The 56,997-nt window shown below is 69.8% G+C and carries 52 protein-coding genes, 1 tRNA gene and 1 pseudogene (2 of these 54 running past the window's edge); 32 read left to right on the forward strand and 22 right to left on the reverse strand.

The window, feature by feature from the left end:
• The 3 genes from CRYAR_RS04490 to CRYAR_RS04500 all read left to right on the forward strand — a co-directional run.
• Positions 1-885 carry the 3' portion of a TRM11 family SAM-dependent methyltransferase gene (locus CRYAR_RS04490; RefSeq protein ID WP_084700059.1) on the forward strand. Its footprint begins 42 nt before the window's first position, so only the last 885 of its 927 coding nucleotides appear in the window; its start codon lies beyond the left edge, outside the window; the stop codon is at positions 883-885.
• A gap of 202 nt (positions 886-1,087) precedes the next feature.
• Positions 1,088-1,294: a helix-turn-helix transcriptional regulator gene (locus CRYAR_RS04495; protein ID WP_035848646.1), complete on the forward strand. Its 207-nt coding sequence runs from the start codon at positions 1,088-1,090 to the stop codon at positions 1,292-1,294.
• Complete coding sequence (locus CRYAR_RS04500) at positions 1,291-2,691, forward strand: tyrosine-type recombinase/integrase (RefSeq protein ID WP_035848649.1); 1,401 nt, start codon at positions 1,291-1,293, stop codon at positions 2,689-2,691. Before CRYAR_RS04495 ends, CRYAR_RS04500 begins: the two co-directional genes overlap by 4 nt.
• Before the next feature lie 822 nt (positions 2,692-3,513).
• On the opposite strand, the gene treS is transcribed toward CRYAR_RS04500, so the two are convergent.
• The 5 genes from treS to CRYAR_RS04520 form a co-directional block, all read right to left on the reverse strand.
• The gene (treS, locus tag CRYAR_RS04505) at positions 3,514-5,250 is read right to left on the reverse strand and encodes a maltose alpha-D-glucosyltransferase (RefSeq protein WP_035860597.1); all 1,737 of its coding nucleotides are present in this window, start codon (positions 5,248-5,250) and stop codon (positions 3,514-3,516) included.
• Between the two features lie 96 nt (positions 5,251-5,346).
• Positions 5,347-7,119: an alpha-amylase family glycosyl hydrolase gene (locus tag CRYAR_RS04510; RefSeq protein WP_342673850.1), complete on the reverse strand. Its 1,773-nt coding sequence runs from the start codon at positions 7,117-7,119 to the stop codon at positions 5,347-5,349.
• A gap of 847 nt (positions 7,120-7,966) precedes the next feature.
• Positions 7,967-8,941 carry a hypothetical protein gene (locus tag CRYAR_RS46755; protein WP_157017345.1) on the reverse strand — a complete coding sequence of 325 codons (975 nt, stop codon included), beginning with the start codon at positions 8,939-8,941 and terminating at the stop codon, positions 7,967-7,969.
• Positions 8,942-8,945: 4 nt separating this feature from the next.
• Positions 8,946-9,827 (reverse strand): AAA family ATPase, encoded by an 882-nt coding sequence (locus CRYAR_RS44930; protein ID WP_157017347.1) that lies wholly within the window; start codon positions 9,825-9,827, stop codon positions 8,946-8,948.
• Between the two features lie 27 nt (positions 9,828-9,854).
• Positions 9,855-11,081 carry a toll/interleukin-1 receptor domain-containing protein gene (locus CRYAR_RS04520; RefSeq protein WP_035848654.1) on the reverse strand — a complete coding sequence of 409 codons (1,227 nt, stop codon included), beginning with the start codon at positions 11,079-11,081 and terminating at the stop codon, positions 9,855-9,857.
• Between the two features lie 341 nt (positions 11,082-11,422).
• Here CRYAR_RS04520 and CRYAR_RS04525 point away from each other — a divergent pair, with 341 nt between their 5' ends.
• A complete protein-coding gene (locus CRYAR_RS04525) occupies positions 11,423-11,983 on the forward strand; it encodes a RipA family octameric membrane protein (RefSeq protein ID WP_211247263.1) in 561 nt (186 codons plus the stop codon).
• A 127-nt stretch (positions 11,984-12,110) separates the two neighbouring features.
• Here the strand turns inward: CRYAR_RS04525 and CRYAR_RS04530 are convergent.
• A pseudogene (locus CRYAR_RS04530) lies at positions 12,111-12,353 on the reverse strand (IS5 family transposase); the annotation flags it as partial.
• Positions 12,354-12,995: 642 nt separating this feature from the next.
• Here CRYAR_RS04530 and CRYAR_RS04535 point away from each other — a divergent pair.
• Together CRYAR_RS04535 and CRYAR_RS04540 are read left to right on the forward strand one after the other, a co-directional pair.
• Positions 12,996-14,114, forward strand: coding sequence for a glycosyltransferase (locus CRYAR_RS04535; protein WP_157017349.1), 1,119 nt, complete (start codon positions 12,996-12,998; stop codon positions 14,112-14,114).
• A gap of 25 nt (positions 14,115-14,139) precedes the next feature.
• The gene (locus tag CRYAR_RS04540; protein WP_035848655.1) at positions 14,140-14,913 is read left to right on the forward strand and encodes a class I SAM-dependent methyltransferase; all 774 of its coding nucleotides are present in this window, start codon (positions 14,140-14,142) and stop codon (positions 14,911-14,913) included.
• 50 nt (positions 14,914-14,963) lie between these two features.
• Here the strand turns inward: CRYAR_RS04540 and CRYAR_RS04545 are convergent, their stop codons facing one another.
• From CRYAR_RS04545 to CRYAR_RS04565, 5 genes are all read right to left on the reverse strand, one after another.
• Positions 14,964-15,896, reverse strand: a complete 933-nt coding sequence (locus tag CRYAR_RS04545; protein WP_051569736.1) for a lysylphosphatidylglycerol synthase domain-containing protein — start codon at positions 15,894-15,896, stop codon at positions 14,964-14,966.
• Between the two features lie 89 nt (positions 15,897-15,985).
• Complete coding sequence (locus CRYAR_RS04550) at positions 15,986-16,993, reverse strand: glycosyltransferase family 2 protein (protein WP_051569737.1); 1,008 nt, start codon at positions 16,991-16,993, stop codon at positions 15,986-15,988.
• A 200-nt stretch (positions 16,994-17,193) separates the two neighbouring features.
• Positions 17,194-17,466: a hypothetical protein gene (locus CRYAR_RS04555; RefSeq protein WP_157017351.1), complete on the reverse strand. Its 273-nt coding sequence runs from the start codon at positions 17,464-17,466 to the stop codon at positions 17,194-17,196.
• A 64-nt stretch (positions 17,467-17,530) separates the two neighbouring features.
• Positions 17,531-18,841, reverse strand: a complete 1,311-nt coding sequence (locus tag CRYAR_RS04560; RefSeq protein WP_035848657.1) for a D-arabinono-1,4-lactone oxidase — start codon at positions 18,839-18,841, stop codon at positions 17,531-17,533.
• A gap of 42 nt (positions 18,842-18,883) precedes the next feature.
• Positions 18,884-20,383, reverse strand: a complete 1,500-nt coding sequence (locus CRYAR_RS04565) for an alanine racemase (protein ID WP_084700061.1) — start codon at positions 20,381-20,383, stop codon at positions 18,884-18,886.
• 218 nt (positions 20,384-20,601) lie between these two features.
• On the opposite strand from CRYAR_RS04565, the gene CRYAR_RS04570 reads away from it, so the two are divergent.
• Positions 20,602-21,306, forward strand: coding sequence for a TetR/AcrR family transcriptional regulator (locus tag CRYAR_RS04570; protein WP_211247265.1), 705 nt, complete (start codon positions 20,602-20,604; stop codon positions 21,304-21,306).
• Between the two features lie 42 nt (positions 21,307-21,348).
• Here CRYAR_RS04570 and CRYAR_RS04575 read toward each other — a convergent pair whose 3' ends face one another.
• Complete coding sequence (locus tag CRYAR_RS04575; RefSeq protein ID WP_084700063.1) at positions 21,349-22,350, reverse strand: MBL fold metallo-hydrolase; 1,002 nt, start codon at positions 22,348-22,350, stop codon at positions 21,349-21,351.
• A 233-nt stretch (positions 22,351-22,583) separates the two neighbouring features.
• Here CRYAR_RS04575 and CRYAR_RS04580 point away from each other — a divergent pair, with 233 nt between their 5' ends.
• Positions 22,584-25,217, forward strand: a complete 2,634-nt coding sequence (locus CRYAR_RS04580; RefSeq protein WP_035848659.1) for a penicillin acylase family protein — start codon at positions 22,584-22,586, stop codon at positions 25,215-25,217.
• A gap of 78 nt (positions 25,218-25,295) precedes the next feature.
• Positions 25,296-25,463 (forward strand): hypothetical protein, encoded by a 168-nt coding sequence (locus tag CRYAR_RS47925; protein WP_169744991.1) that lies wholly within the window; start codon positions 25,296-25,298, stop codon positions 25,461-25,463.
• 19 nt (positions 25,464-25,482) lie between these two features.
• Here the strand turns inward: CRYAR_RS47925 and mscL are convergent, their stop codons facing one another.
• Together mscL and CRYAR_RS47930 are read right to left on the reverse strand one after the other, a co-directional pair.
• Positions 25,483-25,878 (reverse strand): large conductance mechanosensitive channel protein MscL, encoded by a 396-nt coding sequence (gene mscL / locus CRYAR_RS04585; protein WP_035848660.1) that lies wholly within the window; start codon positions 25,876-25,878, stop codon positions 25,483-25,485.
• 74 nt (positions 25,879-25,952) lie between these two features.
• Positions 25,953-26,174, reverse strand: a complete 222-nt coding sequence (locus CRYAR_RS47930) for a hypothetical protein (protein WP_035848661.1) — start codon at positions 26,172-26,174, stop codon at positions 25,953-25,955.
• A gap of 175 nt (positions 26,175-26,349) precedes the next feature.
• On the opposite strand from CRYAR_RS47930, the gene CRYAR_RS47935 reads away from it, so the two are divergent.
• Positions 26,350-26,655: a hypothetical protein gene (locus CRYAR_RS47935; RefSeq protein ID WP_051569738.1), complete on the forward strand. Its 306-nt coding sequence runs from the start codon at positions 26,350-26,352 to the stop codon at positions 26,653-26,655.
• A 344-nt stretch (positions 26,656-26,999) separates the two neighbouring features.
• Here CRYAR_RS47935 and CRYAR_RS04600 read toward each other — a convergent pair whose 3' ends face one another.
• Together CRYAR_RS04600 and CRYAR_RS04605 are read right to left on the reverse strand one after the other, a co-directional pair.
• Positions 27,000-27,353: an FmdB family zinc ribbon protein gene (locus tag CRYAR_RS04600; protein ID WP_035848662.1), complete on the reverse strand. Its 354-nt coding sequence runs from the start codon at positions 27,351-27,353 to the stop codon at positions 27,000-27,002.
• A 113-nt stretch (positions 27,354-27,466) separates the two neighbouring features.
• Complete coding sequence (locus CRYAR_RS04605) at positions 27,467-28,111, reverse strand: 5-formyltetrahydrofolate cyclo-ligase (RefSeq protein WP_035848664.1); 645 nt, start codon at positions 28,109-28,111, stop codon at positions 27,467-27,469.
• A gap of 32 nt (positions 28,112-28,143) precedes the next feature.
• On the opposite strand from CRYAR_RS04605, the gene CRYAR_RS04610 reads away from it, so the two are divergent.
• The 6 genes from CRYAR_RS04610 (at position 28,144) to CRYAR_RS04635 (ending at position 34,143) form a co-directional block, all read left to right on the forward strand.
• Positions 28,144-29,628, forward strand: coding sequence for a HAMP domain-containing protein (locus CRYAR_RS04610; protein ID WP_051569739.1), 1,485 nt, complete (start codon positions 28,144-28,146; stop codon positions 29,626-29,628).
• A 60-nt stretch (positions 29,629-29,688) separates the two neighbouring features.
• Positions 29,689-30,615: a UTP--glucose-1-phosphate uridylyltransferase GalU gene (galU, locus tag CRYAR_RS04615; RefSeq protein ID WP_035848665.1), complete on the forward strand. Its 927-nt coding sequence runs from the start codon at positions 29,689-29,691 to the stop codon at positions 30,613-30,615.
• A 14-nt stretch (positions 30,616-30,629) separates the two neighbouring features.
• The gene (locus CRYAR_RS04620; RefSeq protein ID WP_063725866.1) at positions 30,630-31,907 is read left to right on the forward strand and encodes a molybdopterin molybdotransferase MoeA; all 1,278 of its coding nucleotides are present in this window, start codon (positions 30,630-30,632) and stop codon (positions 31,905-31,907) included.
• A 90-nt stretch (positions 31,908-31,997) separates the two neighbouring features.
• Positions 31,998-32,636 carry a GNAT family N-acetyltransferase gene (locus tag CRYAR_RS04625; protein ID WP_035848666.1) on the forward strand — a complete coding sequence of 213 codons (639 nt, stop codon included), beginning with the start codon at positions 31,998-32,000 and terminating at the stop codon, positions 32,634-32,636.
• Between the two features lie 315 nt (positions 32,637-32,951).
• On the forward strand, positions 32,952-33,926 hold the full coding sequence (locus CRYAR_RS04630) for a hypothetical protein (protein ID WP_035848667.1): 975 nt from the start codon (positions 32,952-32,954) through the stop codon (positions 33,924-33,926).
• Between the two features lie 140 nt (positions 33,927-34,066).
• Positions 34,067-34,143, forward strand: a tRNA-Ala gene (locus CRYAR_RS04635).
• A gap of 151 nt (positions 34,144-34,294) precedes the next feature.
• Here CRYAR_RS04635 and CRYAR_RS04640 read toward each other — a convergent pair.
• Together CRYAR_RS04640 and CRYAR_RS04645 are read right to left on the reverse strand one after the other, a co-directional pair.
• On the reverse strand, positions 34,295-34,783 hold the full coding sequence (locus CRYAR_RS04640; protein WP_035848669.1) for a methyltransferase family protein: 489 nt from the start codon (positions 34,781-34,783) through the stop codon (positions 34,295-34,297).
• A complete protein-coding gene (locus CRYAR_RS04645; protein ID WP_035848670.1) occupies positions 34,776-36,137 on the reverse strand; it encodes a nucleotide disphospho-sugar-binding domain-containing protein in 1,362 nt (453 codons plus the stop codon). Before CRYAR_RS04645 ends, CRYAR_RS04640 begins: the two co-directional genes overlap by 8 nt.
• Positions 36,138-36,178: 41 nt before the next feature.
• Here CRYAR_RS04645 and CRYAR_RS04650 point away from each other — a divergent pair, with 41 nt between their 5' ends.
• The gene (locus tag CRYAR_RS04650; RefSeq protein WP_084700065.1) at positions 36,179-36,619 is read left to right on the forward strand and encodes a MarR family winged helix-turn-helix transcriptional regulator; all 441 of its coding nucleotides are present in this window, start codon (positions 36,179-36,181) and stop codon (positions 36,617-36,619) included.
• 9 nt (positions 36,620-36,628) lie between these two features.
• On the opposite strand, the gene CRYAR_RS04655 is transcribed toward CRYAR_RS04650, so the two are convergent.
• Positions 36,629-37,525, reverse strand: a complete 897-nt coding sequence (locus tag CRYAR_RS04655; RefSeq protein ID WP_169744993.1) for a GNAT family N-acetyltransferase — start codon at positions 37,523-37,525, stop codon at positions 36,629-36,631.
• 464 nt (positions 37,526-37,989) lie between these two features.
• Between CRYAR_RS04655 and CRYAR_RS04660 the strand changes: the two genes are divergently transcribed.
• Genes CRYAR_RS04660 through CRYAR_RS04685 form a run of 6 tightly spaced genes read left to right on the forward strand, consistent with a single transcriptional unit; the run spans position 37,990 to position 44,278 of the window.
• The gene (locus tag CRYAR_RS04660) at positions 37,990-39,816 is read left to right on the forward strand and encodes an SCO2524 family protein (RefSeq protein WP_281174549.1); all 1,827 of its coding nucleotides are present in this window, start codon (positions 37,990-37,992) and stop codon (positions 39,814-39,816) included.
• Between the two features lie 4 nt (positions 39,817-39,820).
• Complete coding sequence (locus CRYAR_RS04665) at positions 39,821-40,732, forward strand: SCO2523 family variant P-loop protein (protein ID WP_035848675.1); 912 nt, start codon at positions 39,821-39,823, stop codon at positions 40,730-40,732.
• Positions 40,729-41,697 (forward strand): SCO2522 family protein, encoded by a 969-nt coding sequence (locus tag CRYAR_RS04670; protein WP_035848676.1) that lies wholly within the window; start codon positions 40,729-40,731, stop codon positions 41,695-41,697. Before CRYAR_RS04665 ends, CRYAR_RS04670 begins: the two co-directional genes overlap by 4 nt.
• 35 nt (positions 41,698-41,732) lie before the next feature.
• On the forward strand, positions 41,733-42,656 hold the full coding sequence (locus tag CRYAR_RS04675) for an SCO2521 family protein (RefSeq protein WP_063725867.1): 924 nt from the start codon (positions 41,733-41,735) through the stop codon (positions 42,654-42,656).
• Positions 42,653-43,639: a DUF6879 family protein gene (locus CRYAR_RS04680; RefSeq protein WP_035848679.1), complete on the forward strand. Its 987-nt coding sequence runs from the start codon at positions 42,653-42,655 to the stop codon at positions 43,637-43,639. Before CRYAR_RS04675 ends, CRYAR_RS04680 begins: the two co-directional genes overlap by 4 nt.
• Before the next feature lie 6 nt (positions 43,640-43,645).
• Entirely contained in the window at positions 43,646-44,278 is a 633-nt protein-coding gene (locus CRYAR_RS04685; RefSeq protein ID WP_051569743.1) for a hypothetical protein, read from the forward strand.
• Here CRYAR_RS04685 and CRYAR_RS04690 read toward each other — a convergent pair.
• A complete protein-coding gene (locus CRYAR_RS04690) occupies positions 44,275-44,742 on the reverse strand; it encodes a MarR family winged helix-turn-helix transcriptional regulator (RefSeq protein WP_035848680.1) in 468 nt (155 codons plus the stop codon). The genes CRYAR_RS04685 and CRYAR_RS04690 overlap by 4 nt on opposite strands.
• 55 nt (positions 44,743-44,797) lie before the next feature.
• On the opposite strand from CRYAR_RS04690, the gene CRYAR_RS04695 reads away from it, so the two are divergent.
• The 4 genes from CRYAR_RS04695 to CRYAR_RS04710 are packed head-to-tail and all read left to right on the forward strand — an operon-like array spanning position 44,798 to position 49,776.
• On the forward strand, positions 44,798-45,976 hold the full coding sequence (locus CRYAR_RS04695) for an FAD-dependent monooxygenase (RefSeq protein WP_245620388.1): 1,179 nt from the start codon (positions 44,798-44,800) through the stop codon (positions 45,974-45,976).
• 23 nt (positions 45,977-45,999) lie between these two features.
• Positions 46,000-46,857 carry a 16S rRNA (cytidine(1402)-2'-O)-methyltransferase gene (gene rsmI, locus CRYAR_RS04700; RefSeq protein WP_035848682.1) on the forward strand — a complete coding sequence of 286 codons (858 nt, stop codon included), beginning with the start codon at positions 46,000-46,002 and terminating at the stop codon, positions 46,855-46,857.
• Between the two features lie 2 nt (positions 46,858-46,859).
• Complete coding sequence (locus CRYAR_RS04705) at positions 46,860-48,746, forward strand: glycosyltransferase family 2 protein (protein ID WP_051569744.1); 1,887 nt, start codon at positions 46,860-46,862, stop codon at positions 48,744-48,746.
• Complete coding sequence (locus CRYAR_RS04710) at positions 48,670-49,776, forward strand: hypothetical protein (protein ID WP_157017359.1); 1,107 nt, start codon at positions 48,670-48,672, stop codon at positions 49,774-49,776. Before CRYAR_RS04705 ends, CRYAR_RS04710 begins: the two co-directional genes overlap by 77 nt.
• Before the next feature lie 8 nt (positions 49,777-49,784).
• On the opposite strand, the gene CRYAR_RS42680 is transcribed toward CRYAR_RS04710, so the two are convergent.
• Positions 49,785-50,612: a hypothetical protein gene (locus tag CRYAR_RS42680; RefSeq protein WP_051569745.1), complete on the reverse strand. Its 828-nt coding sequence runs from the start codon at positions 50,610-50,612 to the stop codon at positions 49,785-49,787.
• Between the two features lie 106 nt (positions 50,613-50,718).
• Between CRYAR_RS42680 and metG the strand changes: the two genes are divergently transcribed.
• Together metG and CRYAR_RS04725 are read left to right on the forward strand one after the other, a co-directional pair.
• Entirely contained in the window at positions 50,719-52,509 is a 1,791-nt protein-coding gene (gene metG, locus CRYAR_RS04720) for a methionine--tRNA ligase (RefSeq protein ID WP_035848685.1), read from the forward strand.
• Positions 52,506-53,336 carry a TatD family hydrolase gene (locus tag CRYAR_RS04725; protein ID WP_035848686.1) on the forward strand — a complete coding sequence of 277 codons (831 nt, stop codon included), beginning with the start codon at positions 52,506-52,508 and terminating at the stop codon, positions 53,334-53,336. Before metG ends, CRYAR_RS04725 begins: the two co-directional genes overlap by 4 nt.
• Positions 53,337-53,340: 4 nt before the next feature.
• Here CRYAR_RS04725 and CRYAR_RS04730 read toward each other — a convergent pair whose 3' ends face one another.
• Positions 53,341-53,937, reverse strand: a complete 597-nt coding sequence (locus CRYAR_RS04730) for a TetR/AcrR family transcriptional regulator (protein ID WP_035848687.1) — start codon at positions 53,935-53,937, stop codon at positions 53,341-53,343.
• A 77-nt stretch (positions 53,938-54,014) separates the two neighbouring features.
• Between CRYAR_RS04730 and CRYAR_RS04735 the strand changes: the two genes are divergently transcribed.
• The 3 genes from CRYAR_RS04735 to rsmA form a co-directional block, all read left to right on the forward strand.
• Positions 54,015-55,064 carry an aldo/keto reductase gene (locus tag CRYAR_RS04735; RefSeq protein ID WP_035860655.1) on the forward strand — a complete coding sequence of 350 codons (1,050 nt, stop codon included), beginning with the start codon at positions 54,015-54,017 and terminating at the stop codon, positions 55,062-55,064.
• 346 nt (positions 55,065-55,410) lie between these two features.
• Positions 55,411-56,415, forward strand: coding sequence for a resuscitation-promoting factor (locus CRYAR_RS04740; RefSeq protein WP_051569746.1), 1,005 nt, complete (start codon positions 55,411-55,413; stop codon positions 56,413-56,415).
• 10 nt (positions 56,416-56,425) lie between these two features.
• On the forward strand, positions 56,426-56,997 hold the 5' portion of the coding sequence (rsmA, locus tag CRYAR_RS04745; RefSeq protein WP_245620390.1) for a 16S rRNA (adenine(1518)-N(6)/adenine(1519)-N(6))-dimethyltransferase RsmA. The gene runs 283 nt beyond the window's last position; 572 of the gene's 855 nt are visible here — the first part of the coding sequence; the start codon lies at positions 56,426-56,428; the stop codon falls past the right edge of the window.

A 56,997-nucleotide genomic window follows, 5' to 3' on the forward strand; every position in this document is an offset into this window, starting at 1 on the left:
CAATCCCGCGCCCAGCGGCGGGGCCGGTACCTGCCGGAGTCGATGGCGCACCCGGGCAAGATGCTGCCCGCCATCGCCGCCCGCGCCATCGCCACCTACACCGAACCCGGCGACCTCGTCTGCGATCCGATGTGCGGCATCGGCACCACCCTCGTGGAAGCCGCGCACCTCGGCCGGTACGGCGTCGGGGTCGAGTTCGAGCAGCGGTGGGCCGAACTAGCCGCCGCGAATCTCGCCCTCGCTAGCGCCCAGGGCGCCCCGGGCAGCGGCCAAGTGTGGTGCGCGGATGCCCGAGACCTGCCCGCGCCGCTGCCCGACAGCCACCTCGGCCAAGTCAGCCTCGTGCTGACCTCGCCGCCGTACGGGCCGTCCACCCACGGGCACGCCCGCTCGCCGGGTCCGCGGCGCGGCAAGGTCGGCAAGATCAACAACCGATACGCCACCACCCCTGGCCAGCGCAGCAACCTCGCCGACCGAACACCCGACGAGCTCGCCGAGGGGTTCACCCGGATTCTCACCGGCGCGCGGGCGCTGCTGCGGCCCGGCGGGCACGCCGTCATCACCGCCCGCCCCTACCGGCACGCAGGGGAACTCGTCGACATCCCCGGCATGGTCATCACCGCCGGACAACAGGCAGGCCTGGAACTCGTCGACCGCTGCGTCGCCCTCATCGCCGGCCTGCGCGACGGAGTGCTGATCACCCGAGGCTCGTTCTTCCAGCTACACAATATCCGGCAAGCCCACGCCGCCGGCGACCTGCATTGGCTCATCGGACACGAAGACGCCATCGTGCTGCGCAACTCGCGCGTCGACATAAACGCGCCAGCGCTCACCTCGACGGTTGCCGCCCCACTACCGGGCCTTGAGGTGCGGCGCGCGGCCTGAGAGCCGCTGCCGAGCGGTCGCCCGCCGGCCGCCTTGAGACCTTCCGCCCGGCGCGCGTCCATGCCTACTGGCCCACCCCACGACCCGGCCCGCGCCCAACCCGTGCGCGGCCCGGCCGTTTCCGGCCGATCGCCCTATCAACGCTGGTCAGATGCCCTGTCCCGACGGGCGCTGACCCGCTGCCGTCCCTCTGGAGGCACCGATGAACGCGAGTCATCCGGCGCGCCCGCGCCGCTACCTGACCGTCGACGAGGTGTGCGAAGAACTCGCCGTCCCCCGCTCGACCTTCTACCAGTGGCGCGCCACCCGCAAAGCACCACCCTGCATCAAGCTCCCCAACGGGGCCCTGCGGATCCGCCGGGCCGACCTGGACCGCTGGCTCGACGCGCACGAGGGGACCGCCGCGTGAGCGCCACCACCTACGACGTGCGGATCTGGAAAACCGACATCTACCGAGGGAAACGCAAAACCACGTACTACGTGCGGTGGTCGGTGGCAGGCCAGCCGAAAAAGGAACCATTCAGCTCCGCAGCCCTCGCCGAGAGCTACCGCTCCGACCTGGTTGCGGCTGCCCGCAAAGGCGAAGCGTTCCACATCGCCTCCGGCCTGCCCGTCTCCATGCGCCGCGCCGAACACGACATGCCCTGGTACACCTTCGCCTGCTCCTACGCCGACGACGCCTGGCCCCGCGTCGCCGCCACCACCCGACGCACCCACGCCGAAGCCCTCACCGCCATCACCCTCGCCCTCCTCACCACCACCCGCGGCAAACCCGACGGCCCGCTCCTGCGCCGCGCGCTGTGCCGGTGGGGCTTCAACACCACCCGCCGAGGCGCCCCCGACACTCCCAACGACGTCCGTGCCGCGCTGCGATGGGTTACCGACCACACCCGTCCGGTCTCCGCGCTCGCCGAGCCCCCGATCCTGCGTGCGGTCCTCAGCAGCTTCACCAACCGCCTGGACGGGAAACCCGCCGCGCCCAGCGTCATCAACCGCAAAAAGATCGTGCTCGGCGGCGCCCTCGGCTACGCCGTCGAACACGAAATCCTCACCACTAACCCGCTACCCGCGTTGAAGTGGCGCAGCCCTCGGCCCGCGCACACCGTCGACAAACGCGCCGTCGTCAACCCCGTCCAAGCCCGCACCCTGCTCCGCGCCGTCGCCGCCCAGCCCGGCAGCGGCCCCCGCCTGCTGGGCTACTTCGCCACCCTCTACTACGCCGGCCTCCGCCCCGAAGAAGCGGCCGCACTCACCACCACCAACCTCGCGCTCCCCATCACCGGCTGGGGAGAACTTCACCTCACCGACGCCCGACCCCACGCAGGAAACGAATGGACCGACCACCACGGCGACCGCGATCAGCGGCACCTCAAACACCGCGCCGTCCGCGAAAGCCGCACCGTCCCCTGCCCACCCGAACTGAACCGCATCCTCCGAGACCACCTCGACCAATTCGGCACCGGCGACAACGGGCACCTCTTCGTTGGCGCCCGCAACCCCCGCGAGCTCCCCAAAATCACCGCCGCCCGAATATGGACCGCAGCCCGCGCCGAAGCGTTCACTCCCGAAGCTGCCGCCGGACCCCTCGCCCGACGTCCCTACGATCTCCGCCACGCCGCCGTCTCCACCTGGCTCAACGCCGGAATCGGGCCCGCCCAAGTCGCCGCCTGGGCCGGACACTCCGTCGACGTCCTCCTCCGCACCTACGCCCACTGCCTCGACGGAGCCGCCACCGTCCACCAGCAACGCCTCAACACCGCCCTCGGCCACCCCGAGACCACATCTCCGTCCGCCCCGCCGGGCTGATACCGCCGACCAGTAGTTCCGCACGCATCCCCGTCCGGGTCACCCGCGGCGGGGATGCGTGCTCTCCGAGTGCCTGCCTCCGTGGCCCGGCGCACTGCGGACCGGGCGAGTCGAGTCACTGTCGGCGCCTCTGCACCCAGGCCTACGGCACCGTCCGGGTCCGCGCCCCGCGTCGCCCCGGGGGCGTTCCCGTATCTGGGCGGGTCATGACGACTCACCCAGACCGCTCAGGCGGTCTGACCGACCATCCGACCGAGTCAAACCGAACTCGGGGCAGTCCCGGACGACGCTCGCAGCCCTCAGACGGTTCAGCCGTTTCCAGCCCTAGAGGCGCCCCTGACGGGAACGCCCTTATTGGCTGCATCGAGTTTACGGTCGCCGACCGCGAGCTATTGACTCGCGGTCTCGCAAAGTTGTGAGGCCAGTGCTAGGCGTTGACTACTGCGTCGCTCCGCCAGCTCACGCACAATCATCACGACCAGTTCGTTCCTCATTCCGATAGCGAGGATCGTCTCGTAGACGGCTAGCGAGTCAGCGGGCACCGGTGGGTGGATGGTGAGTATGAGGCGTCGAGTGGCGAGATTCCTCACTCGCACTGTGACTGGCTGCCGGTGACCGCGTGCGGGCGCCCGTCAAGGAACCGTGCACGCCACCGCCACCGGCACCACCGCCCGGCATGAGCCAGGCGAATAGGATCCGCGCTAACGGGGCGACTCGCTTAGCGGATGACCGCACTGGCTCGATGATCGCGTCCGCATGCTCGCCACCCGGTTCAGGTAATGACCGCTGAGCATCTGTCGCGAGCTTGCCCTCAGCGCATACTTACCCGCGTTCTTCGTACGGAGTGAGCTGGAACCAGTAGAAGCCGTGAGCGGGCAGCATCAGAAGGTACGGGAGTTCGCCGATCGGCGGAAAGTGCACCCGTCCGGTGAGCTCTACCGGCGTGCAGCCCCGGAACCGGCCGAGGTCTAGTTCCACCGGCGCGTAGGCCCTAGAGACGTTCTGCACGCAAAGCACGATGTCATGGTCGCCGTCTGCCCCGACGTACTCGCGCACATACGTGAGCACCGTCGGGTTAGAGCCGCCGAGGTCGGTGAACGTTCCTACGGCGAGGGCTAGGTGCTGCTTGCGGATCTCGATCATCCGGCGGGTCCAGTGCAGCAGCGACGCGCTGGCGCCGAGCTGCGCCTCGACGTTGGTGACCTGGTAGCCGTAGATCGGGTCCATGATCACCGGCAGGTAGATCCGGCCCGGGTCGCAGACCGAGAAGCCCGCGTTGCGGTCCGGAGCCCACTGCATCGGCGTCCGGAGCCCGTCCCGGTCGTCTAGTGCTGAATTGTCGCCCATCCCGATCTCGTCGCCGTAGTACAGCACCGGCGAACCGGGCAGCGAGAGCAGCATCGCGGTGAACAGCTCGATCTGGTTGCGGTCGTTGTCCAGCAGCGGGGCCAGCCGGCGGCGGATGCCGACGTTGGCTCGCATCCGCGGGTCCTTGGCGTACTCCGTGTACATGTAGTCGCGCTCTTCGTCGGTCACCATCTCGAGCGTCAGCTCGTCGTGGTTACGCAGGAAGATGCCCCACTGCGCGCCCTCGGGGATCTCCGGCGTCTGGGCCAGGATCTCCGAGATCGGGAACCGCGACTGGCGGCGCACCGCCATGAAGATGCGCGGCATCAGCGGGAAGTGGAACGCCATGTGGCACTCGTCGCCACCGACGGACGGGTCACCGAAGTACTCGACGACGTCGGCCGGCCACTGGTTGGCCTCGGCCAGCAGCACCCGGCCGGGGTACTCGTCCTCGACGGTCTTCCGGCAGCGCTTCAGGAACTCGTGCGTGCGCGGCAGGTTCTCGCAGTTCGTGCCCTCCTCCTCGAAGAGGTAGGGCACGGCGTCCAGGCGGAAACCGTCGATGCCGAGGTCCAGCCAGAACCGCAGGACGTCGAGCATGGCCTCCTGGACGGCCTCGTTCTCGAAGTTCAGGTCGGGCTGGTGGCTGAAGAACCGGTGCCAGTAGAACTGCCCGCGGACCGGGTCGTAGGTCCAGTTCGACGACTCGGTGTCGATGAAGATGATGCGGGCGTCGGCGTACTTCGAGTCGTCGTCGCTCCACACGTAGAAGTCGCCGTACGGACCCTCCGGGTCCCGCCGGGACTCCTGGAACCACAGGTGCTGGTCGGAGGTGTGGTTCATGACCAGGCCAGTGATCACCCGGATCCCCCGCTTGTGCGTTTCGTCCAGCAGCGTCACGAAGTTCTCGACCGCGCCGAACTCCGGCAGCACGGCCTTGAAGTCGCTGATGTCGTTCCCGCCGTCGCGCAGCGGCGAGTCGTAGAACGGCGGCAACCAGATGCAGTCGACGCCCAGCCACGAGAGGTAGTCCAGCTTGGCCGTCAGACCGTCCAGATCGCCGGTGCCATCACCGGACGAGTCGTAGAACGCGCGCACGAGGACCTCGTAGAAGACCGCACGCTTGTACCACTCGGGATCGAGCGGTAACTGCCGCGCGTGCTTGAAGCTCTCGGACTGAGGCTCGACGAGATGCCCGTCAGAAGTGTGCAGATGCGCCGCAGCGGTCTCGACGGATCGATCCGGCGTGTGCGCCCGCAATCTCGGCGGATGCGGCAGAGAGATGGTCACGATGCTCCCAGCGTTGCGTCAACCGCGCTTTTCGTGCGGGGTGAGTTGAAACCAGTAGAAGCCGTGGCCGGGGAGAGTCAGCAGGTACGGCAATTCGCCGATCGGCGGCGCGTGGACCTGACTTGATAACTCAATAGGTGTGCAGCCCCGGAACCGCCCTAGGTCGAGTTCCACCGGCTGCGGAAACCGCGATAGATTATGAACGCATAGCACTATATCGTGTTCCCCGTCGGCGTCGACGTATTCACGAATATAGGCGAGCACTGTCGGGTTCGATCCGCCGAGGTCGGTGAACGTCCCGAGGGGGAACGCCTGGTGCTGCTGCCGGATCTCGATCATCCGGCGGGTCCAGTGCAGCAGCGACGCGCTGGCGCCGAGCTGCGCCTCGACGTTGGTGACCTGGTAGCCGTAGATCGGGTCCATGATCACCGGCAGGTAGATCCGGCCCGGGTCGCAGACCGAGAAGCCCGCGTTGCGGTCCGGAGCCCACTGCATCGGCGTCCGGAGCCCGTCCCGGTCGTCTAGTGCTGAATTGTCGCCCATCCCGATCTCGTCGCCGTAGTACAGCACCGGCGAACCGGGCAGCGAGAGCAGCATCGCGGTGAACAGCTCGATCTGGTTGCGGTCGTTGTCCAGCAGCGGGGCCAGCCGGCGGCGGATGCCGACGTTGGCTCGCATCCGCGGGTCCTTGGCGTACTCCGTGTACATGTAGTCGCGCTCTTCGTCGGTCACCATCTCGAGCGTCAGCTCGTCGTGGTTACGCAGGAAGATGCCCCACTGCGCGCCCTCGGGGATCTCCGGCGTCTGGGCCAGGATCTCCGAGATCGGGAACCGCGACTGGCGGCGCACCGCCATGAAGATGCGCGGCATCAGCGGGAAGTGGAACGCCACATGGCACTCGCCATGGGATACGGAACCGCCGGCGCGCGCCGGTGGTGAGGTACCGCGGAGACGGGGCGGATGCGGAAGTGCGATGGTCGAGGCACGGCCAAAATACTCGACCGCATCCGCTGGCCACTGGTTCGCACCCGTCATCAGGATCCGCCCGGGATACTCCTCGTCGACTACCCGCCGGTAGCGCTTCACGAAGTCGTGCGACCGCGGGAGGTTCTCGCAGTTCGTGCCCTCCTCCTCGAAGAGGAACGGCACGCCGTCCAGCCGCAGTCCGTCGATCCCGAGGTCCAGCCAGAACCGCAGGACGTCGACCATCGCCTCCTGAACAGCCTCATTCTCGAAGTTCAAGTCTGGCTCATAGCTAAAGTATCTGTGCCAGTAAAACTGCTCGCGCACCGGGTCATACGTCCAGTTCGACGACTCTGTATCGACGAGGAGAACGCGAGCGTCGGCGTACTTCGAGTCATCATCGCTCCACACGTAGTAGTCGCCGTACGGACCCTCCGGGTCCCGGCGCGACTCCTGAAACCACGGGTGCTGATCAGAGGTGTGGTTCAACGGCAGGTCAAGCACAATTCGAATTCCCCGCCGGTGCGCCTCACCCAGTAGCTCGACGAGGTCCCTCATCGTCCCGTAGAGCGGCTGCACCGCACGGAAATCAGTGACGTCATACCCTCCGTCTCGCATCGGCGAGTCGAACACCGACCCAACGAGTAGACAATCAGCACCCAGCCACGAGACGTAATCTAGCTTCGAAATCAATCCGGCGATGTCGCCGGTACCGTCGCCGGACGTGTCAGCGAAGGCCCTCACTGGAACCTCGTAGAATACGGCCCGCTTATGCCAGTCCGTCGGTGGACGCGACTCTTCCGCCAGGTCTTCCCTCTTTGGATGCACGTCGAAGACATCGCCAAGCGCGGTCAGCACGCGGATGCCGTCTCGCCCAATGGTCCCGTCGGCGGTATGACTGACGAACAGGTTCCGCCCGGGTGACAGACGCACGTCGACAGACTGGCCGCCGTACTCGATCGTCAGCACGACTGGCCACGTCTCAGGAACCTCGATCGTGAGACCCGACGACGCCGGCGGCCGACTCAGTTCGACGGAATTGGCAAAGAGCGTGACACCGACTGGAAGAGGAGCGAACGTGCGTCGCGCGATGGTAACGAGGACCGCATCGGCGGCCGCGTCGGGATGCGGGCGTAGAATGTGCTCGCCTGCGGACAGCCGTAGCAGGTCGACAATTATTCGACCTGCCGAGCCACTGAACAACAAGGGGCCGAATCGACTATACGCGTCACGGCACCAGTCCAAGAAGAAGCGAACGCCCGCCGGAACGCCGTCCGCGAGATCGCTCAGTATTCCTAGCCACAGACGGTCTGCTTCTCGGATGGCTTCTTGAGGGCTACGGGTGAGCGATAAGCGGGTAAGTTGGTCGCCGAGTCGAATCGGTCTCGGCGCAGTGGCGTGCGCTGTCGCTACTAACTCGAAAGCCCGCTCGCGCCATGTCCGGGTTAGCAGGTTCGCGTTGAGGTCTGCGATTAATCCCGGCATAAGCGTCATAGCGCCGGGCGCTCTGGTGGATACCAGATCACTGAACCAGAAGGCGGTCTCTACCTCCGGCGGGTAATCGGGAAAAAGGCTCAACCGCACCTGGCGGATAAGGTGACCGTCGACGAAAGTAGTAATAGAGAGAACCTCGCCCAAGTGTAGCACGCGTTCGTCGAGGTCCAACTCCGATAGCTCATCCACGGGATACCCGGCCGACGAGTCCCGGCGAGGTAGGTCGATCCCACGGTATTACGGCGAACGCTTTCCGCACCAAGTCAGGCACTAGTCCGAGACTGCACGGCACGACTGCAACCGGCCGAAGCCCAGACGCCGCAAAAGAGCTTCGCGCGAAGTCGATCCAGTAGACCGTGGTGAAGCCCTGCTTCACGAGGTGCCGTGTCATGCCCAGATCTGAGACGACTATCAAGGACTCCCCCAGAGACGCAATAGCCGGCGACCAGCGTGCGCCTCCTTCCGCGCTCACCTGTTGGGGTGCATTTCGCAAACGCTCAACCGCCACCATCGGCTTCCCGAGGACGCGCTGCAGGGCCGCGGCAAACAGCGCTTGATCCTCGGTGAAGGGAAGCATAGATTGTGCAGTATCGATGAGTACGCGCACTCGCGGGTTCACATCAATTCGCGTGGTTGCTGGCAGGGCCGCTATAGCCTTGCCGGTCGCGAGCGCCTCGACCAACGACTCGACACTCGGTTCATCGGTGAAAGTCTCGATCGTGGCAAGTTCTTTGATAATCTCGCGCTGCCATGAGGGACGGAATAGTGTATCGATGTTTCTGGCCGAGCTCACCAAAGGTGGGACCGGTGGCAACCGGACCCCATCCTCCAATTTGTCTCGTAACTCTTTTTCAACCATCAGCCGCGGCTCGTAGCGGGTCAACGATGCCGGGATTCCCGCCTCTTGCGGACTCTTTCCAGCGGCTGATGCAGAGACATCGAGCGGAGGAATTCTCGTGTCTGGCGCGGTCGCTCCTTCCGATGCGTCAATGCGTCGATCCTGAACGATGTAGGGGCGCTCGACGGAGATAGACTCCGGATTGGGTACGGTCGGCGCGACGTCGTAGCCGAAAAGGCGTGCCATCGCGCGGTAGGTCTCGTCGTCCCGGGGACTGAGCAGGGAGAGTCCTCGCGCAAACGCACCTAGATCGGTCATAAGATCACACCTGCACCGAATCATACTTCGCGAGTATCGCTTTGCTTAGAAATCTCCATGCCGGAGTTTCAGGCCGGATATCGAGTTCGATCGAGGCCCGTATGGCGTCGAGAAACTCCCCTGTGCTCGGCAAGTCTGATAGGGGTGCGCCCGGTTCTAGGTAGCGATTCCCGATCGCGCTGGCTACGTCTTCGAAAGCTGCGGCCGTCGCCTTACCGAACCGGGCGGCGGCGACTCCCATCAAATGATTTTTGGTGGGCGGTTTTAAAGTAACTACCACACAGCGTCTCAAGAACGGCCGGGAAAGCTCGCGGTCGTTGTTGCTGGTTATAATGATGAGTGGGGCTTTGCCAGAAGCGGATGACACGTCGTTTCCTTGCGGGCCCCTGAACGAAAGACTCCCCAGGGGTCCCAACAGGCCGTTTGGGAGATCAGGACTCGCTTTGTCGATTTCGTCCAGCAAAACGACAGCCGGTACAGGATTCTGCGGATTTGCTTGACTGGCCAGCGCCTCCCAGAGCACGCCGTGGACGACGTACTCTTCCTCCTTCAGCAGCCGTTGCGTCTGCGCGTCAGCCAAGCGTTTGATTGAGTCGAATTTCCACAGGAGTTCGGAGAAGTCGGTGCGCGATGTCATCACTTGCGAAAACAGAGGGGCCTGCAGTTCGCGAGCGATGTTCGGTGCGAGCGCCGACTTGCCCGAGCCGGCAGGTCCGTAGACGAGCAGGGGCCTGCCGGACGCGATCGCTAAGTTGACTGCAAGGATGACGTCCTCGTCATCGAAGACGTACATCTTGTCGTCCGCTGGCTCGGACCCCTCGTTCGCGTGAACTCCGGCGACCACCGGTGGATCGAAGATTCGATTGTAGGTGTAGCGCATCTTCATCAAGTCGCTCCGTGATCGGAGCGAACGTCAGTCATTGCCGCGCTTCGCAGACGCAGCCAGCTTCCGGATAGCAACAACTACCGACTCCTTCTCGAGGTCAATCGGCGGATCAAGAGTCACCCACCATTTCGCCACAGCACCTGGGTATGCCGGACTAGGAGTATTGACGAAAGCAAGCGCAAGATTGGGAAACGCGAGCCGTACAGCATCGATGGCCGATTTGTCAGCAGGCGGCCTGCCGCTGAATACGATGATGCACGGTCTTTGACCGAGGACAGTGTTCACCGTTCGATCCGCCCTTGGATCGGTCTCGCTGACATCGAAGTGGCGCCGAAGGGGAACACGACAGGCGTTGGCGTAGTCCAATGACCAGTCGTCACCGTGCTGAACAACTGCTTCCAACACGGTCCACCGCGCTGGATGCGCCGGGAAGGCACGCCTTCCGAGCATTTCGCAAGTCATCGCGGCGTAGTAGCCGTTGACTTCGATCATTTTGGCTGGCGAAGTGATGCCGAGGCGGAAGCTGGCGCCCTGCGCCTCCTCTAGCCAGGTGAAGGGAACCACGAGCTCGAAGACTTGATGCGCCACGGACGGGTGCAACCCTGACAAGTGACTAGTGACCGCGTCGAGTTTTAGAACGTCACGCAGATCAAGCAGCGCGGTGGCCAGCGATTCGGCTGCATCGGTCGGGCTCCAGACGTGCGCCTTCAGCCCAAGGACCGCGAGGGCGGCCGTGAGCTCCTCCAATTGTAACGAGCGGAGAGTACTGTCGAGCGTTAGATAAATGGATTCTTTTCTAAGGTCGCGCGAAGCACGGCTCATCAACGGCTGCAGTCGAGTCATCGCGAAGTCGTGAGCCTCTGACAGTTCGGTGCAGCTACCCAGCCAGGGAATCCTCGTAATGTTCCAATGCTCGCCTCGTAGATCGTCGGGCTTGGCCCCGTCAACGTAAAGGACTATCAGGGGCAACTGCCCCGTCACCATCCCCTTGCGACGGTTAGCGAGGACGCTGGTCTCATGCTTCACCCAGGCGGATCCCACCACGTCCGGCGACACGACGAGGATCGCACCGCTGCAGTCTCGTAACTCCCGGTCGACGCGATCGGGAAAGTCCTCACTCGATTGGGAGGCCTGTTCGTGTGCATCCAGGTAGACCTGCAGGGCGGAGGCGCGGAGAGAGTCGTACAAGCGAGACACCATCAGTTTCGCTTCGTCGCTGAGCGAGCCGTGGCTAATGAAGATGGAGAGCGTCACCGCAGGCGCCGATCACCGCAGCACCGCAGCACCGCACCGTTCACTCGATCTCCGCGATAACCAACTCTGGGTTGTGTCCCCCGCACGTGCTCCTCCGCTCGCGATGACCGCACTATACGGCGACCATCGCCTGAGAGAGGGAGATCCGACGATAGCTTTCGCGGGCCGCTCGGGACCCGAAGGCCATAGGTTCCTCCGGCACGCCCGTAGAAGACCAGCCAGCACTGCTTAGCCGAAGGTGACTTTGCTAGCGCTGCACCAGGCTGGCCGACAGTGGTCGCCACGAACTGGACGCCGGCCACCTGCCCGCGCCTGCTTCGTGCCAGTGAGACACTGGACGCATGGCCCCCCGCGACCTCGTCCATAGGTATCTGAAGGTCGGCACTATCAGCATCGACGCCGTCCGACCCCGCCTCTGGTCGCAGTCAGTAGATGCGACCCACTACAGCGGGTCGGGCGAGAAGTACCAAATGGCCATCCTGGAGCAGTACAGGATTTATACTGAAATGGCGGATCGGACCAGCGCTCGTCGAGGTCTCACGAACACCTTCTTCCTTACGCTGAACACTCTCGTCTTCGCCATGATCGGGACTTTCTGGCAGCATCGACCAACCGGGGCTGCGTGGTATCTCGTCTTCCCGCTTTGCGCGCTGCTCGTTCAGTGCGCGGCGTGGTTCTGGCTGGTGAGGTCCTATCGGCAGTTGAACGCTGCAAAGTATGTCGTCATAGGTGTGCTCGAGGAGCGGCTCCCCGCCTCTCCATATTGGCAGGCAGAGTGGAAAGCGCTCGGCGAGGGCAAGGACACCGCCCTCTACTGGCCGTTCACCCATCTGGAGCAGTGGATACCGGCTTCGTTCGCCCTCATTTACTCAAGCGCGTTCACCGTTGCGTTGGTGGCGTAGTGGCCATGGTCGAAACGTGACGCTCATCGGGTCTCGACAGTACGGCCACGCTCCATCAGCGATCAGACCCCTCTGCCTCGGAGTGGAACAGCGGCCGACGCTGTGCTAGCGCCTGTTTCATAAGCGTTCAGAGCCATAGTCCGATCGCGGCGACGTGGACGGTGGCGAGGTAGCGGACGGCGAGTTTGTCGTATCTGGTGGCGACCGCGCGGCGTTGTTTGAGCAGGTTGATGCCGCACTCGACCGCGTGGCGCTGCTTGTAGACGGTCTTGTCGAAGTCCGGCGGCCGTCCACCGGCCGAGCCTCTGGCTTTGCGGTGGGCGGCCTGATCGACCTTCACCGGGATCGTGGCCTTGATCCCCCGCCGGCGCGGTATGGGGGCCCTATCGCCCCAAGTCCGGCCACCCCCGGCGCTCCACCATCGTCACCGGTCATCCGCGCCCAGATCACGCCGACGCGCCTGTCGCATGCCTGATGCGAACGACGAATCCGCTGGTCAGCGGCTACGGACGGTCAACGAACGATACCCCGCTCCTAAAGCGGGTGTCGGCAGTTCGAATCTGCCCGAGGGCACAACGTTCGATCAGCGCGAGAGTCGACTGACCAGCGGCTGAGTTACCTCTCTGTTCTGGACCCGCATCGCCTCGAAGGCGAGGCCGACTCGATACGACCGGCGGCTTCCGCCGTTCGCCGGCCAGGATCGGCTCAGCGCTGCGACCAGGTTGGCCCCAGCTGGCGGTGTCGGTGGCCCCGGGTTGGGGTTCGGGAGCCGCGATGAGCTCCGGCGACGGCGAGCGCGCCCGCTGGCGAGCAGCGGAGCGGCGATGCCGACGCCGTAGCGCTACCTTCGGCCTGCGCGCAAGGATCGGGGACCCCGCTGGCCGGGCTCCGGACTGGTCGGTCATGCGGGCAGGGTGGGACCGGCCGCACGAGCGACGCGCACTTCGGCCACCCCGGCAGGCGTTCGGCATGGGATTCGGGGATCGTGGGGGGTGCCCGGTAGCCTGGCGCGGTGCGCTGGCTGGCTTTCGGCACTTACGACGTGCAACGGCACCCCCGGGTCGCCGTGCTCCTCGACGGGCTGCGTGAGTCCGGGGAAGAGGTCGTCGAGGTCAACGATCCGTTGCCGCTCGACACGGCGGGCCGGGTGCAGATGTTGCGCCAGCCCTGGCGTCTGCCGATCTTGGCCTGGCAGCTCGGTCGGTGCTGGTCGCGCCTGATCAGCGGGGCGCGCAAGGCCCGCAGGTCCGGCGACGTCGACGCGGTGCTCGTCGGCTATCTGGGGCATTTCGACGTGCGCCTGGCCCGGTTCCTGTTCCGCAAGACGCCGATCGTCCTCGACCACCTCGTCTCCGCCGCCGGCACCGCTACCGACCGCGGCCTGGCCGGCTCCGGCGGGTTCAAGCAGAAACTGCTCCGCTGGATCGACCGCAAGGCCCTCGGCAGCGCCGACGTCGTCCTGGTGGACACGCCCGAACACTTGGACGCCCTGCCGGCCGACGTTCAGCCGCGCGCGGTCGTCACCCCGGTCGGAGCGACGAAGCCGTGGTTCGAGCAGTACCGGGCCGAGGCGTCCACACCGGAGCAGCTCCGCGTGGTCTTCGTCGGGCTGTTCACCCCGCTGCACGGCACGGCCTACCTCGGGGACGCGCTGGCCGAGCTCGCCGACGATCCACGGATCGTCGTGACGATGGTGGGCAAGGGCCAGGACCACGCCGACTGCAAGGAACGGGCGGCGGCCAACCCGAACGTCACCTGGGTCGACTGGGTGCGCGGCGAGGAACTCCCGGCGTTCGTCGCCGGGCACGACGTCAGCCTCGGCATTTTCGGGACCACCGCGAAGGCGCAGAACGTGGTGCCGACGAAGGTGTACCAGGGTGCGGCCGCAGGCTGCGCGGTGCTGACGTCGGACACCCCGCCGCAGCGGGCGATGCTCGGTGACACCGCGGTGTTCGTCCCGCCGGGCGACGCGTCGGCGCTGGCCGCCGCGCTGCGGACGCTCGCCGACGACCGGGATCTGCTCGAGCGTCACCGTCGGCAGGCGCACGAGCGGGCACTCGAACACTTCACCGCGGTCGGCGTCGTCGCCGGCCTGCTCGACCGGGTGCGGCAGCCGGCGCCCGCCCGATGACACTCGAGACGGAGAAAGCGACCTCATGACTGCTCAGAGCGTGGCCGACGCGGTCACCCCGCCGCTGGCCCCCGGTGCCAACCTGCGCTGGTCGGTGGTGCGTCCGACGGTCGCGCGGCTGAAGCCCGCCACGATCCTCGAGCTCGGGTGCGGCGGCGGTGGTTTCGGGGCTCGGCTCGCCACGATGACGCCGCGCTACATCGCCGCCGAGCCCGACCCGGTGTCGTACGCGCTGGCCAGCTCGCGGATCACGCCGGTCGGCGGCACGGTCATCAACGGTGACCACACCCAGTTGCCGGCGGGGGAGACCTACGACCTGGTCTGCGCGTTCGAGGTGCTCGAGCACATCGAGGACGACCGGGGAGCGCTCGCCGGATGGGCGCCGCTGGTGAAGCCGGGCGGCAACATCCTGCTCTCCACGCCGGCCGGGCCGGAGCGGATGGGCGCCTGGGACGAGGCGGTCGGTCATTTCCGTCGTTACTCGGCCGCGCAGATGACCGAGTTGCTCACCGAGGCCGGATTCGTCGACGTGCAGGTGCGTCTGTACGGCTGGCCGCTCGGTTACATCCTGGAAGGCGCCCGGAACCGAATCGCGAACCGTCGCCAGGGCAAGGCGGTCACGGAGGGCGCGGAGGAGAGCATCGAGGAGCGCACCGCGAGTTCCGGACGGCAGCTGCAGCCGAAGGGGGCGCTGGCCGGCAACGTGGTGAAGCTCGGCACCGCGCCCTTCATCTTCGTGCAGCGCCTGGCCCCCACCCGGGGCACCGCGCTGGTAGCGGTGGGCCGCCGCCCGGCCTGACGTGAGAAAAGGGTGCCGTCCCACTGGGACGGCACCCTTTTTCGTCGGGATCAGGCGGGTGTATTGGCGAGTTCGTCGGCCGGTGGCGGCGCCACCTTCCGCGCGGTGACCAGGTACTGGCCACCAGCCAGGCCGACGTCGACCGCGGCGAGGATCACCCGCGAGACGAGCGCGACCAGCAGGGCCTGATCCACCGTGACGACCGCGGAGAACGCGGCGACGAGCGCGATGTCCCGGACGCCCGCGCCGGCCGGCACCGGAATGGCGAGCATTCCCAGCGAGTACGCCAACGAGTAGCCGCCGATCGCGACCGCGAGCGCACGCAGCGGCGGCGCACCGAACCCGACCAGCAGCAGCCAGGCGTGCAGCCCGAAGAAGAACCAGACCCCGGCCTGCCATGCCGCCGCGATCGTGATGCCCCGGCCGCTCGGACGCTTCGGCAGCGGCGGGCGGCGCAGGATCTTGAACGCCAGGTCGGCCAGCGGGCCGAGGATCGCCGGGTGCAGCGCCGCGAGCACGAACGGCACCGCGAGCATGCCCCACCAGTACCGTCCCAGGACGTCGGGCGCGCCCAGCGGAAGCAGCACCGCCGCGATCGGGAACCCGACGGCGACGACGAGCGCGAGCCCGAGGATGCCGACCGACAGGCTGACCCGGCGCGGCACCTTGTGCGCCCGCCCGAGCTCGATCTGCGTCGCGATCGACCACACCGAACCCGGCAGGTACTTGCCGAGCTGGCTGAGGAAGAAGATCCGCGCGGCGACCAGCACCGGCAACCGCGAGCCCAGGTCGGCCAGCAGCGACCGCCAGACGAACATCCCGCAGACCATCGCCAACACGGCGGGCACGATCGACGCGACCGCCAGCGCCGTCGAGAGCTGACGCAGCGCCCGCGAGACCTCGGGCCAGTTGTCGATCAGATACCAGGCGGCGAAGCCCAGCATCAACAGCAGGAGCGCGACCTTCACGCCGTTGAACAGCACCGCACGGGAACTGCGTGACGCCGGAGCTCCGGCATCAGCCGGGGCCGGGGGATCACCCGGCCCCGGCTGGGCGTTCGGGTCAGGCCCGGTCAATCCGCCCTCGAGCGCACGATCAGGTCGGCGAGCAGCGCCACCGAGGCGATCAGCAGGCCGGTGACGATCAGCAGCAGCGAGTTCGTCGTGATACGGAAGAAGTAGATGATGACGTCGACGATCGCCTTGGTGACGCCGACACCGAGCAGGACCAGCGCCAGCGGCATCAGGACCTTGATCGGGTTGAAGTACATCACCATCCGCAGGACCTGCAGGATGTAGCGGTAGGCGTCGCGGACGAAGTGGAACTTCGAGGTTCCGGCGCGCTTCGCGTAGTCGATCGGCAGGTAGTCGACCGTGTGCTGGTTGCTCAGGAACGAGAGCGTAATCGTCGTCACGCAGGAGAAGCCGGGGGGCAGCAGCCGCAGGTAGGGCAGGGAGACGTCGCGGCGGAACGCACGCAGGCCCGAGTTGAGGTCGGGGATCTTCGTGCCGGCGAGCGTCTCGGCGACCTTCCGGATGACCCACTTGGCCGGCACCCGCAGAACCTTGTGCGTGCCCTGCTCGGTGGTGCGCGCGCCGACGACCTGGTCGGTCTCCGGGTGGTCGATCAGGTACTGGATGAACTCGGGGATGCGCTCGTTCGGGTACGTCATGTCCGAGTCGGTCCAGACGACGATGCGCCCGTAGGCCTCGGCGCTACCGATGCGCCGAGCGGTGCCCGAGCCGCCGTTGCGCTGGAACGGCATCAGCCGCATGCGCGGGAACCGGGGCAGCGCCTCCTGCAGGACCTGCAACGTGTTGTCGGTCGACTTGTCGTCGATGACGAGCAGCTCGTAGCGGAAGCCGCTGGCGTCCATCGCCTTGGTGATGCGCTCGAGCTCCAGCAGGACGTGCGGGCCCTCGTTGTAACAGGGCAGCACGATCGTCGCGTCGAGCGTGTTCGGCCCATGGTCGAGCTCGTTGAGCGACGCCTGCGGGTCGGCCGGATCTCCGCCACTGATGCTGGCGTGACGGGCGTGCGGCGCGGCCTCGGGGAGAGTGGTCGTCGGGTCGGCGTTCATGGCCTCTCGCGGGGGGTTCGATGCGGCTGCCGGGCGTCACGGCTGGTCCGGCGCTGCGATGCGACTGGTCCGGGTCGGACGAGCGTCAGGTTAGTCGGAGCGTGCGACAGCTTAACCGGTCACCATGGGTCGCCAAGAAAACACGAGGTCAAACAAGCGAAAAACGACCACTCGGTGGATGTGCCGGGGTAGCGCGCCCGTTACGCGGCGTGGCTACGGCGCGACGCGGCTCGCCGGCCCCGGAGACCGGTGCCCGCACAGGTGGTGCAGTCGACCTCCTGCTCGCCGTCGGGCGCGGAGTCGAGCAGCTCGGCGAGGTCGAACCCGTCGAGCGATCCGTGCTCCGCGGCCCAGGCCGACTCGGCGTCGTCGCGCTGGGCGAACCATTCGTCCCACTGGTCGGCCCCGACCAGACCCCCGCGGCAGTGAGGGCAGGGCTCAGCCGACTGGTGCAATCTGCTGGCGGTTCGCATCTCCACCTCCGGAGGCATCGTGGCTACTTACATTGATGTAACCACTACCCTCCGACAAAACTTCTCAGGCGCCCAACACCTGCCGTAGGTGCGCGTTGCTGAAGGCCCGGTCGGGGTCGACCCGGTCGCGTACCGCGAGGAAGTCCTGGAACCTCGGGTAACGGCCGCTCAGCTCGGCGGCGTCCAGGTAATGCAGTTTTCCCCAGTGGGGGCGCCCCTCCAGCGGGAGCATGATCTCCTGCACCGCCCGGAAGTACTCCTCGTGCGGCGTGCGGTGGTACTGGTGCACCGCGACGTACGCGGAGTCGCGGCCGTGAGCGGTGGAGAGCCACAGGTCGTCGGCGGCCGACATCCGCACCTCGACCGGGAACGAGATCCGCCACCCGCGCCGCTCGATCAGCCGCCGGATCTCGGTGAGCGCCTCCCCGAGCGCCGCCCGCGGGATCGACCACTCGGACTCCCGGAACCGCACCCGCCGCTGGGTGCACAGCACGGTCGCGGACCGGTCGATGTACTCCCGCGCCCCGAGCGCCCGCGCCGACACCGCCGCGATCGGGCGGATCGCCGCCGGTGCGGCCCGGCCGAGCTCGCACGCCCAGGCGAAGACCGTGTTCGAGAGGAACTCGTCGTCCCACCAGGCGCGCCCGCGCGAGAGCGGTTTGCGCAGGGCGTCGCCCGGCAGGCGGTCGTTCTGCTTGTAGAGCGTTCCAGAGGTGTGCGGGAACCAGAAGAATTCGACGTGGTCGTGCTCGTCGACCCGCTCGTGCACGGTGGCGAGCATCTCGTCCAGCGGCACCGGCCGCTCGACCGCGTGCAGCAGGAATGCCGGCTCGCACTGCAGGGTGACCGCGGCGATCACGCCGATCGCGCCCAGGCCGAGCCGGGCGGCCTCGAACAGGTCGGGGTCGCGCTCGGCGTCGCAGTCGACGATCGACCCGTCGGCCAGTACCAGCGTCAGACCGCGGACCTGGGTCGACAGGCCGCCGAACCGGCCGCCGGTGCCGTGCGTCCCGGTGGAGATCGCGCCGGCGATCGACTGGGCGTCGATGTCGCCGAGGTTCGTCATGTTCAGCCCGTACGGCGCCAGGAGCCGGGGGATGTCACGTAGCCGCGTTCCGCCGCGCAGCGTCACCAGCCCGGTTTCCGCGTCCCCGCGGACGACACCGCCCAGCGCGTCCAGGCTGAGCTGGACGCCGTCGGTCGCGGCGATCGGGGTGAACGAGTGGGCCGCGCCGATCGGCTTGATCCGCAGGCCCCGTTCGCGCGCTTCGCGGACGGTCGCGGCCAGGTCGGCGACGCTGGCGGGGGTAGCCACCTCGGTCGGGGCCCAGTGCTCGTTGCCCGCCCAGTTGGTCGCGGGCGACAACACTGTCATCGGCAACTCCGGGGGTAGTAGGTGCGCTCGGTCTCGGGATGCTCAGAATGCCTTGCCCTCACCCCGGTAGGTGGGAACGACGTCCACCACCCGGTCGCCGTCGACCACGTGCAACACGTCGACGTGTTCGCAGAGCTCGCCGGCTTTGGCGTGGCGGAACCAGACCCGGTCGCCCAGCTTGAGGTAGGCGGTCGCCTCGCCCTGCAGGGGAGTTTGCACCTCACCGGCCATCTCGGTGGGCGAGAACGTCAGACCCGGTGGATAAACTGGAGTGGGTACGCGGTCGGGGCCGGGCTCACCGGACGCCACCCAGCCGCCACCGGCGACGGTCACCCAGCCCCGTGCCGGTCGGCGCACCACCTGGGTCGCGAACATCGCGGCCGGCCGGGGCGTGAACGCGCGGTAGGTGTCGAAGAGCGTCGGGCCGTAGAGCCCGGAGCCCGCCGCCACCTCGGTCACCGACGGGTCCGCCGCGGTCTTCTCGATGCTCCCGGTGCCGCCCGCGTTGACGAACCGCAGCGGAGGCCGGTTGACCTGCTCGAGCGTGCTCCGCACGGCCTCGACCATCTTCGCCCGACGTTCGAGCAGGTCGGCCCAGGAGCGACGCTGCATCCAGCGCACCGCGAGCGCGCGGAGGAACCGCCCGGGGTTGTCGCCGACGCCCGCGATCTGGGCTTCGTACGACATCAACCCCGTGATGCGGAAGCCTTTGCGCAGCGCCACCCGCCGCGCGAGCACTGCCGCATCGGCCGCTGTATGCACTGGAGACCGGCGTACACCGAGGTGGAAACGGCCGAGTTTGAGCGAGGCGTCGAGGTCGAGGCAGACCTGGAGTTCCGGCCGACGGCCCGGAGGGGCGATCTGATCGATGAGGTCCAGGTGGTCGACCGAGTCGATCATCAGCGTGACCCGCTCGACCAGCCGGGCCGAGCGGATGAGCTGGGCCAGCGCCGCGCGGTTCGCGGTCGGGTAGGCGACGACGACGTCGCTGAACGCGCTCGCGCCGTCGCCCTCGGCCAGCCAGAGCGCTTCGGGCAGAGCGTAGGCCAGCACCCCGGCGAACCCGTCGAGCGAGAGCGCCTCGATCAGCGCGGTACGGCAGCGCAGTGACTTGCTGGCGATCCGGATCGGGGTTCCGGCCGCGCGCCGGGTCAGCGCGACGGCGTTCGCGCGGAACGCGGTGCGGTCGAGGACGGCGAACGGGGGCTCGAGGTGAGCGGTGGCAGCTTCCAGCCGCGCGAAGATCGCCTCCGGCGTGGTGGAGCGCGGCGGGTCCGTTTCGCCGACCGGCTCCGGGGTATACGGAGCGTGATCGGCGCGGGCGGAAGACGCGACTCGGACTCCGGTTTCCGCCTCCTGCGGCGTGCCGAAATCGTGGCGCGCCGGGCGTCGACGACGCTGTGTTATCGGAGCAGACGTCCGATCCGGGGCCGGTTCGGCCGCCTCGACCGGCACCGTCGGCCGGTCGTCCGGGGCGTCCAGCGGGTCTGAAAAACCCTCCTGACCAGGCAATTCGCTAGGCGGGTCTCCGGGCCGTGCCATCCGGCGCCTCCAGTGCTCGTCCACGGGTCCGGATCGGGCCGGTGCACAGCCTAAGTCTGGCTGTGCCCCTCCGAAGCGACTTCTCAGTAGATACTCAGGGTGTGACCACAGTCCGACAGACGTCGCAGATCCCCGGAAAGCCGTCAAGGCCACTCGGAGCCCGCGCGGGGGCTCGGCCCGGGACAAGACGTGGGCCTGAGAGCGGTCCGGGACTTGACGTGACCAAGGAGACGGGGTCGGTGGCCCACGTGTGGCTCGCGGAGAGCGCGGGGTCGGAACCGCTGCGTCGGTTGCCCAGTCAGCAGCGCAGCCGTCAGCGGGTCGAGCGGATCCTCGACGCGGCCGGTGACCTGGTGGCCGAGCGCGGCTACGAGGCGACGACGACGAGCCTGATCGCCCGCCGGGCCCGGGTCTCGCCGGGGTCGTTCTACCAGTTCTTCGCGGACAAGCGAGCGGCCGTGAAGGCGCTCTCCGCCCGGAACCTCGCGGTGTTCGCGGAACGGCTGGACGAGGCGCTCGCCGACGACCGGTTCAAGCACTGGTGGGACACCGTCGACGTCGCGTTCGACGTCTACGTCGACCTGTGCCGTCACCACCCGGGGTTCCGCGCGGTGCGGTTCGGCGACATCGTCGACACCCACCTGCTCGACCCGACGCAGGACAACGACTCGGTCGTCTCCAGCCGGATCGCGAGCCTGCTGCACGCCCGGTTCGGGGTGCGGGACACCCCGCCGCTGCGGCTCGCGCTGCTGACGACCACGAAGGTGGCGGACGCGCTGATCAAGTTCGCGTTCAGCCGCTCGCCGGAGGGGGACGAGGAGGTGCTCCAGCAGGGGCGCCGGATGCTGCGCATCCACCTCGAGGGTTACGTGCAGGTGGGCGGCACCACCGAGAGCGCGCCGGGCACGACCCACCGGGCCTGACCGCCGCGCGCGGCGCCTCACCAGGAGGCGCCGCGCGGCGGATCAGCGGGACAGCTCCCGGGATTCGCCGACGGCCAGATCCCAGAGGTGCTCGCGGGGGCGCTCGGCCGCGGCCCAGGCCTGCTGGGCCTTCTCGCGGGGCTCGGTGAGCGGCTCACCGGTGAGCACGAACGTGCCCCAGTGCATCGTCGCCATCCGCGTCGCGCCCAGATCGCCGCACGCCCGCACGGCCTCCTCGGGATCCATGTGGACCGGCTGCATGAACCAGCGCGGGTGGTACGCCCCGATCGGCAGCATCGCCAGATCGATGCCCGGGTACCGCTCGCCGATCTCGGCGAACCAGTTGCCGTAGCCGGTGTCGCCGGCGAAGTAGATCCGGCGGCCGGCGTCCTCGGTGAGCACCCACCCGCCCCAGAGCGACTTGCAGGTATCGGTGAGCGAGCGCCGGCTCCAGTGGTGCGCGGGCACGAAATCGAACGTGACGCCGGCCAGCACCGTCGACTCCCACCAGTCGAACTCGGTGACCGCGGTGAACCCCCGCCGGGTGAACCACTCGCCGAGCGCGGCCGGGACGAGGACCGGGGTGTCGCGCGGCAGCCGGCGGATAGTGGGCGCGTCGAGATGGTCGTAGTGGTTGTGGCTGATCACCACCGCGTCGATCGGCGGCAGCTCGGACCAGGCCACCCCCGGTGGCGTCACCCGGCGGCTCACGCCCGGCATGGCGTCCGACCAGATCGGGTCGGTGAGCACCGTGAGGCCGCCGATCTGGACGACGAACGACGCGTGCCCGACCCACGTGACCACGACCTGATCCTGGCCGGTGGCCCGGACGAACCCGGATCGGTCGATCGGGATGCGGACGGCGTCGGTGCGGTCGACCCGGGGGCGGCCGCGGCGGAAGAGCTGGAACTGCTCCCGCGGCCCCGGCAGCGGGCTGGTGAGGCGGTCGGCGAAGGACTCGGGCCAGACCCGCTCGCCACGACGGCGGCGATCGGCGTTCAGGCGGGTGCGACGAGCTCGGGCCAGTCGATCGGCGTCCAGCATTGGGCCAACCCCTCTCCGCCAGCGCCCCGGAGGTGCTCCGGTGACGCGCGCCGGCGACGCTGTCGGCGCTGAGGATCCAGTACGTCCAGGCTAACCGTGGCGGGCGAGCCCACCGTGGTTGTCCACAGGCCCGCTGGGTATCGGATGACTCGTGTTCATCCCGGACCGGGCTCATCCACAGCGTCGGCCGGTACTGGTCAATCCTGACCCCTCAGGCCTTAAGGTCGCGGTCTGTGAACGTCGCTAGGGTTCTGCGCCGGATCGGCCTTTCTCTCCTCGTCGTCCTGGTCGTCGTGGCCAGTGTCGCCGGGGGCACCGTGTACTTCACGATCCGCGCGTCCCTGCCCGATTACACCGGCACCGTGCGGGTGCCGGGCCTCGACGCCGACGTCCAGGTGTACCGGGACGCCCAGGGCATCCCGCAGGTCTACGCGCAGAACGCCGACGACCTGTTCCGCGCGGAGGGCTACCTGCACGCCGTCGACCGGTTCTGGGAGATGGACTTCCGGCGGCACGTCACGTCCGGGCGGCTCGCCGAGCTGTTCGGCCCGTCGCAGGTCTCCACCGACAAGTACATCCGGACGATGGGCTGGCGGCGCGTCGCCGAGCAGGAGCTTCCGCTGCTGTCGGCGGAGAGCCGGCGCTGGCTGCAGGCCTACGCCGAGGGCGTCAACGCGTGGATCGGCGAGCACTCCGGCCGCTCGGCCGGCCTGGAGTACGCGGTGGTGGGGCTGCAGAACTCCGGCTACGAGATCGAACGCTGGACGCCTGTCGACAGCCTCTCCTGGCTCAAGGCGATGGCCTGGGACCTGCGCAGCAACATGGGCGACGAGCTCGAGCGCGCGCGGTTGCTCGCGTCCGGCCTCGACTGGGAGCAGATCAACGAGCTCTACCCCGCCTACCCGTACCGGTCGAACCCGCCGATCGTGACGTCCGGTGCGGTCGTCGACGGCACGTTCCAGCCGACGGCCGTCGTGCCGCAGGAGCGGGAGGGAGCGCCGCCCACCCGGCGCACGGCCGGCGGCGGTGGTGGCTCACCGGAGACCGGCGACGAGGCCGCCGTCCGGGCCGCGCTCCGCGGTCTCGGCGGCCGGCTCGACACGCTCGGCGCCGGCCTCGGGAGCCTGCCCCAGCTGCTGGGCACCGGCGAGGGCATCGGTTCGAACTCCTGGGTCGTCGGCGGGAGCAAGACCGCGACCGGCAAGCCGCTGCTGGCCAACGACCCCCACCTGGGCCCGGCGATGCCGTCGGTCTGGTACCAGGTCGGCCTGCACTGCACCACGGTCGGCGCGGCCTGCCCGTTCGACGTGTCCGGGTTCAGCTTCTCCGGGGTGCCCGGGGTCGTCATCGGGCACAACGCCCGGGTGGCGTGGGGCTTCACCAACCTCGGCCCCGACGTCACCGACCTGTTCCTGGAGCGTGTCCGCGGCAACACCTACGAGCGTGACGGCGAGCAGGTGCCGCTGGTGACCCGCACCGAGCGGATCAAGGTCGCCGGCGGGGACGACGTCACGCTCACGGTCCGTTCCACCGTCCACGGCCCGCTGTTGTCCGATCAGGATGAGGACCTGCGCGCGATCGGTGCGAAACCGGGCGTCGACGCCCAGGGCGTGCCCACCCAGGAGCCGCAGACCGCCGACCCGGCCTATGCGGTGGCGCTGAGCTGGACCGCGCTCCAACCGAGCCGCACCGCGGACGCGCTGTTCACCCTGAACCGCGTCGCGAACTTCACCGAGTTCCGCGCGGCCGCGAAGCTGTTCGCCGTCCCCGCGCAGAACATGGTCTACGCCGACGTCGACGGCAACATCGGCTACCAGGCGCCGGGCACGATCCCGATCCGCGGCAGCGGCGACGGCCTGTTCCCGGCGCCGGGTTGGAACCCCAGCTACGACTGGGTCGGCACGGTTCCGTTCGAGCAGCTGCCGTACACGTACAACCCGCCCGCCGGGTACATCGTCACCGCGAACCAGGCCCCGGTCCGGGAGGGCGCGGGCCCGGTGCTCGGCTACGACTGGGACACCGGGTACCGCAGCGCGCGCATCGACGCGCTGCTGCAGGCCAAGTCCGCGGCCGGCCCGGTCGACGCGGACGACATGAGCGCGATCCAGATGGATTCCTGGAGCGCGGCCGCCGCCGAGCTGGTGCCGGTGCTCACGAAGATCGGGGACGTTCCGGCGTCGGCACGCGCGGCCCGGGACCTGCTGGGCCGGTGGGACCTGCACCAGACCCAGAGCTCGGCCGGGGCGGCCTACTTCAACGCGGTCTGGCGGCACCTGCTGCGGCGCACGTTCGACGAGCTGCCGGACGACCTGACCCCCGACGGCGGCGGCCGCTGGTTCCTGGTGGTCAGCAACCTGCTCCGCGATCCCGACTCACCGTGGTGGGACGAGAAGGGCACGAGCGCGGTCGAGCAGCGCGACGACGTGCTCCGCGACGCCCTCACCGACGCCGCGGACGAACTGACCGGGCGGCTCGGCGACGACGTCTCCGAGTGGCGCTGGGGCGACCTGCACACGCTGACGATCCGCAACCAGTCGCTGGGTACGTCGGGCATCGGGGTGATCGAGGCGCTGTTCAACCGGGGCCCGTACCCGGTGGGCGGCGGGAGCAGCATCGTCGACGCGACCGGGTGGACGCCGGCCGAGGGATACGAGGTGTCCTGGGTGCCGTCGATGCGGATGGTCGTCGACTTGGCTGACCTGGATCGCTCACGCTGGGTGAACCTCACCGGCCAGTCCGGGCACGCGTTCTCCGACCACTACACCGACCAGGTTGAACTCTGGCGGAACGGTCGGACAACGCCGATGCGATGGGACCGGGAGGAGATCCGGCGCGGGGCGCGGTATGTCCAGAAGCTGACACCCTGACCGGGATTCGGGGGTGTCGCGGGCCGCGTAGGGTGGTTGCGCAGGGTTGAGTCGTGCCGGAGAAGGAGACTGACGAGCATGGCGTGGGACGACGAGCGTGAGGTCCCGATGATCGACGACACCGACATCGTCGTACTTCCCGATCAGACCACCGACGACACGGACAGCACCGACTGGCGTGCGGCCACGTCGGGCAAACTCCGTGACCTCGAGCTCATAGAAAACCGCCCACCCCACTGGGAGTGAGCGGTTCGCAGGACACGGCCTAGAGGCGGCGTCCGCCGCCGTTCTCGCGGAGCGCGTCCCGGATCTCGGTGAGGAGCACGATCTCCTCGCTCGGGGCCGCGGGCTCGGGCTCCTGGCCACGGCGGCGCAGCTCGTTGAGCCGGTTCATCGGGGCGACCACGACGAAGTACAGTGCCGCGGCGGTCAGGACGAAGATGATCATCGCGGTGATGAACGCGCCGTAGTCGAACTTCACGTCGTTGATCTCGAACGTGCCGCCGACCTTCTCGCCGCCGGTGATCAGCTGGATCAGCGGCTTCAGGAACGAGTTGCCGAACTGCGTGACCAGCCCGGTGAACGCGGCACCGATCACCACACCGACGGCCAGGTCGACCACGTTGCCGCGGCGGATGAAGTCGCGGAATCCCTTGAACATCGCGCAGTGTCCTCTTGCTCTCGAACGGAGGGGCCGGTTGCTCTATGCCTCGCCGGCGGCCGGCCGAAGCATCATCAAGGCGACCGCACTGTAACGGAGAGTCGGGCGCCCGGCCCGATCGCCGCCAGGACCGTGGCCTGCGCCGCCGAAGCCGCGAGGTAGAGGAGGCCGTCGGGTTCGCCGTCGTTGCCGACGCCGCAGAGGACGGCCAGGTCGGACGCGACGACGTCCGCGCGGCCGCCGTTCGAGTGCACGAGCACGTCGACGTGCTGCCCGGCCCGCAACACCGCGAGCACGGCCGGATCCGGGAGCCGCAGCGCGAAGCCGACCGTCCCCGGCGGAGGGCCGAAATCACCCGCACGGCACGCGGGGACCGCGCCCGCCTCCCGCGCGCCCGATCCGGTGTGACCCCCGGCCGAACGCGCGCCGCCCGGCCCCGCCGAACGCGCGCCGCCCGGCCCGGCGGAACCCGTGCTGTTCGGCCCCGCGCCGCCCGGCCCCGCCGAACTCGCGCCGCCCGGCCCCGCCGAACTCGCGCCGCCCGGCCCCGCCGAACTCGCGCCGCCCGGCCCCGCCGAACTCGCGCCGCCCGGCTCCGCCGAATCCGCGCCGCCCGGCCCTGTCGAATCCGCGCCGCCCGGCTCCGCCGAATCCGCGCCGCTCGGCCCTGTCGAATCCGCGCCGCCCGGCCCTGTCGAGCTCTCGCCGTTCGAACCTGCTGAGCTCGCGTCGCCCGGGGCCGTCGGCCGGCCAGCGTCCGGTTCCGTCGAGTGCTGAGCACCCGCTGACGTCGAACTATCGCCTTGACCGGCGTCGGCCCGAGGAAGCAGCAGGATCGCGCCTGCGGCCACCACCAGCGTGACTACGCACGCCGCGCGCACCCACCCGCGCCGGCCGCCGCGCGGCAGCCAGACCCGGGGCGCGTCCAACCGCTCCGCCCGCCCCATCGCACCCCCCGCCGCATCGCACCCCGCCGCATCGAACCTCCCGCGCCGACGGTAGGCACCCGACACGGGCGCAGCCACGCCCGACGAGCGGCCTGTGGACGAACCGCACCCCGGTGGAAAAACGAAACAGCCGGCCCCCACCTGCTAGGGGACCGGCTGGTAACCGCAGAAAAGCTAGACCGCAGCCTTCGACGACGAGGAACTGCTGCTGCCCGACGAAGAGGACGTCGAGCCCGACGACGAGCTCGAACCCGACGAACCCGACGAACCCGAGCTGTCCGACTTCGTCGAGGAAGACGACGAGGAGTCGGAGGACGAGGTGCTCTTCGCCGGCTCCGAGCTGGTCGAACCCGACCGCGAGTCGGTGCGGTAGAAGCCCGAGCCCTTGAACACCACGCCCACGGACGAGAACAGCTTCCGCAGCTCGCCCTGGCACTCCGGGCACACGCTCAGCGGAGCGTCGGAGAACGACTGAACCGCGTCGAGTCGGTGGCCGCAGGCCGTGCACTTGTATTGGTAGGTCGGCACGGCCGCCTCCTCCGATGGAACCTGATTGGCACTCAGATCGAACGAGTGCTAAGTGTGCGGTATTCCGCGCCTTCGCGCCAGCGGGTCAGGATTGTCGATCTGCTCACACCGGGTTAATCACGGCCCAATCGCACCCAGCCGCCGCTCGGGGTGATCACGTCGGTGACACGTCGGTCGTGCTCCTCGGTGGGCACCGAGTCGAACAGCTCGTCGTCGTGGACGAGCGCGACCAGCGGGGTCTCCGGCGCCACCCGGGCCAGCGCACGGTCGTAGTAGCCGGCGCCGCGGCCGAGGCGCGACCCGTCCCGGCCCACCGCCAGCGCCGGCACCACGACGAGGTCGACCGAAAGCACCGCGTCGACGCCGAGCGCCGTCGCGGGATCGGGCTCCCACAGGCCCAGCGGGCCGCGCACCAGCGACTCGTGGTTCTCGTAGGCGGCCCAGTCGAGGTCGCGATCGGCGCGTACCAGCGGGAGCAGCACCCCGATGCCCGCTTCACGCAGCGCGTCGGGCAACCCCACCCGCGGTGCGCCGGACAGCAGCGGCGGCCCCGGAACGACCCCCGGTTCGGAGCCGATCGGCGCGTACGCCGCGACCGACCACCCCCCGCGCTCGTTGAGACCCGCGAGGAGGTGCGCCACCAGGCGGCGGCTCTCGGCCGCTATCCGCGCCGGAGGGAGGTCGGCGAGGCGTCGCGCACGGGCTGCCCGGCAGCGCGCACGCAGCTCCGCTTTCGCCGCGTGAGCGGGCGCGCTCATCGATGCTCCTTCTCCTCGTTCGGGAGGTATCCATGACCCTACGCAGGCGACTCGCCGCGGTCCTGTTGTCGGTGGTGCTGGGGCCGTTGCTGCTCGGTGCGCTGGCGGTCGGGATCACCGCGACCCGGTTGGCCGAGGAACGCGCCACCGAGCGGCTGAGCGCCGCCGCGACCGTCGTCAGCACGGCCGTGAACACGGTCTGCCAGCGTGCCCGGTCGGCGGCGGAGGGGTTGGCGGACGCGACCGCGCAGGGCCGGCGGCCGGCGGCCGCGACGAGCTTCCTGGTGACCCGCGGGCTGGCCGAGTCGGCGCGGATCGAGAACATCGCGGGCACCGCGCTCGGCGTCGCCGGTGACGTGTCGGTGCCGGTCACGCGGTGGGGTGACTGCACGAAGGGAACGCCGCCGGGCAACGACGCGCGGGCGGTGATCGCCGCGGTGGTCGAACTCCACCGCGCCGACGGCTCGCTCGCCGGCCGGGCCCGCGCCGCGTTCACGGTCACCGCGGCCGACCTCGACGCGCTCGTCTCGGTACCCGGCGTCGAGGTCACCGCCGTGACCGGAGCTCTACCCGGGGTCGCGAAGAACGCTTCGCCCGGGGCCGCGAAGAACGCTTCGCCCGGCGTCGGGAAGAAGTCGGAAACCGACGTGCGGTCGGCCACCCTCCGGATGCGGGTGCTCGAACCGGTACCCGGCCGTCCCGTGCGCACGGTGCTGCGCACGCCGGCGCCGGACGCGACCGCGCTCTACGGGGCGCTCTCCGTGGTCGTGCTGACCGCCGCCGGTGCGGCGCTGTTCGCCGCGAACTCGCTGGCCAAGGCGTTGACGACGCCGCTCGCGGAGGTCGCGGCCGCCGCGGCGCTCGTCGCCGAGGGTGATCTGGCGGCCCGCGCCCCGGTGCGGGTACTCGACGAGGTCGGGCAGCTGGCCGCGACCTTCAACCGGATGACGCGCAGCCTGCAGGCCTACGTGGCCGCGCTGACCGCCGGGCGCGACCAGCTGCGCGGGACGCTCGCGCTGCTCGGCGACACGATGTCGAGCACGAACGACGTCGACCGGATCCTCGACGTCGTGCTGGAGAGCGTGGTGGCGACGACCGCGGCCGAGAGCGGCGTCGTGCTGCTGGCCGAGGAGCGTGACCTGGTCGGGCGACGGTCGCTGGGGCGGCCGCACGACGTCCGGGTCGCGATCGGGGAGGGGCTGCTCGGTGGCGTCGCGGCGACGGGCGAAGCCCGCCACGGCCGGGAGAACTGCCGGACGTTCATCGCGGTGCCGATCGTCGGCCCGCCGCACCCGCCTGCGCTTCCGGAGGGGCGCCTGCTCGGCGTGCTGGCGCTCCACGACCGGCTCGGCGGGGACGACTTCGACGACGGCGACCTGCTCACCGTCCGCTCGTTCGCCGGCCAGGTGGCGGTCGCGCTGGAGAACGCGCTCCTGCACCGCGCCACCGACCCGATCCGACCGCACCGGGCGCTCCGCGCGGTGAGCCGCGCCCTCCGCGCACAACCCACCGGTTAACGCCGGCCGACACCTGTGGGCGACGAAGACGCGCCCGAGTTTGTTGGCTAGTCTCCCGACATGGTCGAGACTTCCGCCGCAAAGCCCCGTACCACGCGCAAGGCCGTCATTCCGGCCGCCGGGCTGGGAACCCGATTCCTACCGGCCACCAAGGCCGTTCCGAAGGAGCTGCTGCCGGTCGTCGACAAACCGGCGCTGGAGTACATCGTCGAGGAGTCGGCCGCAGCCGGCCTCGACGACGTCCTGCTCGTCACCGGTCGCGGCAAGAGCGCGATGGTCGACCACTTCGACCGGCGCCCCGATCTGGAGAAGTCGCTCGAGGAGAAGGGAAAGACGGCGGAGCTCAACGCGGTCCGCCGGTCGTCCGAGATCGCTTCGATCAACACGTGCCGCCAGGGCGAGCCGAAGGGCCTCGGCCACGCCGTGCTCTGCGCCGCGTCGCACGTCGGCGACGAGCCGTTCGCGGTGATGCTCGGCGACGACCTGATCGACGCGCGCGACCCGATCCTGCCGACCATGCTCGAGGTCCAGGAGGAGCACGGCGGCATCGTGCTGGCCCTGCTCGAGGTGCCGCGCGAGCACATCAAGCGCTACGGCATCGTGGCGGTGGAGAACACGGGGCGCACCGGTGAGGGGCACCTCGGCGACATCGTCCGCGTCACCGACATGGTCGAGAAGCCCGATCCGGACGACGCCCCCAGCAACCTGGCGATCATCGGCCGCTACGTGCTGCCGGCGGAGATCTTCGAGGCGATCCGCAACACGAAGCCGGGCGCCGGGGGCGAGATCCAGCTCACCGACGCGATGGCCGACCTGCTGAAGGCCGGCACGCCGGTGCACGGCGTCGTGTTCAAGGGCCGTCGCTACGACACCGGCGCGAAGATCGACTACCTGAAGGCCACCGTGCTGCTCGGCGTCGACCACGAGGAGCTCGGCTCGGAGTTCCGCGAGTGGCTCACCGACTATGTGAAGACGTCTCTGGCGTGATCATCTCGGGGGGGATGAGCACGGATCTGCTGGGGATGGGGACCCAGCATTTCCTGGATACGGCGCTGGCCGATCTGCAGCCGCTCCGGCCGTTGCCGATGGCGTTGCTGGAATCGCTCGGCGTGCTGCTGGCCGAGGACGTCGTCGCGCCGGGACCGGTCCCGGCGTTCGACGTCGCCGCGGTGGACGGCTACGCCGTCCGGGCCCACGACACGTTGGGCGACGCGCAGTGGTCCGGTGATCCGTCCCAACACCACGGCGACGTCAGGCTGGCCGTCATCGGGGACCTGACCGCCGCCTCCTGGGAGCCGGCCACGGTGTCGGCCGGTGCCAGTTACACCGTCACGGTCGGAACGCCGTTGCCGGTCGGTGCCGATGCGGTCGTGGCCGGAGAGGTCACCGACGGCGGCCTCGCCCGGGTCCGGATCGGTCGTGTTCCGCAGCCGGGGGACGGCATCCGGCGGCGCGGCAGCACGGTCGCGGCCGGTGCGGTGCTCGCACCGGCGCGCTCCCGGGTCACCGCGGCGACGATCGCGTTGCTGGCCTCGGCCGGGGTCGAGTCGGTGCTGGTGTCGCCGCCGCCGCGCGTGCTGGTGGCGGCCACCGGCGACGAGCTGGTGGATTCGTCGCGGCCGGGGTACAGCACGTCGGCTCCGGGCCGGATCGTCGACGTGGACTCGCTCGGTGTGGCCGCGGCGGCCCGCGAGGCCGGAGCCCACGCCCACCGGGTCGGCATCGTGCCCGACGAGGACGAGGCGCTGCGCCGGCTCGTGGAGGACCACGCGCACCGGGCGGACCTGCTCGTCACGACCGGGGGCACCGGCGCGGGTCACACCGACGTCCTGCGGCGGTTGTTCGGGCTCGACGACGTCGTCCATTTCGAGACGCTGCCGCTGGAGCCTTCGCTCGTGATCGGGTACGGGCGGGTGGGGCCGTCGCGGATGCCGGTGCTGTGCCTGCCGGGCGACCCGGCGGGAGCGCTGCTCGGGTTCGAGCTCGTGTTGCGTCCGATGTTGCGGCGGTTGGCGGGTGCTTCGTCGTTGTTCCGCCCGGCGATGCTGGCCGAGCTCACGTCGCCGATCCGGACGATGCCGGGTGTTCGGGAGTTCCGCCCGGCCCGGGTCGTCCGGTCGGGGGAGGGCGGGTACCTGGCGTCGCCGCTCGCCGGGGGTGAGGCATTTCTCACCGGCTACGCGTCGGCGAACGCGTTGCTGGCGGTTCCGGAGGCGGCGGGCGACGTCGCGACCGGAACCGACGTGCCGGCTTTCCTCCTCGACGGTGTGCCGGAGTGAAATCGGTCCGACGGATCCGTTGACCGCCCGTGCGCGTTGGCGCCGGAGGTGTCTAAGCTTCCGGCACCAGTTACCGCCGCGAGGACGCCGATGACCGCACTGCCCGGCTGGCCGGCCACCCTGGCGGAGGGCCCGGTCGGCCTCCGCCCCCACCGGATTCGTGATGCCCGCGCCTGGTCCGAGGTCAGATTGGCGAACGAGGAGTGGCTGGCGCGCTGGGAGCCCACCTCGATGCGTCCGTGGGCCGACCGGCACCGCACGAGCGACTACTACGAGCTGTACCGCTCGCTGCGACGCGGGGTGCGGCTGGGGCAGATCATGCCGTTCGTCGTCACGTACGAGGATCAGTTCGTCGGACAGCTGACGCTCGGGAACATCGTGCGGGGTGCGTTCTGTTCGGCGTACGCCGGTTACTGGGTCGACAACCGGGTCGCGGGGCGCGGTGTCATCCCGACCGCTCTGGCGATGGCGGTCGACTTCTCGTTCGCGCACGCCGCCCTGCACCGCATCGAGGTCAACATCCGGCCGGAGAACACGTCGAGCCGGCGTGTCGTCGAGAAACTGGGCTTCCGTCAGGAAGGCTTCCACCCACGCTATCTGCACATCGACGGCGGCTGGCGCGACCACGTCGGGTACGCGTTGACCGTCGAGGACGTGGCCCCGGCCGGGTTGCTGGCGCGGTGGCGTACGGCGCGGACCGGTTCGTCGTCGGACCCGGCCGCGCGCTGAGCCGGCGGTTGGGCGCTGAGTTGCGGTGGGGCAGCTGGGGCTGCCCTGATTGCCCGGGCGGGAGGGACAAATGTCCCGGCCGGCGAGCTGAATTCTCGATGGTGACCTCCTCTTTTAAGCGGTTCGGTTGAGGGCGTGAGCGTGATCTTCCTGAGGTCAGGAAGCAGACACGCCCATTGAGTTCCGCAATGTCCTGGACTACCCCTCGTAGCCTCGAACTACGAACGTGTAATTCACCCGGAACCGGGGGAGGGAGGGTCTATGCCGTCGTCTGTCCTGCTTGCGTTGGTCGTTGCCGCTGGGGTTTTGATTCTGATGCCGGCCCTGGCCCACCGCTACGACACCGCCCTGCGGGGTCAGGCGGAGCTCCGTGCTTCGTCGATGCGTGTGCTTCCCCGGGAACGCCGGCGCCGCACCGTGCCCTCCGGTGGGCCGGTGCGCCCGCCGACGTCGCTCGTGGTGCCCGCCGCCGTGAAGACCGCTCAGGGGGTCTCGGCCGACGGTCGTGATCTGACCGCGGTGCGGGCTTCGCTGGTGCGTGAGGCTCTCCAGGAGAGCGGAACCTCCCGGGGCCGGGTGCGGGTTCGCCGCCCGGCGAACGTCGACCGCCCGACGAGCGCGGTTCCGGTCAGCGCGGTTCCGGTCTCCGCGCCGGCCGCGAGCCCGGTGAGCGTCGTTCCGGCTCCGCGCACCGCTCCCGCCGTCGTGTCGGCTGCGGCCGTGCGGCGGGCCGCGGAGCTCCAGCGGGCCCGTCGGCGTCGGCTCGTGCTGGTGCTCGCGCTGCTGGTCGCCGGCCAGGCCGTGGCCGGGCTGTTCTTCGGTGCGTCGTTCTGGATCGGGGCGGTCGTGTCGGCCGTCGTCGCGGTCGGGTTGCTGGGCCGCCTGCGTGCGGTCGCCGCGCAGCGTCAGCAGCGTGAGGCGAAGGAGCGGCAGGCCCAGGTGCTCATCGCCCGGGCCCGCCAGCACCGCGCCGAGGCGTTCGTCCGGCGCGCGCTGCGTCAGGTGCCGGCCGGCGCCGAGCGGGAGGCGTGGCTCGGCCCGGAGGCGGTCCACCAGGCCGCGGGCTGGCTGTCGCTCTCCCGGGCCGAGCGGGAGCGCCCGGCCCGTGACGTCGTGCGGGTGCTGGCGGCGGCCGGGCGTGAGGTGTACCTGGCGGCGGACGGCTCGTGGGCGGTGCGGCCGGTTTCGCGGCCGGCTGCCCGCACCCGCGACGCGGCCGGAGCGACGCCGGCGGCTCGTCGGCAGGCACGGGCCGCAGGTGCGGCGCTGCCGAAGGTCGTCAACGGCTGAGGCCCGGCTCGGGGTCGCGTCGCGTCGCCCGGGGCGCGGTGCATCCGCCCGGGGCATTCGTCCGGGGCATCCGGCCGGGGCATCCGGCCGGGGCGGATGTGAAAGCGGGCCGCGCATCCTGGTAAGGTAGACACCGGCTTGGGGATGTAGCGCAGCCCGGTAGCGCACCTCGTTCGCATCGAGGGGGTCAGGGGTTCGAATCCCCTCATCTCCACCAAGCTGTAGCAGGTCAGAGGCCGGTTTCCTCCTCGGAGGGAGCCGGCCTTCGTGATTCCTGCGAGGCCGGCGCACGTGCCCTGACGGCGGGGTTCGGTCGGTGAGCGACGGCCCGGGCGCAGGTCTACCCCGGGCGGTCGCCTCTCACCTGATCAGTGGTCTCGGACTCGGCGGGGCCACCAGCCGGGTACGGCCTCGCGGTAGGCGTCGTATTCGGTGCCGAACTGGGCGCGCAGGGTCGGTTCCTCGTAGAGGTGGACGAACGTCGCGGTGGTCGCCGCTATCAAGCCGGCATAGGCGAGCAGGACCGGGCGGCCGAGGAGCAGGGCCTGGCCGAGGATCGTCGTCACGACCGCGAGGTACATCGGGTTGCGCACGTAGCGGTACAGGCCGCCGACGACCAGATGAGCGGTGGGCGCGACCGGCGCGGGGGTGCCGAGTCCCTCGTGGACGAACCGCGCGAACGCGTGCAGCAGCACCGCGGCGCCGGCGATGACCAGGACGGCGCCGGCCACACGAAGCGGCAGCGGGGCGGCGCCGGTCCGCCAGCCGGTCAGCGACCACGGCACCACCCCGGCGACGGTCCCGGGCGCGATCGCGAAGAACACCCCGCTCCCCACCGCCGCCACCCGACTACGCATCCCCACCCCACTTCTCCGACTCCCGACCGCCCGCCCGCGAGGCTCCCGCCCCGGAGGCTCCCGCCCCGGAGGCTCCCGCCCTCGGAACGATCGCCTCGCCGTCGAGGATTGCTTCCGCCGCCAGGGCTGCGCCGTCGACGTCGGCGTAGCGGTCGTGGATTCGTTCGGCGGCTCGGCGGTACGACGGATCGCCGAGCATCCTCCGCGCGACCCTACGCAACCGCGACACCGTCGCCTGCCCGCTCGGCACGCTCCGCGCCGCCCCCAGCCGTTCGACCAGCGCCACGTTCAGCAACTGCTCCGGCTGCAACGGAATGCCCAGCAGCGGCGTTCCGCTCGCCATCGCGGTCTGCACACTGCCCTGTCCGCCTGCGGTGACGGCCAGATCGGCCCGCGGCATGATCCGGTGGCTCGGCAGCACCCCGGCCACCAGGAACTTCGCGGTGCCCGTGACGTCGGCGAGCGCGGTTCGATCGTGCACCGTCGCCGCGACGAGCACCTTCACCGCGAGCGGAGCGAGCGCCTCCAGCACGCTGCGCACCAACCCCACCCCGCTGGACGTGATCGCGACGTACACCAGCGGCCCGGGCGCGTCGAGGAACCGCTGCACCTCGTCCGGCACCGGCTGCTCGAGCCGGGCGAACAGCGGACCGGTGCACCGCAGGCGCGTTTCCGGCCGGTACATCGGCCCCGGAACCCAGCCGTCGACGGCCGCCGCCGGTAGCCCGAGCACCTCGGGTATCTCCGGGACGAGCGTCAGATCACCGAGCAACAACGCGGCCAGCCCGGGGACGCCGGGCACACCCAGTTCGGCGGCGACCCGGTTGAACCCGGCGCAGTAGAACGGCAGCCCCGGCACGGTCCGGCCGTACCGCCGCCGCACCACGGAACCGGGCATCGCGCGCTGCCACCGGGCGAGTCGTTCGGCGGGCGGCGGCACCAGGCCGTGTTCGAACAGTGGCGGGACGAAACTGCCCGCGTGCTCGGTGACCAGCCGGACACCGGCCACCCGGCTGGACAGCAGAGTGGTCAGGGTGAAACCGGTGACGACGGTCGTCACGTCGTGCCGGCGGAAGTAGTCCACTTCGGCCCGTACGTACGCGCGGAGTTCGTCGTCGGAGTACATGCTCTGGTCGGGGGAGCCGAGGCCGACACCGTCGCGGACGAACGCGGCCGCTCGCTCCGCGCTCATCGGCGGGCCGATCAGGTCGTAGCCCGGATCGAGCAGGTGCTCGTACGTACCGCCGTGGGTGGCGACCCGCACGTCCGCGCCGCGGGCCCGCAAGGCCCGTCGTAGCTCGAGCATGCGTGAGGTCTCGGACAGGTAGCCGCAGTGCGGCAGCAGGCAGATCATCGGCCCGCTCCTCTCGGTCAGAGTTAGGTAATATATTGCCTATGACCGACGAGCAACAGCCCTCAGTGCAGGCTTTCCGGATGGTGCTGCTGGCCGCCCAGCGTCTGCGCTACCTGATGGACGCCCGCCTACGGCCGGACGGCGTGACCACGCAGCAAGCCGCGCTGCTGACCGTGGTGACCGCGCTGGGCAACCCGACGCTGGGCGAGGCGTCGGCGGCGCTCGCCACCACGCACCAGAACACGGCGCAGCTGGTCGCGTCGCTCGAGCGCAAAGGCTGGCTGGTCAGCGAACCGGACCCGGCCGACAAGCGTCGTCGCCGGTTGACCACGACGGAGAAGAACGCCGCGTACTGGGCGGGCCGGGATCCCGACGATCACGCGGCGGTGACGGAATGGTTCTCGATGCTGACCGACGAGGAGGTCAAAACGCTTGCCGGGCTGACGTCCCGGCTGGCCCGAGGCCTGGAGACGCAGCAGTAAACGCCGTTTTCAGCGCACGGGCAGCCGGAGCCGCATGACCAGCCGCGACAATTTCATTCCGTGCAGGTCGTCGTGGCAATAAACCGTCTCGTAATAGCGGTGCTGGTACAGCTCGACCGCGACCTCGTTGTCGGGGTCCACCGTGAGCTGCACTTCTTTGCGGCCGACCTCGCGGAAGTAGCGCTCCGCTTCTTCCATCAGCTGCCAGCCGACGTGGCGGCCGCGGTGGAGGGCGTGGACCGCCACCGACATCACCCAGCCGCGGCCAGGAGCGACCATGTCGAGAACGCCGAGCAGATAGCCCACCACCCGGCGCTCGCTGCCCGTACCGCGTTCGGCGACCAGGAAACCGGTGCCGAGCACCTCGGCCAGCTGGAGGAAGAACAGGCGCGGGTAGGGATCGCTGCCGAACGCCGAAAGCTCGACCCGGTGGACGTCGTCGAGGTCGGCCGGGGTGAACTGGCGGACCCGGTACGCGCCGGCCGGAGCGGGGGTGTCGTCCCGGTCGTCCGACGCCTCGGGAGCCGTGGTGGCCGCGAACACGATCTCCTCGCAGCCGTGGCCACGCAGGTAGGTGGTGGCGACGCCCACCAGCTCGCGCTCGACACGGGCGTGGTTCTTGTCGACCACGAGCGCGAGCACCACCCCGCGCGCCTCGATCTGGGCGTGCGGGGTCGCCACCGTGTACCCGACGACCCTGGCGTCGGCATCGCGGGCGACGAGGAAGCCCGGACCCAGAATGTCCGCCAGCTGCGCGATGAGGAACTTCGGATAAGACTCCGAACCAGTGACCGCCGTAGCGAGAGCGTGTACCGCGTCGAGGTCGGTGGACGAGTACGGTGAGACCGAATACTCGTCAGTTGCAGCGCTATTTGTCGCTTGCTTCGCCTGCGTAGACGCGATCACGTCGAGGTTTCCTTCTCGATCTCGATAGAGGCGCACGACGTTACCACCACCCCGAAGACGCGTATGTAACCGGTCGAACGGTGCTGTGGATGAATGGAATCAGTGGACCTCTGCACGGAAACAACCTGGCAACTTGGTGTCCGTGGGGCCGTCGACGTGTACCGGCAGCCCGTGCCGCCCGACCGCGGGCGGCGCCGGGACCCAAGCGCCGTTCGAGTCACTGCTGTCTATAGGCGACATATCCATCATTTGCCGCCCTCAAACCTGCTCACGCCGGTGCCTGATCACCGCACGTACGCGTGATTTTTGTTCGCCCCAGAGTGATGTGTTTCCACGAAAGTCACCAGTGTCCGAGTTGACGTAATCGCTTGTCGGTCCGCGCCCCGACCTCTTTGTAGTAGCGTGAAACCATCGCGTTCGGACGGTCGGCTGATGACGGAAAGGGCGGCGATGCTCCAGTGAGAATGCAGCCCAGGCAGCAAATGCTGGACATCTGGCGGGCGGTTGCCCGGTTGGGTGCTGATTGGGAATGGGGCGGCCGGGACGGACGCAATTCGATTTCCGATGCGGAACAGTTGCTCTGTCTCATGCATCCGGCCTCTCTGGTCGACGGCTTCCAACTGGATCGCCCAGACGACACCCATCCGGACGCACTCGCGGCGCTCCGCGATATGGGCGACAGCATCGAGATCCCACGCAAGCTCATTCGTGTCCTGATCGATTACATGCGCACCTACACCGACGAGAACGGTGCGCCCGATTTCTCCGGTGGGTCGTATTTCCGCACCGAGGATCCGGATGACAAAGTCACCGACGAGCAGAGCAAAATGCACGTCGTCGACTCGTACTCGATGTCGATCACGCTCACGCTCGCCACGCTCGGGTTCGCCCGGGTCTTCCGTAGCCGGGTCACCCGCACCGACCTGCGGTCGCAGGTCGACGAACTGGAGAAGCTGGCGAGCATCCGGCTGAGCGCGGCGATGGTCGGCCTGCTCAGGAGCTTCACGGTCAACGCGTTCGGCGAGGGAACGTTGCCCTGGCGCACGCTCATCAACACGGTGCGACGGCGCGGGCAGTCCGACGACCGCGTCGTCTCCGACCTGCAGGAGCGCCTGCAGGAAGTGCGCGCGGGGCTGCGCGACCTGTCCATCGGGTCCGGCCAAGTCGAGCTGGAGAACTCCAACCTCCTGTTCGAGTGCGGCTGGACCTGGGGAACGCTGCGCGGCGCTCCCACGATCGAGACCACCGAACCGGTCGGCGTCCAGGGCAGCGGCCTGGCCGAGCGCCGGCCGCTGCTCTACTTCACGACGATCGCGCTCGCCGGCATCGTCGACCTGACGAAGGAACGCACCCGCGTCCTGCGCCTGCTCAACGAGGAGCAGCAGCGCCTCGCCGCGGCCCTCCAGCTCCGCTACGACCTGACCCGTTCGTACTGGGCCACGGTCGCCAGTTCGGAGGCCAGTTCCGACGGCGGCGACCGCTGGCCACTGGAGGAACTGCCCTGGCGCACCAGTGACGGCGAGGAGTCCGACTACTTCAGTCTCCTGGTGACGTCCCTGGTCACCCACGACCTCTCGAAGCGGAACGCGCCCGACAGCGACCTCCGCCGGGTCCTCTCGGTGCTCGAGGAGCTGAGCAGCCGGGGCCGGGTGACCCGGCGAGCCCTCACGAACGACGTCGCGCTGCAGCTGCACACGCCCGGCGTCCCGCTGCGGCTCGGCGGCAGCGAGGGCGAGGTGAATCCGCGTCTGACCTGGGTCGTGTCCGACTTCTCGGTGATGCTCCTCAAACGGGTCGTGACGCTGGCCCTGCGCGCGCGCAGCCCGGAGCTGCGCAGCCAGCTCACCACCCTCGCCGACCAGGTGTGGGATCACCTGAACAGCCGCCGCATGGACGACGGCGGCGCCGGCGCCCTCTGGGACCAGCCGGCGGCGATCTTCCAGGTCGGGCGCGAGTTCGACCTGCCGTCCTGGTACCACACCGAACGCGTCATGGAATGTCTCGTGATGCTCGCCGACCTGGTGCTCGCGCCGCCCGCACGCAGCCAACGGCTGTACGACATCGCCCGGGACCGGATCGCCGAGGCCGAGCAGCTGTTCGACCGGGAGATCTTCGCCGGCTCGCTGGAAGCGGGGCCGTCGATCCGCGGGAGCATGCAGGAGCTCCGCGCCCACCTGCGGCGAGCGCAGCGGGTGCTGACCGAGAAGCCCGGCACCGCGGACGCGCTGGCCTCGGAGGTGCTGCGGCGTCTGGACCAGCTGGCCGCCGCCCAACAGAGCGCGATGGAGTGATGCCGTGATCGTCTTCGCGACGTCCGACAAAGGCGGCACGGGTCGCTCCGTGACGCTGAGCAACCTCGCCTACCGGCAGGCGCTGCGGGGCGCGGACGTCTGCTATCTGGACTTCGACTTCGGCTCGCCGACCGCGGGCGCGATGTTCACGATCAACGAGGTCGCACGGGGCACGACCGACGGCGGCACGCACTCCTACCTGGACGGGTCGATCACCGACCCCACGCGTCGAGACGTGTGGACGACGACCGACCGTGACGAACTGCGTGAGCGGCCGCGGGGCTCCGGCCGGCTCGTCCTGCTGCCGGGTGACAGCGGGGGCGGCGAGTTCTCGCGCCGCCAGAACGACGTCGAGCGCTGCGCGCGGCTCCTGCGCAAGCTGAACGAGCAGTTCGACTTCTGCCTGGTCGACCTGAGTGCCGGCCGGTCGTACGCCACCGAGCTGGTCCTGCGGGCCGTCGGCACGCCCGAGCTGGCCACGGCCGAGAGCCGCTGGCTGGTCTTCCACCGCTGGACGAGGCAGCACATCATCGCGGCCTCCGGTCTGGTGTTCGGTGAACACGGTCTGCTGGCCAACGGCGCGGGCGACGCCGAGGGCCGGCTCGGCGCCGCCGTGCGCTTCGTCCGTACGGCGGTCGTCGACCCGGACTCCCCGCAGCTGGCGGGCCTGCGTCCGGAGCAGGTCGCCTGGCTGCGCAACTGCAACCGGGAGCTCCAGGAGCTGGCCGGCCGGCACAAGCTGGGCCGGACGAACACGCTCGGCAGCATCCCGCTCGACCCCGTCCTCCAGTGGCGTGAACAGCTGATCCTCGACGACGACGTGTTCGCGAGGCAGGTCGCGAACCGAGCGACGATCGACGCGTTCGAGGAGCTCGCCGACCGGTTGACCGACAAGGAGAGCTGGGAGGGCCTGTGAGCACGGTCGAGGCCTCGTACGGGGAGGCGACCGCACGACGGAAAGTGAAGTCGGTGCCGCTGGCACACCTGTCCGTCGAGCTGGGGCATCTCTACCACGAGGACTTCGACCCGGAGGGCCCCGCGCTGGCCCGGCACTTCGCGCGGGTCGCGCCGCAGCTGGAGGCCGCGAAGCTGCTCTACGCGCCGCCGAACGGCAGCCGGCTGCGGATGAGCACGTGCTATCTCGTCGACGACTACTTCACCGAGTTCGAGTCACCGACCGTCGTCATTCCCGCGCTGCAACAGGCGGCGGCCTCGGCCGGTCTCCGGATCGACTACCTCGCCCGGGAGGCCGGGTGCGCGTCCGCCGACGGCGTCGACCTGGCCTCGCTGGTGGAGCGGCGGCTGGTTCCCGAGCCGTCGGCCGACACCGACGGATCCCGGCCGCCGGTGACGCAGACCGGCTGGTTGAGCAACGGCCGACGTTCGCCGGTCGGCGGCGAGGCCATGGGCCGGGTGCCGCGGTGGGGGCCGCCGGAGGAGAACTCAGCTCGTCGGCATTCGATTTTTGTCGACGTCGAACTGTGGAGCGAAAAGGACGGCGACCGTACGTGGTCGTGCCCCTTTCTCGCGGCGGTCTGGCAGTTGATGCGATTGGGAATGCTGCGGTTCCACGGCTCTCCTGTGGCGCAACCGCGATCGGTGGATTTGAACTCCGTCCGCGATTGGGACGAACTCCCCGCAGTCATTCAACTGAACCAGAAAGCGCAGGCTTTCAGCGCGTACCAGACCTTCTCCGTGCTGTCCGGACGCTTCCTCTCGGTCGAACACGCGGTGCGCGTGATTCTTGAGCAGGTGAGTGTGGACGATGCGGTGCTGACGCAGATAGCAGAGCGTAGTGAGGGTGAGGGATTCGTCCTTCCGGCCGAAATCGTGCGGCGTATCAACTACTTTCTGGATGGGAGTATCGCCGGTGATCCGTGAGCCGGCCTGATCTCGGACCGGGGGCGGACGTGTTGATGTTCGGCGAGGTACACACAGAACTCCTGTGGCATTCGGCATCGGTGTCGAACGCGTCGGCCAAGAGAATTCTGTCGTTCCGCCTCGGAGACGACATCCGCAGCTCGACCAGACCGACGTCGTTCGCGATCTCGCCGGACCTTTATGACGGCTTGGATTGCCGAATCGGGGGTGGCGCACGTCATCGGGCCGTGGGCACCGCCGCTTCGTTCGCTTCGATCACCGGTGGTCAAATCGCTCAAGCCGTAACGATGACGTCGATCGTGCACGGCGAGAACAATCGGCGGATGCCGTGGTCGTATTACCTGTCGCGGCCGGGGCAGGTCGAAACGATCGGAAGCGAACCGGACTGGGAGAACCTGGCCGGGGGATGGGTGAGCGCTGACAAAGCCGGCCCGAATCTCGGGGCGATCAGTGACCGGTTGCTCGACACCGTGCAGATGTCTCCACAGCTGTCCGGTACCGCGGCGGTCCGTCGCACCGGGCGCGCCCGGCTGCGGTGGAGCTACGCGCGCTCGTCGGAGCCGGTCCGGCTGACCTACTCGCTGGAGTCGGAGGACCTGCGGGTGCTCCGGTTGACCGGTGGTGACCTGCGGCCCCGTGCCGTCGCCGACTTCGCGGCCGATCTCGCGTTGCACGACTGGCTGCTCACCGCGCTGGTGGAGGCGATCGACCGCAGTGGGCTGGAGGCCGGGGGAGGGCCCGCCACCGTGCAGAGGCTCCGGCCGGTGATCGTCCACCTGCTGCACCACTGGATGCCGGCCGCGCGGCTCGACGTCGAAGGCACCGAGCTCTGGCGGGGGCTCGACGCGGCCGCGGGTCTGAGCCGGCAGTGGGAGAGCCTGGTCGCTCGCGTCCGCGACCAGCTGGCACTGTCTACGATCGGCCTGCTCGGCTCGGTCGCGCTGCCGGAGAACGCATGAGCCGCGACATCGTCGGGAGCTCAGGTGCCTCCCACGTCCGGATCGCCCGCCGAATCCTCGTCTCGCTCGCGATCGGAGCCACCACCTACGGGCTGACCTCGCTGGCCGACGCCACGTCGAGCAACGACGCCGCGTTGACCGCGTTGACGCTGTCGGTCTTCCTGGGTGGTGCGGTGCTCGTCGTGCAGTTCCTGATGGAGATCGACGGCCGGCTCCGCGGGCTCGAGGTTCGGCAGGCCGCCCACGAGAGCCGGGTCGAGGGCGTCGTGCAAGGCGCGTTCGCGCAGATCAACGAGGCGGCCCGGTTATTCGGCCTGCTGGAGGAGACGGCGGCGCGCTCCGACGCGGTCACCCAGATGGTCCGGCACGCGATCCTGATCAAGCCGAGCCAGCCCGGCGTCGTCTACGACTTCGCGCAGAGCGAGATCGGCCGGACGTCGTCGTTCCTCAAGGCGTTGGCCGCGGGTGAGGCCACCTACGAGGGCGAGGACCGCGACTGGCTGATCGGGCTGACCGATTGCACCCGTTCGCACATCGACGCCACCAGCTTCGCCACCGTCGACGCGGGTGGGGAGAGCTTCAGCGACGGCTTCTGGCACACGCCGCTCGGCCGCCGATATCTCAAGGCGCAGAGCGACGCCGTGCACGATCGCGGCGTCACCGTGCGCCGGATCTTCATTTTCGACAAACCTGATTTCGACGCGGACTCCGACTTCCGCGATATCTGCGCGATGCAGGTCGCGGCCGGTGTCGATGTGCGGGTGCTCGAGCACAACCGGATCAATCAGTCGCTCATGGACCTGCGCGACTTCATTCTCTTCGATGGTGGCGTCAGCTACGAGACGGTGGTGTCGGCGAGTCAGCGGGCGTTCGCCTCGCCGTCCATCCTCAACACCAAACTGGTCCTGGACATCGGACAGATCCGCAAGCGAGTGGCGGATTTCGAGTACCTCTGGTCGCTCGGAGAGCCGATATCCGGGTGAGGGCCGATGATTGATCCGCACTTCGTGTTCCTGGCGCTGCTGTTCAATTTCCTCGGTGCCGGCATCTATGTGCGTAAAGCGCTGCTCGGTCGGGTCCGGCCGCACCTCGTCACCTGGTCGCTGTGGGCGGTGGTGCCGTACGTCGCGTTCCTCGCGCAACTGAGCGAGGGTGTGCGCCTCCCGGCGTTCGTGACGCTCGTGGCCGGGGTCAGCCCGACGCTGACGCTGCTGGTCTCGGTGCGCAGCCGGACCGCGCACTGGAAGACCTCCCGCTTCGACATCGGGTGCGGCCTCTGTGCCGTGCTCGGCGTCGTCTGCTGGGCGGTCTTCGCCGATGCCCGCTACGCGCTGGTCTTCGCGATCGTGGCCGATGCGTTGGCGGCCATCCCGACGTTCCGGAAGTCGTTCACGAACCCGGAGAGCGAGAACTGGGTCCAGTACGCGTGCCTCACCACGAGCAGCGTGATCACGCTGGCGTCGCTGCAGGTGTGGACGTTCGCCGCGTACGGGTGGGCGGCGTACCTGGCGCTGCTGGGCGCCGGGTTGGCGGCCACCATCGGGCTGCGGGGACGGCGGGCTCGCGCCGACGAGCGGATCGTCGTGCGCCGGGCCACCCGCCGGGTGAGCGAGCTGCGCTAGTTGTCGGGGCTCGGGACGCGGGCTGCGGCGTCCTGCTGGATGCGTGCGGCCTCGCGGAGGAACCGCGCGATCGAGGCGAGCTCGGCGTCGTCGAACGACTCGTAGAGCTGGTGCAGCTGCCGCCCCAGCTCCAGGAAGTGCGGCCCCATCACCGTCATTCCCTCGTACACCAGCTCCACCAGCACGCTGCGCCGGTCGTTCGGGTTGGGCACCCGCCGGGCCAGCCCTCTGCGCTCGAGCCTCGCCAGCAGGCCGGTCACCGACGCCGGCGCCAGCCCCGACCGTTCGGCCAGCTCGCCGGCGGTGAGCGGGCCGAAGCGTTCGATCAGGTCGAGCGCGCGCTGGTCGGAGGCGGTCAGCCCGGAGAGCGCCGCCACGGCCGCGTGGAAGAGCACGGCGGCGGTGGCCAGCGCCCGTCCGCCGTTGTCGAGCTCCCGTACGAGAGCCTCACGCTCCGTTGACATGGCTGTCATTCTAACCTTTACTTAGTTCGGCCGAACGAAATAAATGGAGGCAGTCATGCGTGTGTTGGTCATCGGTGGGGGCGTGGCCGGGAGCGCGACCGCGATCGCGCTGCATCGGGCGGGCATCGACGCGGAGATCTACGAGCGGCATCCGGGCGTCGCCGACGACGTGGGGCTCTTCCTCACGTTCGCCGGGAACGGCATCGACGCGCTGCAGGTGCTCGGTGCCGCGGAACCGGTCGAGAAGACGGCGTTCCCGACGCCCCGGATGGTGATGCGCAGCGGCACCGGCCGGGTGCTCGGCTCGATGTCCAACGGCGACGCCAGCCGCACGATCCGCCGCGCGGACCTGTACCGGGTGCTGCGTGACGAGGTGGTGCGCCGCGGCATCCCCATCCACTACGGAAAGGCCCTGGCCGACGTCGAGCCGAGCGCGACCGGCGTGCGGGCGCGGTTCGGCGACGGCACCGACGCGAGCGGCGACCTGCTCGTCGGCGCCGACGGCCTGCACTCGCCGACCCGGAACCTGATCGACCCCGACGCTCCGGCGCCGCGGTACGTCCCGGTGCTGAACACCGGCGGGTACGCGCGCGGCGTGGCCGTCGACGCGGAACCGGGAACGTTCACGATGGTCTTCGGCAAGCGCGCGTTCTTCGGCTACGTCCCGGCGCCGAACGGGGAGGTGTGGTGGTTCGCGAACCCGCCGTACCCGACCGCGCCGTCGGCGGCGGAGCTCGCCGGGATGAACGCCGGTGGCGCATGGCGTCGACGTCTGCTCGAGCTCTACGCCGACGACGCGACGCCGGCCGTGGCGTTGATCGAAGCGAGCACGAACCCGATGACCGGGTGGGCCACCTACGACCTGCCCGCGGTGCCGAACTGGTACCGCGACCGGATGGTGCTGGTCGGGGACGCGGCGCACGCGACCTCACCCTCGTCGGGCCAGGGGGCGTCGATGGCGATCGAGGACGCGGTCGTGCTGGCCAAGTCCCTGCGTGACGTGCCGGACCGGGCGGAGGCGCTCGCCACATACGTGGGGATCCGGCGGCCGCGGGTGGAGCGGGTCGTGAAAGCCGGTGCGCGGTCGAGCTCGATGAAGGTGGCCGGGCCGGTCGGGCGGGTCGTGCGTGACGCGATGATGCCGCTGTTCCTGCCGATGGCGTCACGGATGATGAAGACCGAGTGGATGCACCGGTACCACATCGACTGGGACGTGCCCGTCTCGGCGGCGTGAGCGGTGCCCGGGATACTGGCCCGGTGAGTAGTCAGGGAAGGGTGATCCTGGCCGGGGTACCGCTCGGCAACGTCGGGGACGCCACCGACCGGCTGCGTGACGCGTTGGCCACCGCTGACGTGATCGCGGCCGAGGACACCCGCCGGGCGCGGCGGCTCGCCGCCGACCTCGGCGTGGAGCCGGTGGGCCAGATCGTCCGCTACGACGACGTGACCGAGGAGCGCCACACCGACGGCCTCCGGGACCGGGCCGTCGGCGGGGCCACCGTCCTGCTGGTCACCGACGGTGGGATGCCCTCCGTCTCGGACCCGGGCTACCGCCTGGTCGTCGCGGCCATCGCCGCCGACGTTCCGGTGAGCGTGCTGCCGGGGCCGTCGGCGGTCACGACCGCGCTCGCGCTGTCCGGGCTGCCGAGCGCCCGGTTCTGCTTCGAGGGCTTCCCGCCGCGGGAGCCGGGGAAGCGGAGGAGCACCTACGCGGCGCTGGCGAGCGAGCCGCGCACGCTCGTGTTCTTCGAGTCGCCGCGGCGGATCGGCAAGTCGCTCCAGGACGCGGCGGCCGCGTTCGGCGCCGACCGTCCGGCCGCGGTGTGCCGGGAGCTGACGAAGACGCACGAGGAGGTCCGCCGCGGGACGCTGGGCTCGCTGGCGGAGTGGGCCGAGGGCGGGCTGCTGGGCGAGATCACGGTGGTCGTCGGGGGAGCGCCGCCGCCGAGTGCCGACGACGCACCGGACGCCGCCGAGCTGGCACGGCGGGTCGCGCTCGCCGAGGCGGGTGGGGTGCCGCGCAAAGAGGCGATGCGCGCGGTCGCCCACGCGGTCGGGATCTCACGCAGCGTCGTTTACGACGCCGTTCAAGCGTCGAAGCGTGATATGCACTAAATGTGCAGGAAACGCCGATAGGGGAACTGCTCGTCGGTGCCGGCCATCTCACTCCTGAGCAGCTCGACTGGGCGCTGACCACCCAGCGCCGTACCGGCTCCCGGCTGGGCGCGATCCTGGTCGCCACCGGGCTGGTGCGGCGCCAGGTTCTCTACCGCCTGCTGGCCGACCGCTGGGACGCGCCCTTCGTCGACGTGGCCGGCAGCTCCCTCGATCCGACGCTGCTCGGCCGCGTCACGCCGGAGGCCCTCGCCGAGGAGGGCTGGATCCCCACCCGCCGCGGCCCCGACGGGGCGCCGGTCGTCGCCACCGTCGAGCGGCCGACGCCGGCGATCAAGAGCCGCATCGAGAAGGCGCTCGGCGAGCCGGTCCACCTCGGCGTCACTACCGAGGGGGACCTGATCCAGGGCCTGCACCGGGGCTACGAGGAGATCATCGCCGACCAGGCGTCGCTCGGGCTCTGGCGCCGTGACGCCGCCCAGTCCGCGCGCACGGTGCTGTTCCCCAGTCAGAAGGTGCTCGGAGGCGCGTTGCTCGCCCTGATCGCCGGGGCCGCCGTCGCCGCGCCCACGGCGACCGTGGCGGCGCTGATGGCCGGCCTGTCCCTCGCGCTGCTGGCCGGCGTCGCGTTCAAGTTCGCCGTCTGCATGGTCGGCGCGCGCCACGAACGCTTCGAGACCGTCTCCGACGACGACGTCCGGGCGCTCTCCGACGAGAACCTCCCGATGTACACGGTGCTCGTGCCGGTGTATCGCGAAGCCAACGTCGTCAAGGACCTGCTGGCGAACCTCGGGGACCTGGACTGGCCCAAGGAGCGCCTCGAGGTACTGCTGCTCCTCGAAGCCGACGACACCGAGACGATCGAAGCGGCCCGCGCGGCCGATCCGCCGGCCACGTTCACCTTCGTCGTCGTGCCCGACGACCTCCCGAAGACCAAGCCCAAGGCCTGCAACGTCGGCCTCTACCTCGCCCGCGGCGACTTCCTGGTGATCTACGACGCCGAGGACCGACCCGACCCCGACCAGCTCAAGAAGGCGCTCATCGCGTTCCGGCGCGGCGGCGACGACCTGGTGTGCGTGCAGGCCGCCCTGAATTACTGGAACGCCGAGGAGAACTGGCTGACCAGGATGTTCACCCTCGAGTACTCGTTCTGGTTCGACTACATGCTCCCCGGCCTGGAACGCCTCCGGCTGCCGATCCCGCTCGGGGGAACGTCGAACCACTTCCGGGTCGACGCGCTGCGCGAGCTCGGCGGCTGGGACCCGTTCAACGTGACCGAGGACGCCGACCTGGGGATCCGCGCCGCCGCGCTCGGCAAGACCGTCGGCGTCGTCAACAGCACGACGTACGAGGAGGCCAACCGGGCCGAGGGCAACTGGATCCGGCAGCGTTCCCGCTGGATCAAGGGGTACCTGCAGACGCTGCTCGTCCACGCGCGACGCCCGCGGGCGCTCGTGCGCCACGCCGGCCTGCGTCAGGTGAGCGCGTTCCTGCTGTTGATCGGCGGGACGCCGGCGACCTTCCTCGCCACGCCGCCGCTCTACCTGCTGTTCCTGGCCTCGATGGTCCTGAGCCCGACCACGCTCGCCGGCCTGTTCCCCGGCTGGGTTCTCTGGATCAGCCTGGTCAACCTGCTGCTCGGCAACGGGCTGATGATCTACGTGTCGATGATGGGCGCGTTCAAGCGTGGCCGCTACGCGCTGGTGCTCTGGGCGCTCGTCAACCCCGTCTACTGGCTGCTCCACTCGATCGCCTCGTACAAGGCCGTCTGGCAGCTGATCACCAAGCCCCACTACTGGGAGAAGACGCTCCATGGCCTCAGCACTGTCGCTCCCGGAGGTGCGGGCGCCGGCGTCACCGGGCTGGAGAAGCAACCGGTGGCCGGCTGACCCGGCGGCCCGCTGGCTGCTGCGGCTCAGCTTCGCCGCCCCGCTGTTCCTGCTCGCCACCTGGGCGGACACCTACGGGTACCGGAGCGGGGTCCACACGCGCCTGGAGCGGCGGGCCGACGCGGTCGTCGACGGCGGCGCCGCGCTCGGCGGGCTGGAACACGCCTATCCGCCGGTCCCGACGTTCCTGGCCGGCGTGCTGCCCGGCGGCGAACTCGCGCTCAGCGCCGTGGCGGCGCTGTTCGCGGGGGTGCTGCTGCACGTGCTCGCGGAGCGGCTGGTGCTGCGTCGGGTGCCGCTCGTCGTCGCGGTCGCGCTGCTGGCGTCGCTCGTCGCGGCCCCGGTCGCGGCCTACCTCGCGTCCGAGGCGCTGCCGTCGATCGCGATCACCGCGCTGTTCGCGCTGGCGATCGACGGGTTCACCCGGTTCGTCATCGACAAGGACACCGAGGGCGGGTTCGTGGCCGGGCTCTCGGTCGCGCTGGCCGCGGGCTTCGACTCGGTCGCGCTGGTGTTCGCGCTGGCGCTGGCGGTGGTCGCACCGTCGATCGCCGGGGCCCGGTACCGGTCCGAGCGGGGGTCGGCGACCGCGACGCTCGCCGTGGTGCTGTTCCCGATCGGGTTCGTGACCGTGGCGTGGCTGTTCGTGCAGTGGCGGTTCACCGGGATGCTTCCGACGGTGGCGTTCACGTTCCGCGGTGGTGTGCTCGAAGGCTTCGACGCCGCCGCGCGCACCGTGCTGACCGCGGTCGGCCACGCCCCGCTCTACGTGCTCGGCGCCGGGCTCGCGGCGTGGCGGCGGCCCACGTCGCTGGTGGCCTGTCTGGCGCCGGTGATCGCGCTGCTGTTCGCGGCCTGGCTCGGCGTCGGGTACTCGCCGGGGCTGGCGTACGTGCTGCTGGCCTACACCGCCGTGATCACGGTTCGCCGTCCGGAGAACCGGGTCGTGGCCGTTCTTCTGGTGGCCGCCGCGATCCTGCAGATCACGCTCGCCTGGTGGTCGCCACCGGTGCGCCTGCCCTGGTGGTGACCGCCGGTTCAGAACAGCGCGGCGACGACGGGGATCAGCGCGAGGAGGGCGGGGCCGCCGAGCGAGAGCGCCCAGAGCGTCGCGACCCGCTGCGTCCCCTCGCGGCGCAGGCGCGGCACGCCGGTCGCCGCGCCGACCCCGGCGCCGCACGCCACGACGAGGACGAACCCGAGCATCCACCGCAGGTGCAGGCCGGCCACCGGGCTCGCGTACGCGACGTCGTCGCCGTCGAGCATCCGCGCCTCGACCGTCGTTCCCGGCTTCCGGTCGGACCGGTCGACGTCGACGAGCCGGACGGTCCGGGCGCCGACGAGGCCTTCGCAGCGGTCGTCGCACCGCACGACGGTGACCTTCTCCGTACTGCCGACGCCCTGCGCGAGCCAGAACGGCGCCGCGCTGACCCAGCCGAAGAACGCGGCCACCAGCCCGAGCGCCAGCGCCGCCGCGAGCCCGGCGCCGGGCGGCCGCAGCGGCAGGGCCGGGCCGGTCCGCGGAGCCGGTTCGGGAAGCGCCACCTGATGGGCCGCGACCCGGCGGGCGGCCGGTGCGCCGGGACGTTCGGTGTGGAGGCGGTTGCGCAGCACCAGCGCCAGGCCTTCGTCGACGAAGCGGTCCGAGCCCGGGGGCGGTCCCGGCGGCTCCTCCGGCAGGTCGAGCGGCAGCGGCACCGCACCTTCCATTTCGTGCGGTGCGTCCGGTTCGACGTCGGCCGGGAACTCCTCCTGGTCGACGGGCGCGGCCGGGGCCGGACCGTCCCAGTCGAACAGAACCGGCTCGGCCGGTGGCGTGGCGAGTGTCGGCACCTCGGTCGACAGCGCCTCGTTGCTGATACCCACGGAGCAATTGGAACCCGGCAACCACCGGTAATGCCGGATAGTGACCGTTTTCGGCGTGGCGTGCGGCGGGGGAAAAGCCGTCCTACCGACGCCCTAGGCTTAGAGCATGACCCGTCACATCCTCACTGCGGTCGCGTGGCCCTACGCCAATGGCCCGCGGCACATCGGCCACGTCTCCGGATTCGGCGTCCCGTCCGACGTCTTCAGCCGGTACCAGCGCATGGCGGGCAACAAGGTCCTGATGGTCTCGGGCACCGACGAGCACGGGACGCCGATCCTGGTGCAGGCCGAGCAGGAGGGCGTCACCGCCCGCCAGCTCGCCGACCGCTACAACCGGGTGATCGTCGACGACCTGCAAGGCCTGGGTCTGAGCTACGACCTCTTCACGCGTACGACCACGCGCAACCACTACGCGGTGGCGCAGGAGCTGTTCAAGACCCTGCACCGCAACGGGTACATGATCGAGAAGACCACGAAGGGGGCGATCAGCCCGTCGACCGGGCGCACGCTGCCCGACCGGTTCATCGAGGGCACCTGTCCGATCTGCGGGTACCCGAGCGCGCGCGGCGACCAGTGCGACAACTGCGGCAACCAGCTCGACCCGACCGACCTGATCGACCCGCGGTCGAAGATCAACGGCGAGACGCCGCAGTTCGTCGAGACCGAGCACTTCTTCCTCGACCTGCCTGCGCTGGCCGAGGCGCTCGGGTCCTGGCTGCAGACGCGTACCGACTGGCGGCCGAACGTCCTCAAGTTCTCACTGAACCTGCTGGACGATCTCAAGCCGCGGGCGATGACCCGCGACATCGACTGGGGCGTCCCGGTGCCGCTTCCCGGCTGGGAAGACAACCCCAACAAGCGGCTCTACGTCTGGTTCGACGCGGTCATCGGGTACCTGTCGGCGTCGGTCGAGTGGGCCCGCCGATCGGGCGAGCCCGACGCGTGGAAGTCCTGGTGGTGCAACCCCGAGGCGTCCTCGTTCTACTTCATGGGCAAAGACAACATCACCTTCCACTCGCAGATCTGGCCGGCCGAGCTGCTCGGTTACAACGGGCTCGGCGCGCGCGGCGGATCGCCGGGGGAGTACGGCACGTTGGAGCTGCCGACCGAGGTCGTCTCCAGCGAGTTCCTCACGATGGAGGGCAAGAAGTTCTCGTCGTCGCGCCGGGTCGTGATCTACGTGAACGACTTCCTGTCCCGCTACGACGCCGATTCGCTGCGGTACTTCATCGCGGCCGCCGGCCCGGAGAACCAGGACACCGACTTCACCTGGACGGAGTTCCGGCGGCGCAACAACGACGAGCTGGTCGCGGGCTGGGGCAACCTGGTCAACCGGTCGATCTCACTGGCGGCCAAGAACGTCGGTGCGGTGCCGACGCCCGGCACGCTCACCGAGGCCGACGCGGCCCTGCTCGACACGTCGAAAGCGGCGTTCGCGTCGGTCGGGGCGCTGCTCGAGCGGTCGCGGTTCAAGGCGGCGATCGGCGAGGCGATGCGTGTCGTCGGCGAGGCGAACAAGTATCTGTCCGATCAGGCACCGTGGTCGCTGAAGGACCCCTCGACGCACGAGCGCCGGGACACGGTGCTGCACACCGCGCTGCAGGTCGTCGACGACTGCAAGGCCCTGCTGACGCCGTTCCTGCCGCACTCGGCGCAGAAGGTGCACGAGCTGCTCGGGGAGAGCGGCGTGTGGTCGGGTTCGCCGGAGATCCGCGAGGTGTCCGAGGACGGCGGGCCGGACTACCCCGTCATCCAGGGCGACTACGCGGCGGCGGCGGCGCGGTGGGCGTCGCGGCCGATCGAGGTCGGGCGGCCGCTGGCCCCGCCGAAGCCGGTGTTCAAGAAGCTCGACGAGTCGATCGTGGACGACGAACTGGCGCGGCTGGGGGGCGAGTGAGTCCTCGCTCCGGGGAAGCTCCGCCGTCTCCGGCGCCCCTCGGCGTGCCCGTGCTGGACAGCCACACCCACCTGGACATCCAGGGAGGTGACCCCGCCGCGGCCCTGGAACGGGCCGCGGCGGTGGGTGTCACCCGGGTCGTGCAGGTGGGGTGCGACGTGCCGTCGTCGGTGTGGGCGGCCGACCTGGCCGCCGCGCATCCGTCGGTGGCGGCCACCGTGGCGCTGCACCCGAACGACGCGCCCGCCCCGGTGGGGGCCGCGAGCCTCGACGCCGCGCTCGACGAGATCGCCGCGCTGGCGGCCCGGCCCGAGGTGCGCGGCATCGGGGAGACCGGTCTGGACTACTACCGCACCGGCCCGGAGGGCGTCGCGGCACAGGAGAAGTCGTTCCGGGCGCACATCCAGCTGGCCAAGCAGCACGACAAGGCGCTGGTGATCCACGACCGGGACGCCCACGCCGACGTCTTCCGGGTGCTGGAGTCCGAGGGCGCGCCGTCGCGGGTGGTGTTCCACTGCTACTCGGGGGACGCCGAGATGGCGCGGCGGTGCGCGGACGCCGGCTACGTGATGAGCTTCGCGGGCAACATCACGTTCAAGAACGCGCAGAGTCTGCGTGACGCCGCCGCGGTGGCGCCGAAGGACCTGCTGCTGGTGGAGACCGACGGGCCGTTCCTGACGCCGATGCCGTACCGGGGGCGGCCCAACGCGCCGTACCTGATCCCGCTGATCGTGCGCGCGCTCGCCGAGGTACGCGGCGAGGACGTGGACGAGCTCGCCGCCGCCATCTGGTCCACCGGAGAACGGATCTTCGGCCCCGCGGCCTGATGTCTCACGGTCGGCCCGCGCTGACGTAGGTGCCGGCGCGGGCGGCGGCGATGGCCGCGGTCACGGCGGTGTCGGCGTGGTGGGGTTCGAGCGGATCGCCGACGAGCAGGCGGTAGTAGAGCGGGGCGCTCACGGCACGGACGACCTCGGACGCGCTGGTGTCCGCGGGGAGCTCGCCGCGCCTGACGGCGGCGCTCACGCACGGGGCCCATTCGGCGATCCGGGTCGCGTAGAACCCGTGCAGCGCGGCGGCGGTCTCCGGGTCGGTGAGGGCCGCCGCGAGGAACGCCCGGAACAGCGGACCCTGGCGCGGGTCGGTGAGCGTGCGCTGCACCAGCCGCGCGTTCTCACGCAGGTCCGCCTCGAGCGACCCGGTGTCCGCGCGCGGCCGCGACTGCGCGGCCATGTCCACCAGCAGGTCGGCGACGAGCGCCGGAACTGTCTTCCACCGCCGGTAGACGGTGGTCTTCCCGACGACGGCGCGCCGGGCGACGTCGGCCAGGTCGAGCCCGGCGAACCCTTTCTCGATGAGCGCGTCCTCGGCCGCCCGCAACACCGCGGCGCGGACCCGAGCCGTGCGCCCACCCGGCCTCTCGCTCATTAACGGAACTCCAGTCCCTTTAGCGTGGTAGCTTCGATCCTGTTAACGGGACTCTAGTGCCATTAAGGGGCTTGAAGATGGAGTATCGACGACTCGGAGCGTCCGGGCTCGAGGTGCCCGCGCTGAGCTTCGGCGCCGGAACGTTCGGCGGCCGGGGGCCGCTGTTCGGCGCGTGGGGCCGTACCGGAGTGCCGGAGGCGCGGCGGCTCGTCGACCTCTGTCTGGAGGCCGGCGTCACGATGTTCGATACCGCCGACGTCTACTCGGACGGCGCCTCGGAGGAGGTGCTCGGCGCCGCGATCAAGGGCCGGCGCGACGCGGTGCTCCTCTCGACCAAGACCGGGCTCCCGACCGGCGAGGGGCCGAACCGGGCCGGTACCTCGCGCCGGCGCCTGATCGAGTCCTGCGAAGGCGCGTTGCGACGGCTCGGCACCGACGTCATCGACGTGTTCCAGCTCCACGCGTTCGACGCCGGGACGCCGATCGAGGAGGTGCTCGCGACACTCGACGAACTGGTGCGTGCGGGCAAGGTCCGCTACGTCGGAGTGTCCAACTTCGCCGGCTGGCAGCTGATGAAGTCGCTCGCGGTCGCCGACCGGTACGGCTGGCCGCGGTACGTCGTCCACCAGGTGTACTACTCGCTGGTGGGGCGCGATTACGAGTGGGAGCTGATGCCGCTCGCCGCCGATCAGGGCGTCGGCGCGACGGTGTGGAGCCCGCTCGGCTGGGGCCGGCTGACCGGCCGGATCCGCCGTGGCGCTCCGGTGCCGCCCGGCAGCCGGTTGCACGACACCGCGTCGTTCGGGCCGCCGGTCGCGGACGAGGACGTGTACCGGATCGTCGACGTGCTGGACGAGATCGCCGCCGAGACCGGCCGGACCGTGCCGCAGATCGCCCTCAACTGGCTGCTGGCTCGGCCGACCGTGGCGTCGGTGACTGTGGGTGCGCGCAACGAGGAGCAGCTGCGTGAAAACCTCGGTGCGGTCGGGTGGTCGCTGACCGCCGAACAGGTCCGGCGGCTCGACGCGGCGAGCGCCAGGACCGCTCCGTACCCGTACTTCCCCTACGAACGCCAGGCCGGTTTCGCTCGCGTCAATCCGTCCCTATTGGCCGGTTCGCGCGCATGAGGCTCGGTGGCATCACGGTGAGGAGGACCACGGAAACGCGGCGGTAGGGAGACACAAATCGGGCGCCGACGAGCCCAGATGTCGTGAATGCGCGGTGTCGACCGGGTAGCAGCGTGGTGAATCGCAACGTATGGTGGCCCGTCGGGTCGCCCGGTGTGTTCCGGACGCCTCGAACCGCCGGGATGGACCGCACCATCGCAACACCGTCCTGCCCGGGCCCTGTGAAGTCTGGAGTCGGGTGCAGTACGGCTCGCCACGCGCGAAAAAAGTTGCCACAGGAATCAAGATCGCCTCGGTCGCGGCGTTACTGGCCGGAGGAGGTGCCTGGGTAGCCACCGATCGCGCAGTGACCCTCCGTGTTGACGGAGAACAGCGGACGGTGCACACCCACGCGGACGACGTCCGCGGCGTGCTCGCCTCCGCCGGCGTGAAGGTCGGTGACCGTGACGAGGTCATCCCGGCCGTCGATGCCGAAGTCCGCAAGGGCGACACGATCGAGGTCGACCGGGCGCGGAAGCTCCGCGTCACCGTCGACGGCACGACCAAGGAGGTGTGGGTCACCGCACCGACCGTCGACGAGGCTCTCGACGAACTGAGTATGGGGCGACGGGACGTCAAGCTGTCCGCGTCGCGCCACACGCGCCTTCCCCTCGACGGCGCGCGGCTCAACGTCGACACCCAGAAGCAGGTGTCGGTGAAGGCGGACGGTCGGACGACGACCGCGACCACCTACGCGGCGACCGTGCGCGACCTGCTCGCGGAGCGGGGCGTGACGCTCGACGTCGACGACCGGGTGACGCCGACGGCGGTCACCCGGCTGGTCGCCGAGCAGCACGTGACCGTGCAGCGGATCGCGACGAAGACCGCCACCGAGACGGTGACGATCAAGGCGCCGGTGCGGACGCGGAAGGACTCGAGCCTGACGGTCGGCACCTCCCGGGTGGTCACGCCGGGGCGGCCCGGGCAGGCCAAGCAGGTCGTCCGGTACGTCTACACCGACGGCAAGGTCACCTCCAAGCAGTTGCTGTCCAAGACCGTGGTGACCGCGGCCACGACGAAGGTCGTGGCCAAGGGCACGAAGAAGGTCACGTCCGCGTACGTGCCCGGCGGTACCGGGTTGAACTGGGCCGCGCTGGCGAAGTGCGAGTCGGGTGGACGACCGGGAGCGGTGTCGCCGAACGGCACCTACCACGGGCTGTACCAGTTCAGCGTGGGTACGTGGCAGCGGATGGGTGGATCGGGGCTGCCGTCGCAGGCGTCGGCCTCGGAGCAGACGATGCGCGCCCAGATGCTCTACAAGGCCGCCGGTGCCGGGCAGTGGCCGGTCTGCGGGTCGCGGCTCTTCTCCTAGAGTTACCCGGGTGTCTAGTGACGACGGGCTGCTCGGCCCGGCCGAGATCCGTACGCTCGCCGCGCGCCTGGGGGTTCGTCCCACCAAGACGCTGGGGCAGAACTTCCTGCACGACCCGAACACGATTCGACGCATCGTCCGGACCGCGGAAGTCGGTCCGGACGATGTCGTGTTGGAGGTGGGGCCCGGGCTCGGTTCGCTGACGCTCGGGTTGCTCGGGGCCGCCGGGTCGGTGGTGGCGGTCGAGATCGATCCGGTGCTGGCGTCGGCGCTGCCGTCGACGGTGGCGTCGCGGATGCCTTCGCTGGCCGACCGGCTTTCCGTCGTCGAGGCCGACGCGATGTCCGTCGACCTCTCGGGTCTGCGTCCGACCGCGCTGGTGGCGAACCTGCCGTACAACGTGGCGGTGCCGGTCGTGCTGCACCTCCTGGAGACCGTGCCGTCGCTGCGTAGCGCGCTGGTGATGGTGCAGGCGGAGGTGGCGGACCGGCTCGCGGCGCCGCCCGGTTCCCGGACGTACGGGGTGCCGAGCGCCAAAGCCGCCTGGTACTGCGCGGTCTCCAAGGCGGGGTCGGTCCCACG

Origin of the sequence: Cryptosporangium arvum DSM 44712, from assembly GCF_000585375.1 — a bacterium.
Classification (GTDB): domain Bacteria; phylum Actinomycetota; class Actinomycetes; order Mycobacteriales; family Cryptosporangiaceae; genus Cryptosporangium; species Cryptosporangium arvum.

Bases quoted from the DNA above. Each gene is read 5' to 3' on its own strand.
- CRYAR_RS04495 (WP_035848646.1), top strand. From the start codon at position 1,088: ATGAACGCGAGTCATCCGGCGCGCCCGCGCCGCTACCTGACCGTCGAC.
- CRYAR_RS46755 (WP_157017345.1), bottom strand. From the start codon at position 8,941: ATGACCGATCTAGGTGCGTTTGCGCGAGGACTCTCCCTGCTCAGTCCC.
- CRYAR_RS44930 (WP_157017347.1), bottom strand. From the start codon at position 9,827: ATGAAGATGCGCTACACCTACAATCGAATCTTCGATCCACCGGTGGTC.
- CRYAR_RS04525 (WP_211247263.1), top strand. From the start codon at position 11,423: ATGGCCCCCCGCGACCTCGTCCATAGGTATCTGAAGGTCGGCACTATC.
- CRYAR_RS04540 (WP_035848655.1), top strand. From the start codon at position 14,140: ATGACTGCTCAGAGCGTGGCCGACGCGGTCACCCCGCCGCTGGCCCCC.
- CRYAR_RS04550 (WP_051569737.1), bottom strand. From the start codon at position 16,993: ATGAACGCCGACCCGACGACCACTCTCCCCGAGGCCGCGCCGCACGCC.
- CRYAR_RS04555 (WP_157017351.1), bottom strand. From the start codon at position 17,466: ATGCGAACCGCCAGCAGATTGCACCAGTCGGCTGAGCCCTGCCCTCAC.
- CRYAR_RS04560 (WP_035848657.1), bottom strand. From the start codon at position 18,841: ATGACAGTGTTGTCGCCCGCGACCAACTGGGCGGGCAACGAGCACTGG.
- CRYAR_RS04565 (WP_084700061.1), bottom strand. From the start codon at position 20,383: ATGGCACGGCCCGGAGACCCGCCTAGCGAATTGCCTGGTCAGGAGGGT.
- CRYAR_RS04575 (WP_084700063.1), bottom strand. From the start codon at position 22,350: ATGCTGGACGCCGATCGACTGGCCCGAGCTCGTCGCACCCGCCTGAAC.
- CRYAR_RS47925 (WP_169744991.1), top strand. From the start codon at position 25,296: ATGGCGTGGGACGACGAGCGTGAGGTCCCGATGATCGACGACACCGAC.
- mscL (WP_035848660.1), bottom strand. From the start codon at position 25,878: ATGTTCAAGGGATTCCGCGACTTCATCCGCCGCGGCAACGTGGTCGAC.
- CRYAR_RS04605 (WP_035848664.1), bottom strand. From the start codon at position 28,111: ATGAGCGCGCCCGCTCACGCGGCGAAAGCGGAGCTGCGTGCGCGCTGC.
- CRYAR_RS04610 (WP_051569739.1), top strand. From the start codon at position 28,144: ATGACCCTACGCAGGCGACTCGCCGCGGTCCTGTTGTCGGTGGTGCTG.
- galU (WP_035848665.1), top strand. From the start codon at position 29,689: ATGGTCGAGACTTCCGCCGCAAAGCCCCGTACCACGCGCAAGGCCGTC.
- CRYAR_RS04620 (WP_063725866.1), top strand. From the start codon at position 30,630: ATGAGCACGGATCTGCTGGGGATGGGGACCCAGCATTTCCTGGATACG.
- CRYAR_RS04625 (WP_035848666.1), top strand. From the start codon at position 31,998: ATGACCGCACTGCCCGGCTGGCCGGCCACCCTGGCGGAGGGCCCGGTC.
- CRYAR_RS04630 (WP_035848667.1), top strand. From the start codon at position 32,952: ATGCCGGCCCTGGCCCACCGCTACGACACCGCCCTGCGGGGTCAGGCG.
- CRYAR_RS04640 (WP_035848669.1), bottom strand. From the start codon at position 34,783: ATGCGTAGTCGGGTGGCGGCGGTGGGGAGCGGGGTGTTCTTCGCGATC.
- CRYAR_RS04645 (WP_035848670.1), bottom strand. From the start codon at position 36,137: ATGATCTGCCTGCTGCCGCACTGCGGCTACCTGTCCGAGACCTCACGC.
- CRYAR_RS04650 (WP_084700065.1), top strand. From the start codon at position 36,179: ATGACCGACGAGCAACAGCCCTCAGTGCAGGCTTTCCGGATGGTGCTG.
- CRYAR_RS04660 (WP_281174549.1), top strand. From the start codon at position 37,990: ATGCAGCCCAGGCAGCAAATGCTGGACATCTGGCGGGCGGTTGCCCGG.
- CRYAR_RS04675 (WP_063725867.1), top strand. From the start codon at position 41,733: ATGTTCGGCGAGGTACACACAGAACTCCTGTGGCATTCGGCATCGGTG.
- CRYAR_RS04680 (WP_035848679.1), top strand. From the start codon at position 42,653: ATGAGCCGCGACATCGTCGGGAGCTCAGGTGCCTCCCACGTCCGGATC.
- CRYAR_RS04685 (WP_051569743.1), top strand. From the start codon at position 43,646: ATGATTGATCCGCACTTCGTGTTCCTGGCGCTGCTGTTCAATTTCCTC.
- CRYAR_RS04690 (WP_035848680.1), bottom strand. From the start codon at position 44,742: ATGTCAACGGAGCGTGAGGCTCTCGTACGGGAGCTCGACAACGGCGGA.
- CRYAR_RS04695 (WP_245620388.1), top strand. From the start codon at position 44,798: ATGCGTGTGTTGGTCATCGGTGGGGGCGTGGCCGGGAGCGCGACCGCG.
- CRYAR_RS04710 (WP_157017359.1), top strand. From the start codon at position 48,670: ATGGCCTCAGCACTGTCGCTCCCGGAGGTGCGGGCGCCGGCGTCACCG.
- metG (WP_035848685.1), top strand. From the start codon at position 50,719: ATGACCCGTCACATCCTCACTGCGGTCGCGTGGCCCTACGCCAATGGC.
- CRYAR_RS04730 (WP_035848687.1), bottom strand. From the start codon at position 53,937: ATGAGCGAGAGGCCGGGTGGGCGCACGGCTCGGGTCCGCGCCGCGGTG.
- CRYAR_RS04735 (WP_035860655.1), top strand. From the start codon at position 54,015: ATGGAGTATCGACGACTCGGAGCGTCCGGGCTCGAGGTGCCCGCGCTG.